The 57,671-nt window shown below is 46.3% G+C and carries 45 protein-coding genes and 1 pseudogene (1 of these 46 running past the window's edge); 22 read left to right on the forward strand and 24 right to left on the reverse strand.

What is annotated here, in order from left to right; translation table 11 throughout:
• Positions 1 to 69 (reverse strand): annotated as a pseudogene (locus KV201_RS13280) (valyl-tRNA synthetase); the annotation flags it as partial.
• Positions 70 to 288: 219 nt separating this feature from the next.
• Positions 289 to 1,359 carry a YtjB family periplasmic protein gene (locus tag KV201_RS13285; RefSeq protein WP_226059601.1) on the reverse strand — a complete coding sequence of 357 codons (1,071 nt, stop codon included), beginning with the start codon at positions 1,357 to 1,359 and terminating at the stop codon, positions 289 to 291.
• 43 nt (positions 1,360 to 1,402) lie between these two features.
• Between KV201_RS13285 and serB the strand changes: the two genes are divergently transcribed.
• Positions 1,403 to 2,383, forward strand: a complete 981-nt coding sequence (serB, locus tag KV201_RS13290) for a phosphoserine phosphatase SerB (RefSeq protein ID WP_226059602.1) — start codon at positions 1,403 to 1,405, stop codon at positions 2,381 to 2,383.
• A gap of 128 nt (positions 2,384 to 2,511) precedes the next feature.
• The gene (locus KV201_RS13295; RefSeq protein ID WP_226059603.1) at positions 2,512 to 3,507 is read left to right on the forward strand and encodes an alpha/beta fold hydrolase; all 996 of its coding nucleotides are present in this window, start codon (positions 2,512 to 2,514) and stop codon (positions 3,505 to 3,507) included.
• Here KV201_RS13295 and KV201_RS13300 read toward each other — a convergent pair.
• Positions 3,504 to 5,885 (reverse strand): PilZ domain-containing protein, encoded by a 2,382-nt coding sequence (locus KV201_RS13300; protein WP_226059604.1) that lies wholly within the window; start codon positions 5,883 to 5,885, stop codon positions 3,504 to 3,506. The genes KV201_RS13295 and KV201_RS13300 overlap by 4 nt on opposite strands.
• Before the next feature lie 100 nt (positions 5,886 to 5,985).
• Between KV201_RS13300 and radA the strand changes: the two genes are divergently transcribed.
• Positions 5,986 to 7,350: a DNA repair protein RadA gene (radA, locus tag KV201_RS13305; RefSeq protein ID WP_226059605.1), complete on the forward strand. Its 1,365-nt coding sequence runs from the start codon at positions 5,986 to 5,988 to the stop codon at positions 7,348 to 7,350.
• Positions 7,351 to 7,504: 154 nt separating this feature from the next.
• Here radA and KV201_RS13310 read toward each other — a convergent pair whose 3' ends face one another.
• Positions 7,505 to 7,876, reverse strand: a complete 372-nt coding sequence (locus KV201_RS13310; RefSeq protein ID WP_006086924.1) for a PilZ domain-containing protein — start codon at positions 7,874 to 7,876, stop codon at positions 7,505 to 7,507.
• Positions 7,877 to 8,075: 199 nt separating this feature from the next.
• Between KV201_RS13310 and torR the strand changes: the two genes are divergently transcribed.
• Positions 8,076 to 8,786, forward strand: coding sequence for a two-component system response regulator TorR (gene torR, locus KV201_RS13315; protein WP_012587046.1), 711 nt, complete (start codon positions 8,076 to 8,078; stop codon positions 8,784 to 8,786).
• Here torR and torT read toward each other — a convergent pair.
• On the reverse strand, positions 8,770 to 9,861 hold the full coding sequence (gene torT / locus KV201_RS13320; RefSeq protein WP_226059606.1) for a TMAO reductase system periplasmic protein TorT: 1,092 nt from the start codon (positions 9,859 to 9,861) through the stop codon (positions 8,770 to 8,772). The genes torR and torT overlap by 17 nt on opposite strands.
• Before the next feature lie 58 nt (positions 9,862 to 9,919).
• Between torT and torS the strand changes: the two genes are divergently transcribed.
• Entirely contained in the window at positions 9,920 to 13,018 is a 3,099-nt protein-coding gene (torS, locus tag KV201_RS13325; RefSeq protein WP_226059607.1) for a TMAO reductase system sensor histidine kinase/response regulator TorS, read from the forward strand.
• Positions 13,019 to 13,094: 76 nt separating this feature from the next.
• On the opposite strand, the gene torD is transcribed toward torS, so the two are convergent.
• The 4 genes from torD to torE all read right to left on the reverse strand — a co-directional run bounded on the left by torD (position 13,095) and on the right by torE (position 17,703).
• Positions 13,095 to 13,709 carry a molecular chaperone TorD gene (gene torD / locus KV201_RS13330; RefSeq protein ID WP_226059608.1) on the reverse strand — a complete coding sequence of 205 codons (615 nt, stop codon included), beginning with the start codon at positions 13,707 to 13,709 and terminating at the stop codon, positions 13,095 to 13,097.
• A gap of 90 nt (positions 13,710 to 13,799) precedes the next feature.
• The gene (gene torA / locus KV201_RS13335; RefSeq protein ID WP_226059609.1) at positions 13,800 to 16,289 is read right to left on the reverse strand and encodes a trimethylamine-N-oxide reductase TorA; all 2,490 of its coding nucleotides are present in this window, start codon (positions 16,287 to 16,289) and stop codon (positions 13,800 to 13,802) included.
• 15 nt (positions 16,290 to 16,304) lie between these two features.
• A complete protein-coding gene (gene torC, locus KV201_RS13340) occupies positions 16,305 to 17,483 on the reverse strand; it encodes a pentaheme c-type cytochrome TorC (RefSeq protein WP_006086919.1) in 1,179 nt (392 codons plus the stop codon).
• A 43-nt stretch (positions 17,484 to 17,526) separates the two neighbouring features.
• Positions 17,527 to 17,703 carry a trimethylamine N-oxide reductase system protein TorE gene (gene torE, locus KV201_RS13345; protein WP_226059610.1) on the reverse strand — a complete coding sequence of 59 codons (177 nt, stop codon included), beginning with the start codon at positions 17,701 to 17,703 and terminating at the stop codon, positions 17,527 to 17,529.
• Positions 17,704 to 18,228: 525 nt separating this feature from the next.
• Here torE and KV201_RS13350 point away from each other — a divergent pair.
• Positions 18,229 to 19,581 (forward strand): NCS2 family permease, encoded by a 1,353-nt coding sequence (locus tag KV201_RS13350; RefSeq protein WP_006082687.1) that lies wholly within the window; start codon positions 18,229 to 18,231, stop codon positions 19,579 to 19,581.
• A 62-nt stretch (positions 19,582 to 19,643) separates the two neighbouring features.
• On the opposite strand, the gene KV201_RS13355 is transcribed toward KV201_RS13350, so the two are convergent.
• From KV201_RS13355 to KV201_RS13365, 3 genes are all read right to left on the reverse strand, one after another.
• Positions 19,644 to 20,075 (reverse strand): CBS domain-containing protein, encoded by a 432-nt coding sequence (locus tag KV201_RS13355; RefSeq protein ID WP_071938385.1) that lies wholly within the window; start codon positions 20,073 to 20,075, stop codon positions 19,644 to 19,646.
• 115 nt (positions 20,076 to 20,190) lie between these two features.
• A complete protein-coding gene (locus tag KV201_RS13360; protein WP_226059611.1) occupies positions 20,191 to 22,092 on the reverse strand; it encodes a lysophospholipid acyltransferase family protein in 1,902 nt (633 codons plus the stop codon).
• A 4-nt stretch (positions 22,093 to 22,096) separates the two neighbouring features.
• Complete coding sequence (locus tag KV201_RS13365; RefSeq protein WP_226059612.1) at positions 22,097 to 23,221, reverse strand: UDP-2,3-diacylglucosamine diphosphatase; 1,125 nt, start codon at positions 23,219 to 23,221, stop codon at positions 22,097 to 22,099.
• Positions 23,222 to 23,729: 508 nt separating this feature from the next.
• Here KV201_RS13365 and KV201_RS13370 point away from each other — a divergent pair.
• The 3 genes from KV201_RS13370 to KV201_RS13380 all read left to right on the forward strand — a co-directional run bounded on the left by KV201_RS13370 (position 23,730) and on the right by KV201_RS13380 (position 26,335).
• A complete protein-coding gene (locus KV201_RS13370) occupies positions 23,730 to 24,638 on the forward strand; it encodes a DUF4238 domain-containing protein (protein WP_071938382.1) in 909 nt (302 codons plus the stop codon).
• Positions 24,639 to 24,879: 241 nt separating this feature from the next.
• The gene (locus KV201_RS13375) at positions 24,880 to 25,701 is read left to right on the forward strand and encodes a DUF2971 domain-containing protein (protein WP_226059613.1); all 822 of its coding nucleotides are present in this window, start codon (positions 24,880 to 24,882) and stop codon (positions 25,699 to 25,701) included.
• 79 nt (positions 25,702 to 25,780) lie between these two features.
• A complete protein-coding gene (locus tag KV201_RS13380; protein ID WP_140393426.1) occupies positions 25,781 to 26,335 on the forward strand; it encodes a hypothetical protein in 555 nt (184 codons plus the stop codon).
• A gap of 531 nt (positions 26,336 to 26,866) precedes the next feature.
• Here the strand turns inward: KV201_RS13380 and KV201_RS13385 are convergent.
• Positions 26,867 to 28,225 (reverse strand): YjiH family protein, encoded by a 1,359-nt coding sequence (locus KV201_RS13385; protein WP_226059614.1) that lies wholly within the window; start codon positions 28,223 to 28,225, stop codon positions 26,867 to 26,869.
• 693 nt (positions 28,226 to 28,918) lie between these two features.
• Between KV201_RS13385 and KV201_RS13390 the strand changes: the two genes are divergently transcribed.
• Positions 28,919 to 29,632, forward strand: coding sequence for a hypothetical protein (locus tag KV201_RS13390; RefSeq protein ID WP_226059615.1), 714 nt, complete (start codon positions 28,919 to 28,921; stop codon positions 29,630 to 29,632).
• 170 nt (positions 29,633 to 29,802) lie between these two features.
• Here KV201_RS13390 and KV201_RS13395 read toward each other — a convergent pair whose 3' ends face one another.
• The gene (locus KV201_RS13395) at positions 29,803 to 30,696 is read right to left on the reverse strand and encodes a U32 family peptidase (protein ID WP_226059616.1); all 894 of its coding nucleotides are present in this window, start codon (positions 30,694 to 30,696) and stop codon (positions 29,803 to 29,805) included.
• Between the two features lie 41 nt (positions 30,697 to 30,737).
• Positions 30,738 to 31,748, reverse strand: a complete 1,011-nt coding sequence (locus KV201_RS13400; protein ID WP_226059617.1) for a peptidase U32 family protein — start codon at positions 31,746 to 31,748, stop codon at positions 30,738 to 30,740.
• A 137-nt stretch (positions 31,749 to 31,885) separates the two neighbouring features.
• Between KV201_RS13400 and KV201_RS13405 the strand changes: the two genes are divergently transcribed.
• Positions 31,886 to 32,419, forward strand: coding sequence for an SCP2 domain-containing protein (locus KV201_RS13405; protein ID WP_006086907.1), 534 nt, complete (start codon positions 31,886 to 31,888; stop codon positions 32,417 to 32,419).
• A 118-nt stretch (positions 32,420 to 32,537) separates the two neighbouring features.
• On the opposite strand, the gene KV201_RS13410 is transcribed toward KV201_RS13405, so the two are convergent.
• The 3 genes from KV201_RS13410 to yegQ form a co-directional block, all read right to left on the reverse strand.
• Entirely contained in the window at positions 32,538 to 34,427 is a 1,890-nt protein-coding gene (locus tag KV201_RS13410; protein WP_226059618.1) for a S8 family peptidase, read from the reverse strand.
• A 498-nt stretch (positions 34,428 to 34,925) separates the two neighbouring features.
• Positions 34,926 to 35,177, reverse strand: coding sequence for a YfhL family 4Fe-4S dicluster ferredoxin (locus tag KV201_RS13415; protein WP_006082676.1), 252 nt, complete (start codon positions 35,175 to 35,177; stop codon positions 34,926 to 34,928).
• A gap of 4 nt (positions 35,178 to 35,181) precedes the next feature.
• On the reverse strand, positions 35,182 to 36,549 hold the full coding sequence (gene yegQ / locus KV201_RS13420; protein ID WP_011847485.1) for a tRNA 5-hydroxyuridine modification protein YegQ: 1,368 nt from the start codon (positions 36,547 to 36,549) through the stop codon (positions 35,182 to 35,184).
• 342 nt (positions 36,550 to 36,891) lie between these two features.
• On the opposite strand from yegQ, the gene KV201_RS13425 reads away from it, so the two are divergent.
• On the forward strand, positions 36,892 to 37,734 hold the full coding sequence (locus KV201_RS13425) for an HDOD domain-containing protein (RefSeq protein WP_006082674.1): 843 nt from the start codon (positions 36,892 to 36,894) through the stop codon (positions 37,732 to 37,734).
• Positions 37,735 to 37,827: 93 nt separating this feature from the next.
• Positions 37,828 to 39,321 (forward strand): bifunctional diguanylate cyclase/phosphodiesterase, encoded by a 1,494-nt coding sequence (locus tag KV201_RS13430; protein ID WP_226059619.1) that lies wholly within the window; start codon positions 37,828 to 37,830, stop codon positions 39,319 to 39,321.
• A gap of 445 nt (positions 39,322 to 39,766) precedes the next feature.
• Here the strand turns inward: KV201_RS13430 and KV201_RS13435 are convergent, their stop codons facing one another.
• Entirely contained in the window at positions 39,767 to 40,198 is a 432-nt protein-coding gene (locus tag KV201_RS13435) for a thioesterase family protein (protein ID WP_226059620.1), read from the reverse strand.
• 386 nt (positions 40,199 to 40,584) lie between these two features.
• Between KV201_RS13435 and KV201_RS13440 the strand changes: the two genes are divergently transcribed.
• Entirely contained in the window at positions 40,585 to 41,565 is a 981-nt protein-coding gene (locus tag KV201_RS13440; RefSeq protein ID WP_006082671.1) for a chemotaxis protein, read from the forward strand.
• Between the two features lie 165 nt (positions 41,566 to 41,730).
• Here KV201_RS13440 and KV201_RS13445 read toward each other — a convergent pair whose 3' ends face one another.
• Positions 41,731 to 42,987, reverse strand: coding sequence for an adenylosuccinate synthase (locus tag KV201_RS13445; RefSeq protein ID WP_006082670.1), 1,257 nt, complete (start codon positions 42,985 to 42,987; stop codon positions 41,731 to 41,733).
• Positions 42,988 to 43,127: 140 nt separating this feature from the next.
• Here KV201_RS13445 and KV201_RS13450 point away from each other — a divergent pair, with 140 nt between their 5' ends.
• Positions 43,128 to 44,018: a LysR family transcriptional regulator gene (locus tag KV201_RS13450; RefSeq protein ID WP_006082669.1), complete on the forward strand. Its 891-nt coding sequence runs from the start codon at positions 43,128 to 43,130 to the stop codon at positions 44,016 to 44,018.
• A 28-nt stretch (positions 44,019 to 44,046) separates the two neighbouring features.
• Here KV201_RS13450 and KV201_RS13455 read toward each other — a convergent pair whose 3' ends face one another.
• Complete coding sequence (locus tag KV201_RS13455; RefSeq protein WP_226059621.1) at positions 44,047 to 44,871, reverse strand: ABC transporter substrate-binding protein; 825 nt, start codon at positions 44,869 to 44,871, stop codon at positions 44,047 to 44,049.
• A 616-nt stretch (positions 44,872 to 45,487) separates the two neighbouring features.
• Positions 45,488 to 45,922: a PACE efflux transporter gene (locus tag KV201_RS13460; RefSeq protein ID WP_037392912.1), complete on the reverse strand. Its 435-nt coding sequence runs from the start codon at positions 45,920 to 45,922 to the stop codon at positions 45,488 to 45,490.
• A gap of 90 nt (positions 45,923 to 46,012) precedes the next feature.
• Between KV201_RS13460 and KV201_RS13465 the strand changes: the two genes are divergently transcribed.
• On the forward strand, positions 46,013 to 46,900 hold the full coding sequence (locus KV201_RS13465; protein WP_226059622.1) for a LysR family transcriptional regulator: 888 nt from the start codon (positions 46,013 to 46,015) through the stop codon (positions 46,898 to 46,900).
• Positions 46,901 to 47,009: 109 nt separating this feature from the next.
• On the opposite strand, the gene KV201_RS13470 is transcribed toward KV201_RS13465, so the two are convergent.
• On the reverse strand, positions 47,010 to 47,633 hold the full coding sequence (locus KV201_RS13470; RefSeq protein ID WP_011847480.1) for a TetR/AcrR family transcriptional regulator: 624 nt from the start codon (positions 47,631 to 47,633) through the stop codon (positions 47,010 to 47,012).
• Positions 47,634 to 48,026: 393 nt separating this feature from the next.
• Here KV201_RS13470 and KV201_RS13475 point away from each other — a divergent pair, with 393 nt between their 5' ends.
• The 6 genes from KV201_RS13475 (at position 48,027) to KV201_RS13500 (ending at position 57,421) form a co-directional block, all read left to right on the forward strand.
• Positions 48,027 to 49,265, forward strand: a complete 1,239-nt coding sequence (locus KV201_RS13475; RefSeq protein ID WP_226059623.1) for an efflux RND transporter periplasmic adaptor subunit — start codon at positions 48,027 to 48,029, stop codon at positions 49,263 to 49,265.
• 13 nt (positions 49,266 to 49,278) lie between these two features.
• A complete protein-coding gene (locus KV201_RS13480; RefSeq protein WP_012089844.1) occupies positions 49,279 to 52,437 on the forward strand; it encodes an efflux RND transporter permease subunit in 3,159 nt (1,052 codons plus the stop codon).
• Between the two features lie 582 nt (positions 52,438 to 53,019).
• Positions 53,020 to 53,697: a methylamine utilization protein gene (locus tag KV201_RS13485; RefSeq protein WP_226059624.1), complete on the forward strand. Its 678-nt coding sequence runs from the start codon at positions 53,020 to 53,022 to the stop codon at positions 53,695 to 53,697.
• Entirely contained in the window at positions 53,687 to 55,993 is a 2,307-nt protein-coding gene (locus KV201_RS13490; RefSeq protein ID WP_226059625.1) for an EAL domain-containing protein, read from the forward strand. The genes KV201_RS13485 and KV201_RS13490 overlap by 11 nt, the downstream gene beginning before the upstream one ends.
• 85 nt (positions 55,994 to 56,078) lie before the next feature.
• Positions 56,079 to 56,948: a DUF3034 family protein gene (locus KV201_RS13495; RefSeq protein ID WP_226059654.1), complete on the forward strand. Its 870-nt coding sequence runs from the start codon at positions 56,079 to 56,081 to the stop codon at positions 56,946 to 56,948.
• Entirely contained in the window at positions 56,945 to 57,421 is a 477-nt protein-coding gene (locus KV201_RS13500; protein WP_226059626.1) for a group 1 truncated hemoglobin, read from the forward strand. The genes KV201_RS13495 and KV201_RS13500 overlap by 4 nt, the downstream gene beginning before the upstream one ends.
• Positions 57,422 to 57,500: 79 nt before the next feature.
• Here the strand turns inward: KV201_RS13500 and KV201_RS13505 are convergent, their stop codons facing one another.
• Positions 57,501 to 57,671, reverse strand: partial view of an NYN domain-containing protein gene (locus KV201_RS13505; protein WP_006082658.1) — the 3' portion only. It continues 303 nt past the right edge of the window; 171 of the gene's 474 nt are visible here — the last part of the coding sequence; its start codon lies off the right edge, out of view — the gene reads right to left on this strand; its stop codon occupies positions 57,501 to 57,503.

Consider the following 57,671-nt stretch of genomic DNA (forward strand, 5'->3'; position numbering starts at 1 on the left):
GCCTAATTTAAAAGCTAAGGTGTAATCGCGTTGAGTACGCTTACGGCTTGAGTTACTTGATGTTGTCATAAAGAAGTCCTCTTTATGTCAACGTATTTCAGGACGGGACAGTGCTACTGAAAAAAGGGTTCGCATTGCGGACCCTTTTTTTATGCCAATTGTTAGCTGCTTTTCTATTCGACTTTATTATTTATGGCTTGGTTATTAGAAACTGGTTGTTTATGGCTTATCTAGAACCTAGCTATCAATAGATGAGTTGTCCTATCTTCCTATCTATTGAGATAGAGATTAACCTGTTAAATCTGTGTCGAGATCGCTTGACTCGCTGGGTGTTTTTGGCGTCGAGGTTTCGGCCGTAACGGCTGTTGCTTTAGTCGCGTGTTTTACCTGACGGACACTTTTAACCTTAGGTTTAACCTTTACAGGTGCCGCTTGTTCCGCATCGTTTGTCGCGTTTTCAACTGCTGTATTATCCTGTAACTCCAATGATTTTTCTGACGTTTTTTCGGCCTTAGTTTGCACGCTGGTCTGAGTGAGTTTATCGGTATTTGCCTCTGTCACTGCTTTTGGCGCCTTAGTGGGATTAGCCGCTTTCTCTTGTGGATGATCAGTGGTCGACACAGGTTGATATTCGGTTAGCACTTGCGCTGATCCATCACTCGCACTTTCAGATGGCCCTTCAGCTGAGGATTCTTTCTTAGATTTTTTCGGCGATTGACGCAATTTAACCCGAAAGCGGCGGCGGTCAAAATCGGCGCGTTTGAAAGACAAAGAGCGCGAAAGCAACATACCAATCAAGCCTGCAACCAGCAGCATGATTTGTTGTTGTTCCATGTTTAAGTTGTGGGCTTCTTTGATTTCGTTGAAAAACAGCTTGGTATCGAGCCTGACTTCGACATAACCTAGATTTTTCCCTTCTTGGATCACAGGCTCAACATAGGGAGGATATTTGCTTAGTAGCAAATTCATTTCTTCTGAGTCAGGGTCTACAACATCCTTAGTGATACTTTGGGCGAAAGATAACCGCATGCCTTGGTCGCTGAAGATAGCCGCAGACATCACCTTAGGATCTTCCACTAAAGCACTGGCGAGCCATTGCAACTGCTCATCATTTTGCAGTTGTAGCGCGGGCGCTGCACCATAAGCGGTTTGCTGTACCAGTAATCTGGCCATCTTTTGAGTTTGGGACTTTAGAAGCAGCTGACCTTGTAGTAGGCTTGTCTGCCACAATTGTACTAAGCCGAATATCAAGGCGAAGGCGGCGGCAATTTGGATCAGTCTACTGATTTTATGGCTTTTCTTTAGCCCTTTAAGATATAACACTTTGACCCTTAAAATGTAGAGCGCTTGCCTAATCATAATTGATTCTGAGTGAGCCCGATAGTTGGAGAATTTAAGTCCGATGGAAAGCTTGAACCAAGATGCGCTTTTTTTGTGGTTAGTCTCTGACCATTCCCCAAGGTTTGAACGCCAAGGGCAAGTGTTTGAACGTTATCAAGAGTCAGCAAACCCCGCTGGAGTTTCGCGTTTGCGGATTATCTATCAAGATACGTTAGCGCAGGCAGCGATATCGGCTTGGATTGCGGCATTGCCTTCGTCTGACGTTATCGGTATTGCCCATATCGAACGCCAAGTTGGTTTACATTGCATCGAGTTGGCGCTGGTGAATATGCCTTCTCAGGCACAGTTAGCGGCATTCCCTCAGTCTTTGGCTGAACTGCATGTCATCAATTTTGATTTGCCTCGCTTGAATCATCCCGGATTATTAGTGATGGACATGGATTCCACGGCGATTCAGATTGAATGTATTGATGAATTAGCGGCCATGGCGGGCGTTGGCGAGCGCGTGGCGGCGATTACTGAACGTGCTATGCAAGGCGAGCTGGATTTTGAACAGAGTCTGCGTCAGCGCGTGGCACAGCTTAAGGGCGCCGATGCCAGTATTATTACGACTTTGTGCGATAACTTGCCTTTAATGCCAGGGCTTGAGCCCATGCTTTTGGAGCTTAAATCCCATGGCTGGCGTTTAGTGGTGGCATCCGGCGGTTTTACCCCTTTTGTGGGCCATTTAAAGCAGCTGTTAAGCCTAGATGCGGCCTTTGCTAATGAGTTAGTCATCACTGATGGCAAACTCGCGGGTGAAGTGACGGGTAAAGTCGTGGATGCGCAGTTTAAGGCGGATGTGGTTGAGCGTTGCAGTGAGCAGTGGGACATTCAAAAAGGTCAAAGAGTCGCTATCGGCGATGGCGCGAATGATATCCCTATGGTGATGGCGGCGGATTTTGGTATCGCTTTCCATGCCAAACCTAAGCTGGTAGCGGCGGCGGATGCGAATATTCGCCACCTCGACCTGCGGGTTTTACCTTATCTGTTGCAAATCTAGGTTATTCACTTACTTGAAATATAAGTCGAGATGAAAGCCTAAGTAAGGACTGAGTTAGAGTAATGACTCTTGTCTTTTATTGATGAGCTGGTAGTTTAGGGAGATTGACAAACTACCAGTGACTTATTTTGACTCAGCTCGCCCAAGGCTCAACATCACCCATTTCACAGTCCTCAATCTACCTGCCGTACCGCGATGGACAGCTGCATCTACGGCAGTTATTACCGTCGGTGCCTGATTTTTCTAAAACGCCTATTCTCATGCTCCATGGCGCCATGTCTAACGGTCGGGTGTTCTATAGCCAAAGTGGCCGTGGCCTAGGTTGTTTTTTGGCTAAGGCGGGATTTGTGGTGTATGTACTGGATACTGCTGGCAGAGGGCTCAGTTTGCCGAAAATTGATCGTGATTTTACCTTAGGGCAAGGTGAAGTGATCCGCGAGCAATTACCTTTAGTGCAGCAGGCCATTCTCGATTTACATCAAAAAGCCTGTCAAGAACAAGCGGCTCAAGATGATCGCAAAGCCGTGTCGCCTTCGCAGGTGCATTGGTGCGCCCATTCATGGGGCGGGGTGTTAATGGCGAGCAGTCTGGCCCGTTATCCTGAGTTACAACAAAGCGTTCGTTCACTGCTTACCTTCGGTAGCAAGCGGACGATTCGGGTTAAGTCCTTCAAAAAGTGGTTGATGGTCGATGTCTTTTGGAACCGTCTAGCGCCAGGCTTAGCGATGGGCCAAGGTTACCTTGCTGCCGATAAGCTGCGCATCGGTATGGATAATGAGAGCCGCGCCTCGTTAGTTCAAAGTATCGATTGGGTGCAGGGTGATTGGATCGATCACGACGATGGATTTGATTATGCGAAAGCGGCAAAGCGCGCTCATTGGCCACCGGCTTGGTTTATCTCAGGGCAGAACGATACTGTGCTGGGGCATCCCGAAGATGTGGCGGATATGGTCGCAGAGTGCGGCTTTAAACGAGTTAAATCAACGCTTCTTTCTAAAGAGAATGGCTTTAAGCATGACTATGGTCATGCTGATATGCTGACGCATTTAGATGCCACCAGCGATCATTTCCCCAAAATTAGTGATTGGTATTTAAGTTTTGATTTGGCGGTGTTAAATGGTTAAGACTGTTTTTTGTGGAGCACTGGGTATCTTAATTCAACCTCTTGGGTGATATCCAAGAGTTCACCGACGCCAATCACTCGCCATAACTGTTCTTCTAACTGTTTGGCTTTGTGGTTTGCATGAATATGAATGTATTCCAACTCGCGGCGCAGATAACTCATGTCTGGCTTCTCTGTCGCGCCACGGTAAATGCGTAGAGCAATAAAACGGCCAGTAATGTTACTTTGATTGATAAAGGCTAACTGCGCTTGAGCGTTACCGATTTCTGTCGTTCGCATACACTTCAGATGAATTTTTCCGCGAGATTGTCGAGTTACTTGGACAAACACTTCAATGAAATCCATGTCTTGTTGTGGTTTCATCTGACGGATAGGTTCGAGAATATCCCGTTTAAAGAATCCGTCTTTTAGTAGCGGTGCTAAGTTATATTGCAGGGTATCTGAGGTTCCCGCAGCAAAAATATCGCTGACCTCATCTTGCCGCGTGCCGACGCCTAAACACGCGACTTGAGCTGCTTTTGTTGTTTTTTCAACAAAATAGGGCACAGAATGCAAATCACGTAATAATAAATTTTTTAAACCATCGGCTAGTTCATTAGCCTCACTATTGTTTTCGGTTAGTTGTTCTAACTTTTCCTTATTATGAGCGATGAGTTTATTTAAAAACTCCACTCCCACATGGGGAGAATGACCCATTACTGCGGTTAAATGCAGCGTCACGCCATTCTTACGGACTCTTACTAAGCGATAGGGGAGGTTATCTAGCTGTGTCTTGCCCGCGATGGTTTGTAGTTTAGGAAAACTAAGCATTAATGGTTTATTTGATGAAAAGTCTGCAGAGCTATCTAAAGTGACTTGCATGCCTCGACTGGAAATATCTAAGGAGATACCTGTAGCTTTGATATTTCCCTGTGTGATGTGCACTAAGGTTTTAAAGGCGAAACGAGCCTCTTGGCGTCGCTCGCTAAACTGCATGGAAACAAACTTAATTTGATTATTACTTAATCGCTGTTGACCAAATGTTTTAAGAGCATTGGCATTACTGTCGTCCTGCCATGCTTGGTAGTTTTCTCTGGCGTCTTCATTGCTGATATCGATGAGCTGAAGTATGTGACTAAATAGTGATAATTGTTGTTCGACCAGTGGGCTGAACTTAGCCTCATCACCAGGCAGAGTCTCACGGCGATAGCCCTTATCATGATAGATTTTATCTTGGGTGACTTTAAAAACTCGCCAGCTGGGTTTGGTCGACGCAAAGCCTAAGAATAAAGACATTATGCCCTTAGCTTTAAGCTCGGCTAAGGTGGCAGAGTAAAAATATAAGCAGCCTTGGGCGTTATAGGTAAAACTAAAAAATAGCCCATAGTCTGGGTTGTCAGGATGATTAAGCAGTGCCGATATACGGCTTGGCGTCAACATGGCTGGCAGCTGGCTGACATCATTTTCATCTTGAAAATAATGCACTATCTGCTGGTTGTCACGGCTGAGTAGCATGTGACTCAAACCTTGAGTTTGAGTATTGAAATACAAAGGTAAGTGAGGCAAATGGGGTAAATAATGGCGTTCAAATCCAAGCCCTGTTGCTGTGACTATGACATCATTCACATCTACCTTGTAACGCAATTTATAGCTGCGGATTAAATTACCGAGCATTTCACTTAAGGCTTCGCTGCCACCAAGGCGTTTAAGTCTTAGCCAAATATATTCGCCATTGATTTGACTATCAACAATTTGATAATCCACACCGAGCTGGAGATCGGGATAATAAAACTCATCACTGAGTTCCAGTAATTTTACTTTAAGTGGTTGGTCGAGATCGAAGGGTTGATTGGCTGCAAGACGAATGCGGGCGCCGCCAATAGATAAATCTGCAGTGATCCCTGGCTCTTCGCCACGGCCAGGTTGTGATGCTGCGATGCGGATACTGTAATTCATCCGCTCTTCTGCACGGTTGAAATAGCTGCCTAATACCACGCCTGGCACCATAAAAGGTTCTTGCTCGATAGCGCCTGTCTGCAGAGTACCTTGGCGTAACTTTAACTTACGTAGTTGATGAGCCTTGAGCACATGTTCATAGACGCCTAAGGTATATTGGTTGCGATACAGTGACATGGCCTCATGTAAACTGTTTTTGGCGGGTTCATCTAAAAAATGTCGCAGTTGGCCTAATATGACTTCAGTACAAGCAAGCTCTGATTTATCCCTGAGATCGATAATCCGCATGCAAGGTGACGCCAAACGATTGAGCTCCATTTTCAATAGAAAACGGGTCGAATTGGTTTCATCTATCGTCAGCTGCTGGAAAATCTCTTGGAAGTTAGGTTCCATGATTAATGGCTTGAGCTGTTCGATGAGTGCACTGTGGTTATCTAAACTCATGTAGGGTTCTTTTTAATGCTTATTTTGTATTGGACTGTTAGTCTTATGTCGGCAGTATTCATCGTTACTTAAATTGATTTTATACAGATTTTAATGAGTTATGGCAAAGAATAAAACAGCGTACGTGTGTAATGAGTGTGGACAAGACTTCCCCCGTTGGCAAGGGCAATGCAGTGCTTGTCAGGAATGGAATACGATTACTGAGGTCAGGCTCGGTGCGGCTTCCCCTGGGCGCAGTACTAAGTTTGTCGGCTATGCCGGCGCGAGCAGTAATGAAGTGAAGACATTAGATCAAATCGATCTCAATGCTATGCCACGAATATTGAGCCATTTCGGGGAGTTAGACCGAGTGCTCGGTGGCGGGATAGTGCCAGGTTCAGCCATTTTGATTGGCGGACATCCTGGTGCGGGTAAGAGTACGCTTTTATTGCAAACCCTGTGTCATCTGGCCGAGCAAATGACTGCACTGTATGTCACGGGTGAAGAGTCCTTGCAGCAAGTGGCCATGCGTGCCCATCGCCTTGGTTTACCAACCAATAAACTGCGGATGTTGTCTGAAACCAGCGTCGAACAAATTTGCGAAGTTGCCCTTAAAGAATTACCCAAAGTCATAGTGGTCGATTCGATTCAAGTGATGCACATGAGTGATGTGGCATCGAGCCCCGGTAGTGTGTCGCAGGTCCGTGAATCCGCCTCTTACTTAACGCGTTTTGCGAAGGAAAATGGCATTGCCGTGATCATGGTCGGCCATGTGACGAAAGATGGCAGTCTGGCGGGACCTAAGGTATTGGAGCATTGCATCGATTGCTCTGTGATGTTCGAAGGCGATAGTGATAGTCGTTACCGCACCTTGCGTTCGCACAAAAACCGGTTTGGCGCCATCAATGAGTTAGGTGTATTTGCCATGACAGAGCGCGGCTTAAAAGAAGTCGCCAATCCTTCGGCAATTTTCCTTTCCCGTGGTGAAGAAGAATCTTCTGGCTCGCTTGTTATGGTGGTTTGGGAAGGCACGCGGCCGCTACTTGTGGAACTGCAAGTGCTGGTGGATAACTCAGCCATGTCTAATCCGCGCCGCGTGGCTGTGGGTATGGATGCCAACCGTTTAGCCATGTTGCTTGCCGTGATGCACCGCCACGGCGGTTTACAGATGTCAGATCAGGACGTATTTGTGAACGTGGTGGGCGGCGTGAAAGTGACAGAAACCAGTGCCGACTTAACGCTACTCTTGGCTATGGTATCGAGTTTTCGTGGGGATATTTTGCCCAGCGATTTAGTCGCCTTTGGTGAAGTGGGATTATCTGGCGAAATTCGTCCAGTGCCCAATGGCCAAGAGCGATTAATCGAAGCTGCTAAGCATGGTTTTAAGCGCGCAATTGTGCCAAAGGCCAATGTGCCGAAAAAGCCTCCTGCGGGGATGGAAGTGGTAGGTGTGTCTAAGTTATCTGAAGCGCTAGAAGCGATTTAGTCATTAGGCGCGAGTAAAATTAGATGCTAGCTAAAGTAAGGCGCTAGCTAGGCTAAATGTAGATACTAGCTAGCATTAAACGCTCTCAAGCGAGATGCACGCCAGTAAGCAAAACAGCGCCATTAGGCGCTGTTTGTGTTTGTGAGCGAGTGTCTTAATCTGCGATATTGTGTTTTTCGATAAACAACATAAGTTCGCGATTCAGCAAGGAAGCATCACCTAAGTTCAGCTCCACCATACGTTTTAGGTGGCTGATGCTGTCGACGTCGATGAAGTTACACTTCAAGCCTAATTGGGCATTTTTTTGATGGACCAACTCAGTTTCCATACGGATCTCAATGTCAGATTCGGGCAAGATAAAACTGAGGGTAATTGCATCACCCGAGTGGATAAAATTTTGCGGCTCTTCGACCAAAGCGCCATTTAGACTCAAATCGAGAATGGTCGTCTCCCACTGTGCAACACCTTGCTGTAGATGTGCATTCGTGGCAAATAGAATCCGCGAAAACTTGCGCCTTTCGTCCATACCCAATCCTTTTTCTTTCATAGTCAGCTAAGTGTAGTCCCATCAGTGTCCCTAAGCATATGTCATATTGATGTGACTGTAAAAGCAGAGCAATTTTTTGTTCAATAAAGCTACCGAGATCGCATATTTAACCTTTCACGCATATGCAAATATGAAAAAGTATGAATAATTCACTTAAGTAAAATAAGAGAAATTGAAAATGACTTATAGTGTGCTCGTTGTCGATGATGAAGCGGTTATTCGTGCGCGATTGAAGGGATATTTTGAAAAGGAAGGTTATCGCGTCGTTGAAGCTGCCGATGGCGAGCAAATGTGGTACGAATTTAATCGCCAACATATCGATTTGATCATGCTAGATATCAATTTGCCCGGTGTCGATGGTTTGAGCCTGACACGTGAGCTGCGCAGTCGCTCCCATGTGGGTATCATTCTGGTATCTGGGCGGGATGAATCTATCGACAAAATCGTTGGTCTCGAAATGGGCGCCGATGATTATGTGACTAAACCTTTCGAGCTGAGGGAGTTGCTGGTTAGGGTAAAAAACCTTCTGTGGCGGATTTCCCTTGTGAAGCAAGCTGAGCTGGCGGTCGCCGAAGAATTATCTCAACCGGACGATGTGATCAGTTTCGAAGGTTATCAACTCGAACTCAACAGCCGCAAATTACGCCATGGCGATGCGTTGATCAAACTCACCAAAGCGGAATTCGAGTTACTGGCCGCATTTGCCCTGCATCCGCAGCAAGTCTTATCCCGCGAGCGTTTAATGCAGCAAACCAGCCACCGTAATCTGGATGTTAATGACAGAACGATCGATGTGATCATTCGCCGTCTTCGCAATAAACTCGACACTGAATTGTTTGTCACTATTCATGGCGAAGGCTATTTATTTGCCGCTAAAGTGGACGATTAATGGAGTTAGGTCGCACTTGGTACAGAGGGTAAAAGTCGGCTTCCGCTAGGCTGAAATCTAATTGGGACAAAGTGTTAGAGGATGATGTTCGCTTGATGATCGCTGGGCCTATATCGCCAAATGCCTTAGCGCCTTCGAGTTGTTTCACTGTGACATCAATTGCGAGTTTCCCCTGTAACACGACTAAATCATCATTGCTGTAGATGACTTTTTCCCGTTTTAGCCCACGTAAAATAGCGGGGGACAAGTAACTGCTTACTAGCTTGACTCTGTTACTTAATCCCTTTTGTTTCAAAGTACTAATGGCGGCTTCAATCGCCACTGCGCTGCCGAGAATATAATCCGGCTGCTGAGCTTTTAGCAGCATCTGCAACTGGTCACGATACAAATTGCGATTATTATCGGCGTGCTGAATTGCACTAATCTTGACTTGGCTCCCTTCAAGCGCCTGACGTATACCTTGCTCAACTAAATCTGTGCCACCTACGTTTTCTGGTCCGGCCAAGAGTGCCAAATTTGCCGTTTGATGTGGATGTTGTGCTGCAGCATCGGCTTTGATGAAGTTACCCGCCAGTAACCCCATTTGATACCAGTTCACGCCAATATGGGTTTGGACTCGGTCGCTATTGAGTTTATTGACTAGGGCTAACACGGGTTTAGTGAGCGGTGTTGTAAATTGGGCGAGTAAATCTGGGCTGACTGAGCCGAGCAAGATGGCATCATAGTCGCCTTGCATACAGCTTTGGAGCTGTGCCAGTTGTTTATCTTTATGGTAATAACTGCCTGCTTCGAAGAGATCGAGTGAGACGCCAAGGGTTTTGGCATGTTGGATCAGTCCATAATCAATGCCAATCCAGTAGGCATCTTTAAGGTGTGGTACTAGGGCGCAGATCCGCCAAGGCTTTTGAGCTTTTGTCAGCGGTAAGTAGTTTAATGTCTGGGATTGCTGGATTTTGACATTGAATGGCGTGCGCTGCTCTAATGGCCAAGTGAGGTTTTCACTTGTCGCATAGCCTGAAAACACGAGGCCAAATGTGGCGAGTGTGAACAATCGTTGCCAATATTTTCGCATCATCCCGTATTATCCGCTAAGCATAATCTTGGATGGCATTGTAACAGTTTAAGGAAGATGTGTGGCTCCTTTATCTTTATCGCGAACCAGTTTAACCGGTCGATTAATGCTCGCCTTCAGTGTGTTAGGCGTATTGCTGATGCTGCTTGTTAGCTTAGGTAGCTTGAGTCTACATTGGCTAAAACAGGCCGATAGTTACTTGTACGAAGAGTCACTCCCCGCATCCCAAGCGGCGAGGCAGCTAGTGCAAGCTTCTAATGCCTTGTCCGATGGTGTGCAGCAGTTAGGGCGGGTAGAAGATGAGCGTCAACGGGAGTTTATTGGTCGTAAACTGAGCCTTGAAAGTGTCAATATGTTTAATGGCATCAAAACCTTAACCACATTGGATGTTAACGAAGGCCAAAATCTTAACCAGCTGGCCGAACAAATCATCAGCCAATTAACCTCACTTGGCAAAAGTGTGGGTAGGCGTTTGAGCATGGGCGATGAGTTGCAGCTCAAGGCTCATGAATTGTCCATCGCCGCAGGACATGCCTCCGAATTACTTCAATCTGAGCTCGCCGTCGTGAATTCTGCCATCTTGGCGAAGTTGAGTCAGGCCTATCCTGATATGGCAGGCGCGAAGCGCAGCGGCCGATTGCTCGACGATGTGATTGAGGGGGAACTTGATATTCAAGAGCAGCTCAATCGCGCCCTTAAGTTAGTTCATCAAATTGCCTTGTTAAGTCAGTTATTTGAATCCTCCGAATTGCAGTCAGAATTGCAATTAAGTGTGCCGAATTTGCTGGCGACGTTCGCAAACTCGAATCCTTCCCCGAGTTTTACGCTTCCTGAGCCTGAGCCTGAGATGGCGACGGCAATGGACAGGGCGCTTGCCCATAAGACGGATTCAGCGCTTGCTTCGAGTGACATCAATATCGATTTGATGGCACTCGATAATGTGCCCGAGATAATTCGCGATCCGGGGCGTTTGCAGGCGTTAAAAACCGAATTAGCAGTGTTAGCGCACACACCACAAATCATTAAGTTACAACGGGAATTAAGCCAAACACTGCAGCAGCAACAGCGTCAGCAGCAAGAGTTAGCCGAAAAGCTCTATGGACTCAATACGCTGGTGGATAGAGCCCTAAATCAACAGCAACAACAAGCTGAATTAGCACGTAGTGATTATCTACACCAATTGTCCCTTGCTAGGCTTGGGCTTTGGGGCACAGGTGCCTTGATGTTTGTGGTAATAGGCTTTGTGATCTATCGAGTGATTTATCGCGGTATCGCCCTTAGGTTAAATCAGGCGACCGAGGCTATGTCCCGCTTGAGCTTAGGTGACACGGACGTGAGTTTAGAGGCCCATGGGGATGATGAACTGACTGCGATGGCAAATGCTATAGAAGCCTTCAAGCGTAAAACTGCCCATAATCTTAAATTACAGGCTGATTTACGTCAGGTGGCAGATGAGTTGACCGAGCATAAAAAGGCGTTGGAGCAAACGGTTGCTGCCCGTACGCAGGAGCTGGCCGATACCAATAATCGCCTCGATGCCGAAGCCAAGGGCCATGCTAAAGCAAGGCAAATTGCTGAAGAGGCGAGTCAGGCAAAATCCCAATTCCTTGCGACCATGAGCCACGAAATTCGCACGCCTCTCAACGGTTTACTCGGTACATTAACCTTGCTCGGTCACAGTGATCTACCGCCAGCGCAGCAGCAAATGTTAGCGCTATCGCAATATAGCGGCACTTTATTACAAACCGTGTTGAACGATATTTTGGATTTTTCGCGCCTTGAACAAGGGAAACTCACCCACGAGCCAAGGCCAACCGATATCAATACTTTGCTCGATGAAGTGCTGGCGATCATGGTTGCGGGTGCAAATTTAGCTGGGCTCAGCCTCAAAATGAACAAGCCTAAGTTACCAAGCTGCATCAATATCGATGGGCCTAAGTTGCGCCAAGTATTGTTCAACCTAATTGGCAATGGCATTAAATTTACGCAAGAGGGCTGCGTGACGCTAACTGTTAGTCTGCAAGGCACCCAATTGTCCTTTGTCGTACAGGACACGGGCGTTGGTATTGTGCCTGCGGCACTTGATAAACTTTTTGTGCCCTACAGTGCTTTACCTAATCAAGGTCGCAGTCGCGGCACGGGTTTAGGGCTCGCTATTTGTAAGCAATTGGTTGAGTTAATGGATGCTAGCGGCCGCGGGATTTGGGTTAAAAGTCAGCCAGGAAAAGGCAGTGAGTTTGGTTTTGAACTCGCCTTTAATGAATGCGATATGACCTATACCAAAGCGGTAAAAGAGAGGGTGTTAGTGCCTGCTCGCCAAGTGCTGGTGGTAGAAGACAATAAAGTGAATGCTATGGTGGCGCAGGGATTTTTAGCGCACTTAGGTCACAAGTCAGTGCTTGCTATCAGCTGCCAGCAGGCGCTTGAATTTGTTGAGTCTAGCGGTTTGGTTTTCGATGCTGTGATGCTGGATATTCAGCTCAGTGATGGCTCTGGAATCGATTTATTGCCGCAGTTAAAAATGTTGATCGCCAACCATAATGTGAAGTTTGCCGCCTTTACCGCCCAAATGCAGAGCGAGGATTTACAGCATTACCGCGAGGTAGGATTTGATGCTGTATTGGCTAAGCCTCTAAGTCTACAAACCCTTACAGAATGGCTTGGCGTTGCGGTTTCTCCCTTGTCTGCATCCATTTCATCATCGACCGTGAATTACCTGTTATCTGCGCCGCTTCAAGTCGCAACGGTAGCTAAGATTGCAGCGACAATAGCGGATGTCGATGATGAGCCGTTATTAGATCTCAAGCAGTTAGCGCAGGATAAGGATGTACTCGGCAGCGAAGCTATGATGTCTATGCTCGATCTTTTTAGTGATTCGAGTCGTGAGCAGCTTGCCAAACTGTCTCTAGCTAATCCCAAGGAAGAGGTAGCCAAATTGCTGCACGGGCTTAAGGGCAGCAGTGCCAGTATGGGGCTGATAGCGTTAGCTAAATTATGTAAGGAGTTAGAGCTGGCGCTAAAAGCCAGTGCAAATAAAGACAGTGTAGATAAAGCCAGTGCAAATAACGCGTTGGAGCTTAGTGAATTTCAACGCCTTGAGTCTTGCTGGCAGGCATCCATTGCCGCCTTGAGCCAATGGTTAGCTGCACAAAACGACTGAAATTGCCTGCTCATAAACCCATTGGATAGCATTAGTCTAAAGATAAGTCGCTCTAGAACGTTTAGCTAATTATCGCCTAAGCGGGTTCAAGCTGTGCGATATCTTGCTTCACCCACGCTAAGGTGAGTGTGGCAACGGCACTATAAAAACCGTTTTTGTCGCATTGAGTGAGTTGGTTAATAAATTTTGCTAACCAAGAGTCGATGCAGGTTTGCAAAAAGCTTAATTGGACACTGTCTTCACTGTGACAACATAAGTGCGCCATATAGGCGAGCATCACGGCCAAATGGTCGGCGGGCTCTGGGAAATGACTCTGCACCTGCAGTTTGCTCTGGTGTAAAAATTCACTCATCTGCTGATGTTGCTGACCAAATAGCAGAGGTTCATCTTCACCGCTTAAATACAGGCTAGCGTAGGGTGAAGCGCTGTGTTTGGTGCCAACGAGAAATAAGCTGCAGTAATCCGCCGCGAGTTCGAGTAACGTCTCATCATCTTTTATCCCATTGAGCGTGCTGCGAATGTTGTCCACTGACTGAGTGAAATTAGCCTCTAGGCTAAGCTGTTCCCAGAATTGCTGCGCCGCTTCGCTGGTGAGTTCTTTAAGTCTTTGCTCGTCAACTTCGCGGGCGAACAGTGATGATAACAGCTGATAAACCAAGGCTCTGGCGTGGTTGATATCGACTTGACTCATTGTATATTCCTCAACACGCCCTAGTTTTGGCGCTAAGATTGGATGCTGAGACGCGCCGCGTTCGGCGCATCCAGCGTTTCGGTTCTAAAGTTAGATTTCGACTTCGATAGGGCCATCGAAGGAGCTGACCTTAGGCACTTTGCCTTGGTATTTTTCAAACTCGACTAAGCAAGTATAGGCTGAGCAAGCTTGGGCAAGTTTAGAGGTGCCTATGTCTAAAGTGAGGGTGTTAGGATCGCCATAACTACACAGGGCGCCGATTTCAGAACCACCTTCAGTGCTACCATCTTTACCTACTGGCCCATACCATGCGCCTTCGTGAATCCGCACAATACCAGTAGGGAAGTTGTCCGATACCACTGCACCTGCCAACAGTTGGCCACGGTCGTTAAAGACTCGCACTATATCGCCATCTTTGATGCCGCGCGCTTTTGCGTCGACAGGGCTGATATACACAGGCTCACGGCCATTGACTGCGTAGGTCTCGCGGTATTCTCGCGACTCACACATTTGCGAGTGTAAGCGCTTGTCTGGGTGGCATGACTGCAACCAAATCGGATGCTTGTCAGAGCCTGGGCCGCCATGGCTACGCTCGGTTTTCTCCATCCACGTTGGGTGACCTTTACAGTCATCGTAACCGAATTGATCAATCTTACGGCTAAAGATTTCAATCAAACCTGAAGGCGTGCCTAGTGGATTGATTTCAGGATCGTTTCTAAAGTCTGCATGGCGCGTCCAGACTTCACCGTCACCAAAATGCACATAACCTTGTTTCCAGAAAGTCGCAAAGTCAGGCATCTCAAACTTGCCCGCGTTGGCGGCTTTACATTCGTTATAGAGGGTTTCTAACCACTCCATTTCGCCCATGTTACGGGTGTATTCTTTCTCTTTGCCGAGTACGGCGGCAAAGCGAGTGAAAATTTCAAAATCCGACAAGCTATCAAACAGTGGCTCAACCATTTTCTGCATGGCTAAAATACCGCGGTTAGCATAGGCGCCGTACACGTCGATATCGTTGCGCTCATAGGTAGTACAAGCGGGCAGTACGATATCCGAGAAGCGGCAAGTTGCCGTCCAGTTCACATCGACAGTGACCACACACTCAAGCTTATGGAAGGCTTGCTTCATACGGTTTCTGTCTTGGTGATGGTTCCAAGGGTTATTACCCGAGAAAATCATCATCTTGATGTCGGGATAAACCACTTTCGAGCCGTTAGCATCAATGGTTTTGCCGGGTTCGAGAATCGCATCAATCCAGCGGGCAACCGGAATCGTGCTGCTCGCGCCCTTGAAGTCTGAGCTATCAAAGAGTGGCTTTTGATTTTCGTCCAAGTTACGGGGGAAGGCACCTGGCGCAGCGGCACCCGATGAAGGCACGCCGATACTCGAGTAGTGGTGACCATAACTGATGCCACCACCGGGTAGACCGATTTGGCCGATCATGGTCGCCAGTACCGCCGCCATCCAATAGGGTTGTTCGCCGTGTTGCTGGCGCTGGATACACCAACCCATCATGAATTGAGTGCGACCCTTCACTAAGGTTTTAGCCAAGTCGCGGATAACATGGGCTTCAACACCACAGATAGGCGCGGCCCACTCTGGGGTTTTGGCGACGCCATCTTTAGTGCCCATCACATAGGGCACGAATTCTTCAAAGCCTAGGCTGTAGCCTTGGATAAATTTATCGTCGTAAAGTTTTTGGCTAATCATCTCGTGGGCGATGGCCAGCATTAAAGTCACGTCTGTCTGTGGGTTAACGTAGAGTTGCTCACAGCCTAAATAGGCTTGGGTCTTAGTCACCACAGGGTCGATACTGATAACGCGGATCTTGCCTTGCTTCACTTTCTCTTTTAACTGCGCAAGATAAGCAAAAGATTCATGGGTTTCCGCATTCCAACCCACTTGCAGGTTCTTGTACGGATCGTTCGACCACAGCACGATAGTGTCGCTGTGTTCTAAGATCAGCGGCCATGAAGTGCCTTGGGCATACACTTCGGTTGAACCTAACACATAGGGCAGAATCGTTTGGCCTGCACCTGTGGAGTAGTCGCCGATTTTCTTCACATAGTTGCCGTGCATCCCCACAGCGCGTTGCATATGACTCGTGCTGGAATGCAGTTGACCCGTGGCGCGCCAACCGGTTTGACCCGCATGCAGACCTGATGGACCGTATTGGGTTTGGACTTCATCTAATGAATGCTTAAACAGTGTTAATGCCTTGTCCCACGTTACACGAACAAAGCGGAAATCACCCCGTTGATGGGTATTACTCTTATGACCTTTGAGTAAAAAATCTAAGCGCACCATAGGGTAACGTACACGCGATGGATTGTAGACCATGCCGCGGATGCCGTTAATCATATCCGTTGGATACTTATCTAAGTCGAAGGGTTTCACTTCGGCAATGACGCCGTTTTTACGCTTCATTTTAAAGGCGCCGAAGTGTGAACCTGTGGTTAGCCATTCGTCTTCATTGATGCCCGCTTTGGCTAAGGCATTTAAGGGCGCTAACACTGAGCTGCCACCTAAGACAACGAAAGAGGATGAGGCGATACCCTTTAAAAAGTCTCTTCTGTTCATGGTATTACTCCCGAATTAGTGCTCTTTTTTCACAAAAGTTGACGAATGTTCCTGCAGATATTTCTGCACTAGCGCTTGGGTGTCTTGGTCCATATTCACGAAGGCCAACATGCCTTGGAACATTCCCGGCCAAGTATTGGCGTCAAAGTGCGCCTCATCGGGTTGGGTATGGCAAACACTGCAGCTGGAGCGGAAGGTATCGCGGGCATAACCCCAAAGTGGTTGCAGCTCGGTCAGCAGATAATCCTTATCGGTCCAGATTTGCGCTTCGATACGCTGCCATTTAAGGCCTGTCATAGGATCTTCTTTTTCTTCAAAGGTTTGGATAACACCTTCGGTTTCGGCTGCGTCTTTGGTTAACTGTGCCGACAGAATGTTCACGCCAAAGTCCATGTAGATCACGCGGCCAGCACCAATCTTTTTACGCCAGCCATCGATGCCGATTTTGATGCGTTTGCCTTGGGTTTCGAGCACTTTGACTTTCGTTGCTACGTTGAGCGTGCCTGCTTCCACATCGCCTTTATCAGTGAAGAATAAGGGTTTAGTCAGGGCGCTATAGTAAGTTTGATTCGTTTCAACTGAGCTAACACCCGATCCGACTTCTGCAATCAGTTCTGGTGCGCGGGCAGTGCCCATTTCCGGTAAATGGTGAGCAATACCTTTATGGCAATCGATACAGCTTTGGTCGATTTCTGCGGCGCGTTTCATCTGTTTTTGTGCCAGCGGTGACATGGCTTCCCATTTCATCGAGTTGTAGTTGTGGCAGTTTTTGCAGGCTAAGGAGTTGTCGCGGTCGAAACGTTTCCATTCACGGCTCGCCATTTCTAAGCGTTTGGCTTCGAATTTTTCAGGGGTGTTGACTGTGTTAAATAACCAGCCCCAGACGTCGTGGGAGGCTTCCATCTTACGGGCGATTTTACGGCTCCAGTTATGGGGCACGTGGCAATCGGGGCAGGTGGCGCGAACGCCAGAGTGATTCGACCAATGCACAGTTTCCTGCAGCTCTTGGTAGGGTTTGCTTTCCATACTGTGGCAACTAATACAAAAAGCTTCGGTATTGGTGGCTTCGAGTGCAGTATTAAATCCGCCCCAGAAGATGATACCCATGATAAAAGCGCTGATGCTGACGGCGCCTAAGGTCAGCGCTTTGGTGGGTTTGTTCAGTGTGCGCCAGAGGTTGGTTAACCACTTCATAATCGCGTCCTCAAAAAGTAACTATATGTTAAATAGATATAAATTAGTGGCCGACAACGCCGCCGAAGGCTTGGAACATCCAAATGATGAAGCCGTAAATACTGATCCCTGCGATAGTGAGTGCGGGGAAGAGTAAAAAGATGATGAACCCGAGCGCTTTTAATTCATTTTTGCGCGTGGATTTCTCTGATGTAGGTGTTTGTATGTTTGGCTTTGTCATTGGGGTCGACTCCGATCGAAAGCGATTTTTGATAGGAGCACTATAGAGGGGAGATATGAATGGACTTGCTTGCTGTGATGAATGGGGTTTGACAATATATGAAAGATTATGAAAACTTTTTAAGGGCGTAAGCTTAGCGCTGCTCTGGCAGACTTTGGTGGTGATTAATGTGAGTTCAATGGGCAGTTATTGCCGAGGGTGAGGCGGTTTTTTGAACAACTGATTTCGGCTTTTGCCGCTAATTTTTTATCGAAGTGCAGGCGATGTCTTAGCTATCTTTGGGAGATTCCAGTATCATCCGCGGCCAACAACGGCTGCGTCTACATGATTAATGGCTTTTTAATCATCGCGAAGCATCACTGCTTGCAGATCATGGATTTTTCCCACAGTAGGAAAATGATGTGGATCTCTCACCCAAGTCTGATGGATTTGGGGCTCTAATCTGCCGCAGCCAGCGTCGCCAATTGCGTTTTAGGGTAATTGGTACCGACCCCATTTTAAGAGATCACAAGGTATAACAACATTATGTCTGAGCAATTGAGTTCAACAGCCGTACCCTCTGGTTCGTTTCTGGACCGTTATTTTTCTATTCAACAACGTGGCAGCACAGTTCGCCAAGAAGTGATTGCGGGATTGACGACTTTCCTCGCTATGGTCTACTCAGTGATTGTGGTGCCAAACATGTTAGGCCAAGCGGGATTTGATCCTGGTGCCGTGTTTATCGCCACCTGTTTAATTGCTTCATTTGGTTCTTTGCTCATGGGTTTATGGGCAAATTTACCTATGGCGATTGGCTGCGCGATTTCGCTCACCGCCTTTACCGCCTTTAGCTTAGTGCTCGGTCAGGGCATGTCGATTCCGGTTACCTTAGGTGCGATTTTCCTAATGGGCGTGACTTTCACGCTTGTGAGCGTGACGGGTATTCGTCAGTGGGTGCTGGCTAATTTACCTAAGGGCATTGCCCACGGTACTGGCATAGGTATCGGCTTGTTTTTACTCTTGATTGCGACTAACAGCGTGCAATTGATTGTGGCCAATAGCGCAGGCTTACCGGTGAAGTTGGGCGACATTAATAGCCTACCTGTTATTGCTACTATTCTAGGTTTAGCGGCAACTATTGGTTTAGAGCGCCGTGGTGTACCTGGCGGTATTCTGTTGGTGATTATCGCGTTATCGGTATTTGGTTTAGTGTTCGATCCGAGCGTGAAATACCAAGGTTTGTTTGCCTTGCCTGATTTAACCTCAGAGCATTCACTGATTGGTCAGCTCGATATCATGGGCGCCTTTAATCCTGTGGTATTGCCTATCGTATTAGCGTTAGTGATGACGGCGATTTTCGATGCGACCGGCACCATCCGTGCTGTGGCTGGCCAAGCGAATTTGCTCGATAAAGACGACAATATTGTCGGCGGCGGCAAAGCCTTAACCTCAGACTCGGTCAGCAGCATGGTGGCGGGTTTAGTGGGCGGCGCACCAGCGGCTGTGTATATCGAGTCGGCGGCGGGTACTGCGGCGGGCGGTAAGACAGGTTTAACTGCGACGATCGTGGGCGTACTGTTTCTATTGATGATGTTTTTAGCGCCATTAAGCTATTTAGTGCCAGCCTATGCGACAGCACCTGCTTTGATGTACGTGGGTTTGTTGATGCTGAGTAACGTAGCAAAACTTGATTTTGACGATAAAGTCGATGCCATGGCAGGCTTAACCTGCGCTGTGTTTATCATCTTAAGTTGTAATATCGTCACAGGTATTATGCTGGGCTTTGTGACCCTAGTTGTCGGCCGTATCTGTAGTGGTGAATGGCGCAAACTGAAAGTAGGCGTGCTCGCCATTACCTTAGGTTTAGTGGTGTTCTATATGGGTGGTTGGGCGATTTAAGCTAGGCAAGCTGAGTGATTTGAACTGAGTTATTGTAAACAAAAGCGAGTGCAGTCTTAGGATTAGCACTCGCTTTGATTTTGTGCCCGGTATTCACAATAGGCCCGCAGTAAGTCTTTCCAAGTGACAATCCCAACCAATTTACCGTCTTCTAACACCGGCAAACAGCCTATATCATTGTCTAACAAGATGCGGGTTGCTGTATCTAAATTGATGTGAGGCGCAACGGTAACCGGATTACGGGTCATCACTTGATGCACACGTTTTTGCAGGGTTTCTAAGTCTCTTGCTGTTTCGGCGCTACTGCCCAAGTTCGGGCTAATCGCGCGCAATAGATCCCGCTCCGATAACACGCCTTCAAGTTGATACTCATCGACGACCAACAAGTGATGAAAGTTCGCTTGGTCGAAGATTTCCTTCGCCACAGTCAATCGGTCGTCCATTTCAACCGTGACGACTCGGGTACTCATAATATCGGCGATAATGATCGGCATGATGATCCCCTGTTAAGCTTGTGCATCCTAGGATGCACTCTGTTAATGCGCTGCATTACAGTTACTTATAACAGAGTGGTGCATGTTTAGCCAACACCCATTACAAAGTTTTAACTCAAAGATCTTGGACCTCTGGCTCATCATCCGCTGTGATTGGCATCCGCTCCGATTCGGGCAAGTGCGCGCCTATGTAGCGTTGATACTTTTTGCTTTTCAGTTTGTGGGTGTCCACCAGCACTAAGCCATCGATACAATCGCCAAAGTCGGCATCGATACCAAAGGCGAGAAACTTAACCCCATCAGCCTTACACAGCTCACCATATTGCTTGTAGAGCGTCGGCACGGCGGCGCCCATACTCGCGAGCACTTGTTTGAGTTGCTTGAAGTTGCTCTGATAATCCTCGGAGAAATACAAATCATCTAACTTGGCTTTTTGGGATTTGGATAAACCAAAGGGCGACATGGAAACCGCCATCTGCTGCGCAGGCGCAAATTCCCGCGAGTAAAAGTGCACGAGCATTTCTCTGGCGCTGCCGGGCAGTTGATTGCTGATAGACACTGGGCCAAATAGGTAACGGTATTCAGGGTGTTTGGCGAGATAAGCGCCTATGCCAAACCACAGATAATCTAAGCTGCGTTTGCCCCAATATTTAGGCTGCACAAAACTACGGCCAAGTTCTAAGCCTTGCTTCACGAAGGGCATAAAGCTGTCGGCGTATTGAAACAGCGATTGGCTGTAGAGGGCGTTTTCGCCGTATTTTTCTAAGACTTTGTCGCCACTGGCAAAACGGTAGGCACCGACAATTTCAAATTGCTCTTTATCCCACAGCACTAAGTGCTGGTAGTAGGAATCGTATTTGTCGATATCGCGGCGTTTGCCCGACCCCTCACCCACGGCGCGAAAGGCTATTTCCCTCAGGCGACCAATTTCCCGCATGATAGGATTGCTGTCGTGGTGCTGGTATAGATAAATCAACTTGTTATCTTGCGTTTCCCCTAGCAGTTCGCATTGCTGCAGCGCCGCTTGCAGTTCGCGGCGCGATTCAGGGTGGGCGATAGCACTTTGGGTGATAAACAGCGGATCTTTATCTTTGCCGATACGATACAAGTGATTTTTAAGTAGTTTTATCTTGGTCTTGAGTGGAAAGTCCATCGAGCGCACGGCTTCATTGGGAATAAGCTCGCCAATGCGGATCGGCATATTGCGTTTGGCCTGCTTGAACATTTCCTTCACCAACAGCAGTGTGGCGAGTGGCTTGTAAATCATAGATGCGCCGTAGAAGGTCGCAGAGTTTTTGGCATCTAGAAATATCGGCAGTAAGGGCGCATTACAGGAAATCGCCATCTTTAAAAAGCCAGAGTGCCACTGGGTATCACGCACGCCGTTAGGGCGAAGGCGCGAAACTTCGCCCGACGGGAAAATCAGCACAGCGCCTTCGTTACGCAGGTGCTGGTGGATTTTTTCTAAATGCTGTTTCGGTGTGCCGCCCGTCATATTGCGCACTGGCAGTAAGATTGAGTGCAACGGTTCCAGTGCCATCAAGAGTTCGTTGGCTACGACTTTGATATCAGGGCGAATTTCACTGATCAGTTTGATCAACGCTAAGCCATCGAGCGAACCTATGGGATGGTTGGCGAAGATCACCACTCGGCCTTCACAGGGAATGTTTGCTATCTCGTTGGCGGGCACGGTAAAGCTAAAGTCGAAGCTCGCCAGCACTTGCTCGACAAAGTCCACCCCCTGTAAATAGGCATATTGATTGGCGATATCATTGCATTGTTTTTCATTGAGCAGGTAACGCAGCATGGCCTTGGCGGGTTTAGCGAGCCAAGGTTTGTCGTTGATCGACGGCAGATTTTGTTCAACCATATTATCAACGGTAAAAATCATGCTCTTCGCCTTAAGCGCAGGTGGCTGCACGGCATGGTTATTATGGTTAAGGTTGCTGTTTAGCGTCTGGTCATTGTGTTCCATAGCGTTATCTGATTGATGAGTCATGTTATTTAGTTGATTCATAGTGTTAGGCAACATCCCTTGGGCGAGTTTCGCTGGTATTTGTGTTTGGCATTGGCTGCGCTGCCGTTTTTTGTTGTTGGTTTTTGTGCGTCTCAGGCGGCTGTTGCACTAACGCTATGCTGCTGAGAATATCGAGATTGAGTGTCTGTTCATTCCAGCGACAAAGCTGTAATTCACCGCTTAAGGTTTCTGTGATTAAGCTGCAGTTTTCAACCCAGTCACCGTCGTTGGCGTAGATGATTTTCCGCTGCTCAGGTGTACTTTGGGGCGTGCAGTATTGTGCTGCTCTGGGGTGAGTCGAGAGTTCTGGCTGATGGATATGGCCGCAGATCACGCCATCAACATCGAAATGCTGGGCATAGTTGAGCACCGCTTGGCGATAATGTCCGATAGCGGCTTGAGCCTTACCCACTTTGGATTTGATGTAACTTGCCAGTGACCAATAGGGATAACCTAAGCGTTCCCTCAGGCTGTGGAGATTGCGATTAAGGAACAGCAATAAGTCATATAAATGGTCGCCCAATATGGCGTAGAAACGGCCGACACACACATCGGCATCAAACTGATCCCCGTGGAGCATCAACAATTTATGGCCGCCAATCCCGTGGTGAATATGTTGGCGGGCTATTTTGATATTCCACAGGCTTAGCTCGGCATAGGGTTTGATCAGCTCGTCGTGGTTGCCCGGCAGATAAATCACTTGGGTGCCGTTTTGTGCCAGTTCAATGAATTTTTGTAGCACCTTATTGTGGCTATCAGGCCAATGCAGCTTACGTTTCAGCGCCCATAAATCGACTATGTCACCGACCAGATACAAGTGCTGACAACGCACGGTTTCAAGCAAACTGAGCAGGTAGTCGGCCTTGCAATCTTTACAGCCTAAATGGATATCCGATAGCCAGAGGGCGTTAACTGTGATGCTTGGTGTATGGGGTGATGCCGTCTGGTCTGAAGTTAATGCGGATGGGGTAAAAGAAGCTGAATTGAATCGATTTGAGGGTGTTGGTGCAGATGTCGGAACTGATGTAGGTGATTGCGTCGAGCGGTTAAAGATAGGAGGTGAAAGGCTGGGGTCATTTATCTGTCCCTGCGCTGTTGTTTCAAATTCCTTGAAATTAAATCCTGTCATCTCGTATTCACCCTATTAGGCTGTTAACGAATATGAGCTTAGTGAGGGGCTTTGACTGAATGATGAAGTTTAGATTACATGCAGATGACAAAAGGTTGATTAGCCTAGACTGAACCTGTCAAGATTCACATTAGGATGCAATTAGAACCGACAGGTTGATTTAACTTACTTCTGCCCCAAAGCAAGATAACTTTGTTGTCAGTTTGCAGCATGAATTGTCATTGTTTCCCCTGTGACACGCCGCCCTTGCATTTAACAAGAAGCGTCCCTGAGGGCTCGACGACGGCATTCATGCCGCCAACGGTCACAGTTGCAACAATGCCAATCTTAATTAACACTTCTGCTGTTCGTTTAGCTAAAAAGCTATTGCCCCAAAACTAGTTACAAGCCATTGCTAATTGCATAAGCATACCTAATGATTGGTAATAGAGTTAAAGCTTATTCATACTGATATAGTGATCATGAAAAGTGTTTTATCACAGTCAAGGTTAATTTCAGAGATAATGAAGTGTCTAAAAATAAGCCGCTATCGCATTATGTACCTAAGTTTAGTAGTAAGTATTGGGCTGACGATTCACAGTTTGTGTCTTACTTATTTTGTGAGCACACTTCATCTGTTAAAAAAACGTCAAAAGGTAGGAAACAATGGGGGCGCAAGCGTGGATTATATTCATGGGATATTGAAAATTCTTTAGATAGAGATCTAGAAACGAAAGTAGCTCCTGTTTACGAAAAGCTTGTCGCTATAAGTGAGCTGGATGAAAATGAAAGACTTTTATGGGCTCAGTTTTTACTTTCTCAGTTAGTTCGCACTCCTTCGTACATGAAATATGAAAGGAAAATAAGGGATATACACAATACGACCACCGTTCCTCAGCATGACAGAGTAGGCTGTCAACAGTGCGGGGACCTTGCATTTGTTGCTAATAGAGATTGGTGTTTAATTCTTGCTCATAAAGATGATTACTTTGTACGAACTGACAACCCTGTGCTCCAATCAGGTTTTATTGAGCGTCCAGAAAGTTGTTTGTTTTACCCATTGAGCCCTCGATTATGTTTTGTGGCATGCTCTATGCCAAATGGTTGGAATGCTTTCACACACAACCCCAATGTCACCATAGGCTATGAGGCCAATAAAGGGTGGGCTCACTTTATTAATTACCAGTTGGCAAAATGTGCTGGTGAGTCATTAATAATCAGCCCTGATCATGATAGTGAAATCGCAGATAGAATGTTTAATGATATTTTGGGGAGTTATCCTCAACCACCATTTTCTTTGCACATTTTAAGTGATATATCTGATTTAGATACCGCATATGACAGTATCCGCAGAATTATGAGTATTACTGACGATTATAAATATCCAGAATGGAATGATTGTGAATTTGAACCATTTTATCAACGACATCAAGAGTAGCTTATCAACAATATATTAGGTCTAATTTTGATGTTGTTTTTTTTCGACATCAGCACAAATCTGATAGGAATGCTTTTTGCAATTAGCATTCAAATAGTTAGCGCCCTAAAACGAGTTAGCAGCGTGAATCTAGATAAACACTGGCACACCATGATTGACCCGATTTTAATAATGCTACAAAGTAGCTATTGTACGGTAGTGATGCACCCTAATTGGCGTTATGTGAAAAGGCAAAATCGGCATGTTGTTTAAGTATCTCCCAATTGACAGAATTGATGTTTTAGAAAATCTTAAGATCAGATTTTCTCCGCTTATGTCGCTTAATGATCCATTTGAATGTCAGCCATTGATCGATATGAAGAATGAAAGAGATATGTTATTACAGCAAATGCTCTTTGATCTCAATGAGCTTTGGGAAAACACAGCTATCGAAGATAAGACCGAAGAAAATAGAAAGATTCTAGAAAAAACGAAAGCCGAGCTAATAGCTAATGTTCAAAAGAAAACCCATTCCTTCATCGTAGGACAAGAATTAATTGCTAATTTGAGTGACAATCTTGGAGTTCTTTCTCTATCAAGGACGGAAGACAACTTGTTGATGTGGTCACATTATGCTGACGAAGGGCAAGGGTTGGTGATTGGCTTTGATGAAGAGCACGAATTTTTTAAGCAAGAAAGCTTGGCTGGACAACCTACAAGGCCAATTCCGGTAGTTTATACCAACAAGAGAAGCAAGGTTGTACCTGGTGAAGAAAGGTATTACGAGAAATTGTTATGTGAAAAACCGCGCGACTGGGCTTACGAGGAAGAGGAGCGATTGTTCAGGGCGTTCTTAAGCAAGGAAGGTTGTCTGGGTAAAGATGCTTACGGTGCGGATGTCATATTAACTGATTTACCTAAAAACGCGATCAAAGCGGTATATCTTGGCTACTATACTACTGAAGATACAAAGAAAAGAGTCATATCAGCTATAAGATCCAACGAAATATCATGCAATATATTTCAGGCTAGTGTGTCATTGGATGAGTACAAAATTGAATTCAGAGATCACGTTTCAACATAATTTGCCCCAAAGATTGTTTTGAACACATGATCAAGAACTTTCAGCTACAGAGCATTGACCAAACTTTAGTTGATAGAAAGTGCCCAGTATTGTTATTGAATCAGAGCAAATTCCCATGCTTTTAAAAAAGATGTTACTTGCAGCGTTTATCTTAGTTTCAGGATTTGTAGGCCTCCTGATCGGTTTATTTTACTCTTCTTCGACTATTGATATCTGGTTCAATAGAGCACAGGTAATAACGTCGGTACTTGCTTCGATTGCGACTGTTCTTGGGGTTGTGTTGGCGTATCGCGCTCTTGACGCATGGAAGTCCCAGTTAAGAGGAAGCCACATTTATAACCTATCCTCAGAACTTCAAGACGCGTTGCTAACCACATTAACCATCGCTTTCAACAAAGATACACCGATCATTGGTAACCAAAAATTCGGTGAAACAGGATTTAGAATAACCAGACTGAGTCTTGAGTTAAAGTTAAAAAAATTTGAGCCTGAGATATTAACTAAAATATCCGATGTTCAATCAATGATTGAAAAAGATGTAAGGGATAGCAATGTCATTTCCGACAACACCATGTCAACACTCCTCACCATTATAAATGAACTAGAGCGAAATCTTAATCATCAGTTTAAATAACAGACAGTAAAGAAAAGTAAGAAAAAAGTAGCATCCTTAAGTTCATCACTACTCACGATTCAGTTCTTTGGATTATTTTTATTTATCCTAAATGAAGATTATCCCGCAAAAACTTAGCTCGTTTTTGTCCAAAAACGTGCTGTTTATTTCTTTAAAACTTACTGACTACGCCAATGCTAGAAAGGTGAGCCATGGTGATTAGCGAGACGACCGTCCGCCCCATGGACGGGGCGGTCGAGCATCCAAGGACGGACTTGCTGCGTGTCGGTGAGCGAATGCCATGGCTCATCATAAGCCAGCACTTAAAGAATTAAATGACCAAGTTTGATCCTTCAGCAGTGCTATCCAGAAATTCTTAAAGTACTTCTGTACCAAAGTGAGTTGTGTGGTGTCGAGTGGTGTCGAGTGGAGATTGTACGATTTAGTCACTCGATATAATCAAAACTGTCAGTTCGTGTATGAGTTACTACAAAAAAGGGGAGTCAGTTAACCTGACTCCCCTTTTAGCTGAGCTATTGTTGCCGTTAGCTTTTAGAACAATAAATGCGCTACACCCGCGATAACAGGCAGTGTCACTAAGGTACGTAGAATAAACACCACGAAGAGCTCAACAAAGTTCACCGGGATTTTACTGCCGATAAGCAATGCGCCCACTTCACTCATGTAGATCAACTGAGTCACAGACAAGGCCGCGATCACAAAGCGAGTCATATCCGATTCAATTGAGCTGGCCAGAATTGACGGAATAAACATGTCCGCAAAACCCACCACAATCGTTTTAGAGGCTTCAGTGGCTTCGGGGATATGCAGTAATTCGAGTAATGGAATAAACGGCATACCCAGATAGTTAAAGATAGGCGTGTGCTCGGCGATAATCAGCGCCAGCGTACCAATGGCCATTACCACAGGGATAATGCCAAACACCATATCGACAACGTTTTTAACGCCTTCATTCAAAACGGCTTTGATGCCACCGGCACTGGCGGCTTTTTCTAAGGCTTTATCAAAACCCCAAGAGAAAGCGTTGTGACCCGCAGGGATCAACTCATCATCTGGCATGCGTGGGGTATCGTCGATGTAGTTGTCTTTTTTCCACGACAGCGGTGGCAATTTAGGCACAATCACAGCAGCGGCAAAACCGGCGAGACACACAGTCAAATAGAAGGGCACAAACATGTGCTCTAATTTAACCTGTGAGATCACCACTAGGCTGAAGGTAATCGATACCGCCGAGAAGGTTGTGCCGATAACGGCCGCTTCTCTTTGCGTATAAAAACGTGCTTCGTATTGTTTGCTGGTCAGTAAAATACCGACACTGCCATCACCTAACCATGAGGCCATACAATCAATTGCACTGCGACCCGGTAGATTGAACACGGGGCGCATGATTTTGGTTAGCAGTGTGCCAAACAGTTCGAGTAGACCGAAGTTCAGCAGCAGCGGCAACAACATACCTGCAAAGATAAAGACGGAGAACAACACGGGCAGTAAGTCGTTTAAGACTAATGCACCTGTGCTTGAGGAGTTAATGGCCTCTGGGCCTAAGCCTAAATAGGTCAGCACGACAAACACCGCACCTACGATCCGCGTGATCAACCATAAAGGACTGACATTTAATAAGGCATTAAGGAAGTGATTCTGGCTCACAAACTTAGGCTTAAATGCTTTTGACAGCGAAGAGGCCAGCGCCGTAGCCACGATAATCATGGTCACTATGAGGGTTAATACGCCGCTCAATGCGCCTTGCAGTGCTTTAGAGATAATCGCGATTGGAATAGTGATCGCATCGTTGTAGCTGATAGGGGTCATAAATAACAACAGACCGATCAGCGAAGGGACGATAAAGGTGAGTATCGTCTTAATGTTTCGATTTTTATTTTCAGTAGTCAATTTTGTACACCTTAAAGTACGAGTCGTACATGGTAAATTTGAATTAATAGCCGCACGTAACGCGCTGTTGACGCCAATTAAGGTGCATTTAAATTCAACTCAAAAACGAGAATGGGGAAGATTACTCGCTTAGCTTGTCTATGTAAAACGATTCGCTAGTTAGTTTGATATAAGCAGCAAAACAGCATAGTTATTTTACTTAAGTTGTTGGTGATATTAGGTCGATACTTCTGGATGGTTTCAGATAAAAATTATTATAAACATTGTGTTATGGATTGTTGTTTCTGAGGAGTTAATCGCTTGTGTGATGATGTAGTTAAAACGATTGAGATGTTATTTTTGCACGAAAAAACATCAGCAACTTTAGCATTACAGCCCTATTGGTTGGTTTTTTGTGCGATTTAAGCGGACTGTCGTGATAACACTTTCTATACGGCGTGGGTAAGCACACTTTACGAATGCCACTGTGATGCTCAGTCTATTTCGCTGCTCGGCACATTTTTATGCGACAAGCAGTTAAATCTGCTTAGAGATAATAGTGATCTTCCTCAGCATCTTGATGTTTTGGAGGCTGACTAAAAAGTCGCTAATAACGATGAAAGTAAAAATATTATTCATAAAGCGGATACCCGCCGCTTTAAATCTTCTCATTTCCATGTAAGTTAGTATCATTCCTATCCAACTCAAGTATTCATGACTGCAAAAGTAGAGAAGGTTAAGATTAAAGGCGGCTCGACACTGGCCATTAAGTTTGGTTTTCTGGGGATCTTTGGGCTTTTAATCGGTATTGTGATGACTGTTTTAGGATTTGACGACGCCGAATCCCATCGCTTTAATTTTTTAAATCATACCCTAAGCGAATTGGGGACTTATGGCCATTCGTCTTTTGCTGTGATCCTCAACGGGGGATTGTTCTTTGGCAGTTTAAGTCTCGTCTTCTATTGCTTGTCTTCGTTACAGCAAGTGACATCTTTCTGGGGATACCCCTTCTTTATCAGTCTGGCATGCACTTTTCTGGCCTTAGCGAGCGTGGGATTATTTCCGGTGAACGTGTATCACCTGCACGTTTTAGGGCTGAAATGGTTTTTCTATCTGGGAAGCTTAAGTGCAATTTTCTACTTAGCTTTAGTTTTTTTCGGCAAGTCTCATTTTGGTCGCTGGACTGGGTTGTTAGCCCTCATTGTGCTGTGCAGCATGATGACGTTTTTGTATGCGCCGCAATTGGATTTAGGTTTGACCGAAGGCGATAGGCCGTTTTATCAGGAGATGGTATTGCAGCTGCCGCGTCCTAGTTTGTGGTGGCCAGCCCTACTGGAATGGATAGGGCTGGGGAGTCTATTGTGCTGGACCACTGTGCTGCTTTTTAGTCAGTTAAACGCCAGCCAAGAGCGAACCAGCCAAGAGTGAAACTTCACTGGTTAAACTCATTCCTTAAGTTAACGTCGATGTTGGCTTAAATTCAGATTATGGTTCCCGCTCAGATTCCTCGTTAGATTAAGCTCTGGCTCATGTTTAGGCCCAAGCTCAGTCTCATGTTCAGACTCTGGCTCAGACTAAGGATCAGGCTCTGAATCGGGCTAGGGATTGGCATGCACAGCAAGGCCTGCTTCTCCAAACCAATAGCCGTTACACTGGGTTGTCTCTAGGTTCGCGTCGCTGCTAATCGCAAAATGTTGAGCATTTTCAGGCGTGTTAATTGCATCGACCAAGGCATTGGCTGTGGTGATGCAGTCAAAACTACTGGGTGATACCCGAAACACATCCACCCCCATCTTTGCCATTGTCGTTATTTCACTGCGTAAATCTAAACAGCTAGCGGATTGAGTTTGGATCCCATTAAGTCTGAGCAAAGGCTGCTGCTCTTGGGTTTGCGCGACTAGTCCTTTACTGTATTCACGGCACACTGTTTCACAATGATCTTTCGTGAGCTGTTTGTGCCTAGCGGTAAAGCAGCGCGCCGAATGGGCGAGGGGTAAATAGCCGTGGCCGAGCACTTCCACTTCAAAAGACGGCTTTTGTTGGATCACTTGGCTAAGCCAAGCCTTTGAAAGTTCCACTGGCATCACAAACCTTTGCATCCCAAATCGCTGCAAAATGTCTAAACTGGCGCGATTGTAGTTATTGATACTCGCGCCGCAGACGAAGGGCAGCTTGTGCTCGTTGGCGAGATAGACCGCCGCCATATCGTTCGCTTCGACCATAAATTCGCCGTTATCGACTTGGCGTTTAAGCTCAGTGTATTCCGATGGCGCTTCGATTAACGCCAGCGTTGAAATCACGACTTCTTTACCCGCCTGCTTGAGCATTCGTGCCAGCTCCAGATAATCGCCCCATTTGAGTTCGCGTCTGCGACTGCAGACGGCCTCGCCTAAATACACTAAGGGGATTTGACTCGCGGCGACTTGCTGATAAAAATCAGTGACCTGTTGTTTTTGCCAGCAATACAACAGCGGGCCTAGGGAAATATGCATAACTTGTCCTTTGTTAATCTGGCGCTTTGTTCATTAACCTTTTATTGCCAATCACGCTCGTAGGCGCCAAGTGTAGTGATTTGACCCTCGGAAACTTTTGCAAGGGCTTGTTCCCAATGGGGTTGGTTTGGGCTTGTCGAGTACAGTTCTGGGTTATCCAGATAGGTGTCTATGGCTTGACGCCAAACTCTCGTGACTTGCTCAACATAGGCTGGGCTGCGTTGGCGGCCTTCGATTTTTAGCGACACTATGCCTGCTTTGGCGAGTTCGGGTAGTAGGCTTAAAGTATTTAAACTGGTCGGTGATTCGAGCAAATACTGCGGCGAATCTTGATCTTCCGTGATGTAACGGCCTTTACATACCACGGGATAACCCATCTGTTCATCGAGGGCTGATTTATCAATCAATACATCGTTGAGCAGCGTTAATCGGTTCTGTCCTTCCTCCTGCCAGCGCACGTGTTTTGCCGGTGAACAAGAGCCGCCCGTGTTGGGTGATTGACCCGTCACATAGGACGACAGCTGGCAACGACCTTCGGCCATGATGCATAGACTGCCGAAGGCGAACACTTCTAAATCCACTGGGCTGACCTTGGCAAGGTCACGCACTTGTTTCATCGATAACACCCGCGGCAACACGACTCGGGCGATGTTAAAAGCTTCTTTATAAAAGCTGAGCGCACCCAGATTGGTCGCACTGGCCTGCACCGATAAATGCAGCGGTAAGTGTGGATAATGTTTATGGGCATAATCGAGCAAAGAAAGATCGGCAACAATCAACGCATCCATTCCCAGTTTTGCGGCGAGATCGATGGCTTGATACCAACGATGTTCTTCGCCGGGCTTTGGGAAAGTGTTTAAGGTTAAGAAGATTTTCTTGCCGTATTTTTGCGTGAGCTCAGTGGCTTCTTGCAACTTTGCGGGGGTGAAGTTTAATCCTGCAAACGAGCGCGCGTTGGTGTCGTCTTTTAGTCCTAGATACACTGCGTCGGCTCCGGCATGCAATGCCGACTTTAGCGAGGCCAGATTTCCTGCTGGACACAACAGCTCCATAGTGATGCTCCCGATAAAATGATAGCCGCTGAGTGTAGGTAAGATTGAATGGCGATGAATTGATTTAAAACAGGTTTAAGATCATAAAATCCCGATAAACTGGGATATATATGTTTTATTCTTGTAGGGTTCCCGCCATGTCCGCTGTTTTTTCCGCAAAAATCGCTCAACAACTTTTAGAATTCACCCCAAAAGCCATCGGCTTTCCCCTCGCTAAGTTGCCTTTTAGTTTCAAAGCGAAAGCCATCAGCCAATTACTTGGGCTGTTACTCGCCGAACAAGCGGCAGACGATGAACTCGGATTTTTGACTGATAAATGGGTCGCGATTCAAGTGGAAGACTTAAACCTAGCCTTTGAGGTGAGTTTTAATGGCAAGTGGCAAGTCAGAGCGTTAACCGATGCGCAGGTGACCTTTAGTGCCAATTCAGCCGAACTCATACTCGTGGCAGCAGCAAAAGAAGATCCTGATACGCTATTCTTCCAGCGAAAGCTGAGTATTGAAGGCGATACAGAATTAGGGCTCGAAGTGAAAAACCTGCTGCTCAGCATCGAATTTGCCAGTATGCCGACCCCAATTCGCCTCAGCATTGCAAAACTCGCCGCTGTGATTGAGCGTTTACAAATCGAAGCAAAACCAACGGTTATCCTCGCTAAGTCTCCAAGTTATTAATCAAGTGATTAATGCCATTTCGCGAGATTGCCTTCTGAATAAACCACTAAAAAGCCCACTAAGTTGTTACCTTAGTGGGCTTAAGTGTGAGTCAACATTTACTGAACCGATTCACTCGCTAGTAGCTTGCACTCAGCTGAACGCCCGAGTAATTAGCATAACCACGTAACATCACATGGTAAGTTCCCGCTTGAGTCACGGTAATCGAACAGCTTTCATTGTTACCGTTTTTATAGGGACGACAATCATAGCTGGTGGTCGTTGGGACAGCCCCTGCTTTGACATACAGATCCACGTCTCCTGTCCCGCCACTGGTGGTAATATTGAGTTGGCTATTCGCTGGGACGACGATTTTATACAGGGTTTCAGTTCCCGTTGCTCCACTTAAATTCGTGACGGGTACGCCATTGGTTAAGCAGTTCGTATCGGTACAATTTCCGCCGCCATTGAGGTTGTAGCTGGCTGTCAGTTGGGCGTTGGCATAATTGCTATAGCCTTGAACCATCACGTACCAACGACCCGCCGTAGGTGCAGTGAAATTACAGCTCTCATTGTTGCCATTTTGATATGGGCGGCATTGATAGCTGGTCGTAGTTGGTTTTTGTCCTTGGCTCACATAAATATCCGCATCGCCAGAGCCCCCCGCGAGGTTGATGCCTAAACTTGCTGCATTTGCGGGGACATCGATATAGTAATAAGTCGCTGAACCTGTGGCTCCACTGATCGCAATACCCACATTATTTTGCAGCTGAGTCTCGTCAACGGGGCAATCATTGCCACAGCCACCATCATCATTTGCAAGTGAAAACAGTAACTTATTCGGTGAGCCTGTCTTAGCATCTGTGACTTTGTCCGCAGTGGCGCGCGTCTTGAGTAAGTTAGTCACCTGTGCGGGGGAGAGGTTAGGATTTTCATCTAAGTATAATGCCGCGACGCCAGCCACATGGGGGGATGCCATTGAGGTGCCACTAATGGTATTGGTCGCCGAATTTGAGGTATACCAAGAGGAAGTTATGCTCGAACCGGGCGCATAGATATCAAGGCAAGTCCCGTAGTTAGAAAAACTCGAGCGGGAATCGTTACTGGTGGTTGAACCGACAGTGATGGCATCCGCGGCACGAGCTGGGGAGTAGTTACAGGCATTACTATTATCATTGCCGGCTGCGACGACGAAGGTGATCCCTGCGGCAACAGCGGCATTGACGGCATCATCCGTGGCTTGGGAGGCGCCGCCCCCTAAACTCATGTTCGCGACAGCGGGGCCAGAAGCATTGTTTTTCACCCAGTTTATCCCTGCAATCACGCCAGAGTTACTGCCAGAACCTGAACAGTTGAGCACTCTGACGCCCACCACATTGACGTTTTTCGCGACACCGTAGGTTGAGCCGCCAATCGTCCCCGCCACATGGGTACCATGACCGTTACAGTCAGTCGCATCGTAATCATTATCGATAAAGTCATAGCCACTGCTTGCGCGGCCGCCGAACTCATTGTGTGTATTTAGCACCCCAGTATCGATAACAAAGGCGGTCACACCTGATCCATCGTAATCCGTGTGATAGTTGTTATCCAATGGCAAGTTGCGTTGATCGATTCTGTCTATGCCCCAGGTCGGACTCGGTTGGTCCGCATTAGTTTCCATCATGGGCGTTACTGACATCACTTGATCTTGTTCTACGTACTTCACGTTTGGATCTTTAAGCAGTGCCTTAACTTGTTGGGCACTGGCATTGATGAGTACACCGTTGAGCACATTACCAAAGTTTTTCATCACTCTGACATCATATTGATTGACTAAACTCTCGGCTTGTTTAACCGCGAATTCAGCTATGGTGTTGTTATTACTTAGATTAAGAACACTTGGGGTATTGAATACAACGATGTAAGTATCTTTGATGGCTTTAGATTGTGGGACACTTACCATAGTCGCTTGGTATTCATTAGCGTTAACAGGGAAGTAAGCAAGTCCCGTTGCGACTGCGACTGCTATTAAATGTTTCTTATGCATGTTGAACTCCATTTTCTTTTTATGTCTCCACGGACTTCGAGACATAATCCAATGTAGAAGGTATTTTCAACCTGCCCAGTTTAATGCTTAAGGCTTACCTCATTCACAATATCAAAATGTAACACTTGATTTACAATTTGGGCCTGAGTGAATTTTTACTGGAATGATTTTTTAGTTGTACAAATAAGCGTCAAAATAATAACTCTCAGTCTATTAAAGTAACAATGTTTGTAAAAGTGGTGATTTATCAAGCGACATTATGTCTTGAACTATAAATTGCGAAGAATGGATAAATACCGTCTGTTAGTTTTTTGACAGGCAGAACTAAATCAAAGTCAGTCTAAAGTAGTGTTTTTAGTAAACCAGGAATGAATGCTCGGATTTATGCGCTTAAATAGTTTTGCATACTGTTTATATGCATGTCTGTTGCATTGTTTTAGGCGGGGATGAGGTAGATTTGACCGAGAGGTTAGATAACCACTCGGTCTGGCGAAGTGATTAAGCTTTTTGCGTTAACACGGCAAATTTCACTAACAGTTCGTCGTTGGACTCGACGCGGTTTGGATCTGGGTCGATGCAATCAATTGGGCAGACAGACACGCAAGTCGGTTTGTCGTAATGACCCACACATTCGGTGCAGCGGTCGGGATCGATTTCATAGATCTCTTCGCCCATAGTGATGGCCTGATTAGGACACTCAGGCTCACACATGTCGCAGTTGATGCAGCTATCGTCGATCAGTAATGCCATGACCTTAACCTAGTTCATGTGGGTTGCGCGTATCCTGACCTTGGGGCAGGTTACGCAGCAAAATACCGTGGCTCAAATCGACTTCTTTTGGCACGGGCAGATACACAGTGTGCCCAGAACCTAAGCCCGCTGCAACCGCTTCAGCCTTGCGATTTTCAAGTTGTTCAATCGTCAGACTGATATTGCCCTGCGGCGTCATCAACTCGACACTGTCGCCAACGGAAAATTTGTTCTTCACTTCGATTTCGGCCAATCCCGCAAGGTTACGTTTACCCGTTAGTTCACCCACAAATTGTTGGGTGTCACTGACTGAGTAGCCATAGTCATAATTTTGATATTCATCATGCACATGGCGACGCAAAAAGCCTTCGGTATAACCACGGTGGGCTAGGCCTTCTAATTGATTCATTAGGCTGCGGTCGAAATCTTTACCCGATGAAGCATCTTCAATCGCGCGGCGATACAACTGTGCGGTGCGGGCGACGTAATAGAAAGACTTAGTGCGGCCTTCAATTTTAAGTGAGTCTATGCCCATTTTGGTTAGGCGCTCAACGTGTTGAATCGCACGTAAGTCCTTAGAGTTCATGATATAAGTACCATGCTCATCTTCAAAGGCTGGCATGTATTCGCCGGGACGATTGGCTTCCTGTAGTAGGTAGATTTGATCCGTGGGCGCACCCGCACCTAAAGTTGTCGGAGTTTCGATTTGTACTGCATTAGGCATGGCAATGATGTCGCCGCTGTCGTTTTGCTGCGCTTCATGTACGTCGTATTTCCAGCGACAAGCATTGGTGCAGGTGCCTTGGTTTGGATCGCGTTTATTGATATAACCCGAGAGTAAACAACGACCTGAATACGCCATGCAGAGGGCGCCATGCACAAACACTTCGAGTTCTATATCTGGGCAGCGTTGACGAATTTCTTCGATTTCATCTAAGGATAATTCGCGCGACAGGATCACGCGCTTGATGCCTTGGGTTTGCCAAAACTTGACCGAGGCCCAGTTGATAGCATTCGCCTGTACGGATAAATGCACCACTTGATCGGGAAACGCTTCACGTACCATCATGATTAAACCCGGATCGGACATGATCAGCGCGTCTGGCTTCATCGCCACTACGGGTTCCATGTCCTTGATATAGGTTTTCAGCTTGGCATTGTGGGGTGCTATGTTGCTCACAACATACAGCTTTTTACCCAGCGCATGGGCTTCTTGTATGCCTGTGGCAAGGTTTTCCATTTTGAAGTCATTGTTACGTACCCTTAGGCTATATCTCGGCTGACCGGCATACACGGCATCTGCGCCATAGGCAAAGGCGTAGCGCATGTTTTTCAGGGTTCCAGCTGGAGACAGCAGCTCAGGTTTAAACATAATCACTCTCAAATTAGTTAATAAAATCGATGAATAAATGACGCAGTGCGCGGGGGCGGGATTTTACACAATGAAAGTAGGGTTATGCAAATTGCCCTTACTAACTTTAGTGGTACTTCACATTTTACGAATATAGCGCGTTTAGCTTTGAGCAAGCAGCGAGAAATATTTTAGCTCTGGTGATGATTGATGCAGAAGATTAAAGCCGATAATTAAGCCAAAATTGATAACGCAATCATACAATTTATTAACGTCCGTTGCTTTTTTCTACGTATCTAATGACGGTCAGCTGATATACTCCAACTATCCAATGTTCATGTTTACAGATTGATGGGAGCTAAGATGTCTACCGAACATCTACTGTTAGTCAGTTTATTAAAAAAACTAAAAGATGATGCCTTAGTGCTACCGACGTTGCCGGAAGTGGCGATGCGGGTGCAAGAAGTGGTCGGACGCTCCGATGCTAGCCTTAAACAAGTGGCTGAAGTGATCGGCCAAGATGCGGCGATTTCTGCCCGTATCATTAAGGTGGCCAATAGCGCCTTATACAGTCGAGGCGTACCCGCTGAAAGTATTAACAGTGCGGTCTCACGCATTGGTTTAATCCAAATTAAAAGCATCGCAACTTCGGTGGCTATGGAGCAATTATTCATTTCCACCAATGAAATGGTGTGGGAAGTCATGGATGAAGTGTGGCGTACCTCAATCGATGTGACCGCAGCCGCCTGTGCCATGTTGCAGATGTATAATAAACGCCATTCAACCAGTCGATTAAATTTTGATACCTTAACCTTAGCCGGACTCGTACATAACATCGGCGCTTTACCTGTGTTGACCGAAGCTGAGGCGCAGCCGCATTTATTTACGAGCATTGATCAATTACGTGCGCTTGTTCGTAAAATGCAGGGGCCATTAGGCCGTGCTGTGTTAAAGAGTTGGGATTTTTCTACCGAAGTGATGGAAGTGGTTGAGCGCTGGGCCGATTTACCTTATCTGCCCGATCACGTCACCTATCTCGACTTTATCCGTGCAGCGGCCTTCTATACCGGTGAATTACGTGCAGGCACTGAGTTAGAACAACGTCTTGGTGTGTTTGTCGCCCGCGGTTTACCCGTGACAACCGATGATTTAGCCAGTGATGAATTTATGGAAAAATTCCATTCAATTAGAGAAAGTTACCAATAATCGTTAGGCCTAAATGGAACACAAATGGCACGTGAACACTGAATTGCAGTGCCATTTGATAATAAGCTTACGCGGTAAAGCAGGGGCCAAGGTATGTTCGAAATTGGGTTAGTTGTTGCTTCGCTCATTTTATTGATATTTTCATTGTATATACTGCAGGCAAAATATAGATCGCTACGGTCGCAGCAAAAATTCTTAGCACAGCTTTGTCTCCAGCTAGAACAACAAAAGATTGAACGCCAAGCATTAGACCTTAGCATCGTTCCCCAAGAGTTTGCGCCTCTCTACCATACCTTAAATGAATTATTGAAGGCCTTACCCGCAAGCGTGGGTAAGGATAAACTGACTGGACTGGTAAACCGGGTCGGCCTGAAACGTGCGCTGACCTCCATGATGCCGCTGACTCAAGGGACATTAGTGCTGATTGATATTTATCGATTTCGCTATGTGAATGATCTCTTTGGGTTTGTGTTTGGCGATATCCTGCTAAAGCAATTTGCGGAACGGTTAAACACCTTAAGTTTATCCCCAAGATTAATCGCACGGCTCAATGGTGATGAATTTTGCCTATATTACGAGCAAGCGTTGACGGAGGAGCAATTAGTCCATTTGAGAGGCCGTTTGCAGGTGCCTTTTAGCATTAAGAACACGCCAGTCAGCGTTAAACTTCAAATCGGCTGTGTACATTTACAAGAACACCATGCCGATACTAGCCAGATGTTACGTCGCGTCGATTTGGCACTGAAGAAAGCCCGCCACTCTCGTAGCGCGATTGCTTACTATGCTGAGAATGATGATATTCAACAGTTAAGAGAACTGAGAATTATCGATAGCTTGCCTAAAGGTTTGCAACGCAATCAAGTGTATATGGTGTATCAAGCGAAACAGGATATTGCGACGGGAAGGTGTTTTCAGGTTGAAGCCTTGATACGCTGGGAACACGACGAGCTTGGGGTTATTTCTCCAGGTGAGTTTATCCCTTTAGCCGAATATGCCGGCATGATTGATTTAGTGAGCCAATGGGCACTCGATCAGGTTTTAGCGCAGCAGGAAAAATGGCGCGCCGCAGGGATACAATTGTGCGTCGCAGTCAACCTCTCTACACGGGATCTCGACAGTGAAACCTTGCCCCAAGAAATTGCGGCGAGATTGGCGCATTACAAACTTCCGCCAGAATCTTTAATGATTGAAATTACGGAAAGTACCTTAATGGCGGATTTAACTAAGGCGGTCGAAACCTTAGATAAAATTCGTGCGTTAGGGGTGAGGCTTGCAATTGATGATTTTGGTACCGGTCATTCTTCACTGGCTTACTTGAAGCATCTACCCGTCAATGAAGTCAAAATCGATAAAGCCTTTTTAAAGGATCTTGAGCAGGATAAACCGTCGGAATATATCCTCGAAGCCAGTATTAATATTGCTAAAAAACTCGGTTATGAGGTGACTGTCGAAGGGATTGAAACCCCTGAAATTAGAGAGATACTCGTCGCTATGGGCGTCGATACCCTACAAGGCATGTATTATGCTAAGCCTATGAGAGCAGCAGAACTCGAAATGAACTGGGCCCGGCTGCACAATGCCATGTAAACCCAATGCTCATTAACCCACGGTCACTAAGGCTGCTCAACAGAGCCTTAGTGTATTGCTAACTCACCTTTTCAAGTTGCCGTTGTTTGAAGTGGTTTTGCAGAGGCTTTTGTTGCAGTCACTTTTGTAACAGCTACTATTTGTAATCGCCGCTTACGCTTATGTCGAAAGTCAACTCAGGAAATCGCGCGTGCAAGTGTATGTAACCTGAGCTCGGGATAAGCAGAGCCGCTGAATAGGCATCTTTTCGGACCTCTCTGCGTTGCACTGTCTAACCATAGCTCGCTATGGCGTACGACAGAGCGCCTTGATATGCGCAAAAATCTGCGCATTCAGTCATAAAATAGATTTTTTGTTTCAAACTAATCATTTATAGCATTGATTTATTTTGTTAAATTTAGATTTTTCGACACTCGTTATCCCGAGTTAAGGTTATGTAAGAATATTAGTTTTGTTCATTTGAGACAAAACCCTGACTTAAGACGGCAATTAAATCTGCCGGCATAGGCGCTAGTTGGCGGGCTTGATTCATACACACCATTTCAATTGTGGCAGTGACCGCAGGCTTTTTACCCTGTGGGCGCCAAATCTCCTGCTGCCACACAGTGCGGTACTTACTCTCAAAGTAAAACTTAGTGCGCACATCGATAATATCGGCAAATTCCACCCCTTCATGGCACAGCATATCACTACGATACACAGCAAAACCCAGTTGGTTTTGTTGCCACAACGCACTTAAACGCTCGGCACCAATCACATGCTCGCGGGCACGCTCGAAGTATTTCAAAAAGTTAGGGTGATACACCACGCCAGAAAAATCAGTATCTTCATAGTAGATTTGCACTGGGAAGGAGAAGGTCGGGCTAAATTGCAGCATGGATTACGGCTATTTTAGATAGTTTTATTGCGCAATAGTTTAGCGGCTTATCTCTTTAAACAAAACCTCTAAAAAACCTTTAAAACAGAGATACAAAAGCGCGGTTGTGTAGCGCAAAGGCTATTTGAGGTTGGCAGCAGGCATGATGAGTTTGATCATGATTGAAATGTGACTGCTGAAAAAGCAATGAGATTCGATTATGGGACGTTTTCCTATTTTATCGATAAAAGTAAGTCTCTGATCAATCCATGATCAAGAAATATCACGCTAATCAGGCAGTAAAATCACACTATCGTGTCTAAGTGCGTGCCTAAATCATTAATCCCTTCCTATACTGATAGCTGGAATACCTTTCTTAAGTTGATTTGCTAGGTTGAGAGCTTTATATGAGCGAAATAAAAAAATCAGAAATATTGACCGAAAGTGGCACAAATGAACTCGAAATTATTGAGTTTCATCTGCATAAGATACTCCCTAATGGAGGCCATAAAGTGTGTCATTACGGGATCAATGTCGCCAAAGTGAGGGAAGTGATTAGGGTGCCAGAAACCTCAGATTATCCCAATGCTCAGCCGCATATGGTGGGGGTGTTCTCGTTGCGAGAAAAGCTGATCCCTTTAGTCGATCTTGCAGGTTGGCTCGGGATCTCTACACCGGAGGATTTAACCCACAAAGTCGTTATCGTCACTGATTTTAATAAGATGATTAATGGTTTCTTAATAGATAGCGTTCGTAGCATTCATCGGGTGTCGTGGGAGCAAGTTGAATCACCGAGTCAATTTTTAGAAGCGGGTGAAAATGATTGTGTCGTTGCTGTGGTTCGCCGTGATGGCATGCTGATTATGATATTGGATTTTGAGAAGATTATTGCCGATATCAATCCTGAACTGAGTATGGATAAGTACGATGTCACGCTCGATAGGAGTGTGCTGATAAATGACAAAATGCTGGCAAAACGTGAAGCGAAAACGATTTTAATCGTCGATGACTCAGCCTTCATTCGCAAAATGATTGAAAATACGCTCCGCAGCGCAGGTTACAACATTATTACCGCCAAAGATGGTGGTGATGCTCTTGAAATGCTAATGGAATTTGAGAGTCTGGCTGAGCAAGATAATGCCTCTATTTCTGATTTTGTCAGTGCTGTTATCACGGACGTTGAAATGCCTCGCATGGATGGGATGCATCTGGTTAAACGATTAAGAGAATCCAAGGCATACCAACAAATGCCGATTGTGATGTTTTCTTCCCTAATGAGTGAGGATAACCGCACAAAGGCGATGGCATTGGGGGCAAATGACACTATTACTAAACCCGAAATTGGCCGTATGGTCGGTATGATAGATAAATACGTATTCGAAGAGTAATGCCATTTTATTACGCTGCGATATTTGAGTATCAAATACTTAGTACTAGATATGTCAATCGTAGCTACCAAGGTCTTGAGTGATTCTTCAATGACAAACGATATAAAAGTAAAAAGCCATATTCACCGAAGCGAATATGGCTTTTTTGTAGGGTAAACTTCGCGACTAGCGGATGATCATTTGATCGCGCTCAGGTCCAACAGAAACCATGCTAACGCGCACACCCATTAGGGCTTCAATACGTTCAACATAGTGTTGTGCTGCCACTGGCAGGCTCTCGAAGGTGCGACAACCGGTAATATCTTCGCTCCAGCTTGGCATTTGCTCATACACTGGGCTCAACGCGGCAGTTTGTGGCCAAATTGGGTTCTCAGTGTGCTCACCTTCATAGGCTACGCAGATTTTCAGATCTTTCATGCCTGACAGGCAATCAATCTTAGTCAGGGCAATTTCAGTTGCCGCTTGCAGCTCCACACCATTACGGGTGGCAACAGCATCGAAGTAACCCATGTCACGTGGACGGCCTGTGGTTGCACCAAATTCATTGGCGTTTTCACGGAAAGCGTCTTGCTCTTCCATAGCTGTCACTAAAGTGCCAGTACCCACAGATGAGCTAAAGGCTTTCGCCACAGCAATCACGCGCTCTGGGCGCAGGGCAGGTAAACCACTACCGATACCTGCGTAAGCCGCAGTCACGTTTGATGAGGTGGTATAAGGATATTCGCCGTAGACTAAGTCGCGTCCAGCACCTAATTGCGCTTCAAACAGTAAGCTTGCATCTTGTTTTTGTAATGCTTTTAATGGCTCAGTCACATTACAAATAAATGGACGCCATGGCGCAGTTACTTCTAACAACCATGCGGTCATTTCAGCGGCGGTTTGATTAAAATCGCAGCTTGGATAAAGTGCCTTTAATTGTGGCATTTTCCAGTCGAGCATAAATTGAATACGTTCTTGCAGCACTTCAGGTTGGTTTAACCAACCGACTAAAATGCCTTTTTTCATCACGCGATCACCATAGGCAGGTGCAATCCCTTGACGGGTTGAACCATAGGCTAAATCGCCAAGACGTTGTTCTTCTAAGGTATCTTCTAATGCATGCAAAGGTAAGCACAGGGTCGCACGGTCAGAAATGCATAACTTGACGTCAACACCGGTCGCTTGTACTTCAGCAATTTCAATGCTGAGTTTTTCTGGGCTGATCACCATGCCAGGACCTAATACTGCGATGCAGTTAGGGTTGAAAATGCCACTCGGTAATTGGTGTAATTTAAAGGTGCCATAGTCGTTGACTACGGTATGTCCGGCGTTGTTACCGCCTTGAAAGCGAATACTGGCAGCGGCATCCGCGGCTAAATAATCTACGATGCGGCCTTTGCCTTCATCACCCCAATTTGCACCCACAACCACGATCGACGGCATAACAACATCTCCTCATTGATTAAGACGCTATGCTAGACCCGTCATTTGAATAAGAGAAATTAATTATGGTTATCATCTCAATAAGAATTTCATATATCATTGGCTATAATTAACGCTAACACACAGCAAAAGGAGGTTTTATGCTCGATATCCATTGGTTAAAGACCTTTGTGACTTTGGCTGAACATAAGCATTTTGGCAAAGCGGCCACGGCACTGCACATGACACAGCCTAATGTTAGCTTGCATATTAAGCAGTTAGAGCAAAGCACTCGAGTCAAGCTGATTGACCGCAATCCTTTTCGATTAACGCAAGCGGGATTTCGCCTGTTAGAGAGCAGTCAGAAGACGTTAATGGAGCTGCAAATTTGTCAGGCGGACCTCAATGCGATTAATGACCTTAGCCAAGGCACCTTAACCATTGCCGCCAGCGACATTATCTCGCGGTTATTGTTGATCCAGCCGTTTCAGCTCTTTAAGGCGGAGTTTCCGGGGATCGATTTCTCGCTACTCAACACCACATCATCCCAAGCTTCTGAACTGGTGAAAAATGCTGAGGCCGATTTAGGGTTTGTGATCGCGCAAAAGGAGAGTCAGCCGCTGCATTTTACTGAGTTACAGCAGATTAAATGGTGTGCAATAGGGGACAATTTACAGCAATGGCAGCAGGCAAACCTCTCTGTGGATACGCCATTAGCCGAGCAACCGACGTTGATTTTACTGGGCCATGATACGCGAACCCGTGAATTGCTCGATCCCGCACTGCCGTCGCTGAATTTGCCGAATTACAGGATTATGGAGGTGGGCAGTGTGGACGCGCAAATCGATTGGGCCGAGGCGGGGTTTGGGGTAGCGATCGTGCCGGAGTTTTCGGTTTATACTAAGGCTAATTTGACTACTAAAGTCACCCCTTTGCCGCAATTCCCCACAACCAGTTTGGGTTATATTGTGCGCCAGAATCAGATCCTGTCTAAGGCCATCAAGCAGCTATTATATTGGGTGAATCAAGAGATCATTCGCTCGCAGCGGTAATCTATCATTCGCTTGCAGCGATAGGGGATTAGTCAGCGACTAAGAGTAATTTTTCGTATTGGCCTGTGGCTTTTAGCAGTGATAAGCCCGCGTCGAGTTGGGTCGCTAAGGTCTGCGCCTGTGGGTTTTCCTTCGAGAATGCCAAAAAAATATCGCTGCTGTGGTTAGCAAATACTGGAATGACATCATCATCCACGCCCATTTTTTTTAGGTTCTCCTTGGCGACTAAGTCAAACATCAATGCGGCATCTATGCGGCCAATCAACAATAAATTGATTAGCTGCTGCTGATTAGCGACGGTGACGATATTGAGCTGTTGCTGTTTGACTAACTTGGGAAAATCATCGCCATACTCATAGCTTTTAATCACCCCAATAACCGTGCCTTTAGGTAGCGCCCATTTATTATCAGCCAAAATAGGCTTCTGTTTCTTTTGATAAAAAGATGCGGTGGCGATAAATAATGGGGTTTTACCGAAGATGAAGCGCTGTTCAGTGCTGTTCTCGCGGGTGACGTTAAATACCCCGTCTACGGCGCCTTTTTCTGCCATCATCAAGGCGCGAGAATAGGGCACGACTAAGCTATTTACTTCAATATGCGATTGCTTAAAGGCGGCTTGGATTAAACGATGGGAAATGCCTTGGCCAAATTGATTGGCAAAGGGCGGCCAACTGTCTTCTGCGGCTAATGTTATCGCCTGAGGCTGCGATTCTGCGGGCACGGCATTGCTTTCTTGGGCGAATGCCATGTTGTAAGCCATGGATGCGAGTAATAAAACGATGCTAAGTATCAATGCTGATGGCAAATTTAATGCCTGCTGCATCCTGAGCTTCACTCTGTTCCCTACACGCATTTTGCTTCCATCTCCCTGCTTAATATATGGCTTTTATAGCATAAAGAATTATATCTAGACTAATGATTTGAATATTAATTATTGATAGCGAGTACTTTTGTGATGTTCATATGATCTTCCTACAGCCTCAGTTCACTGTGTGCGGGTCTATTACTTTCGTTTACTGTGTTTACCATGTTTAAGTGGGATTTTGCGCTGGGCAACGAATGAACAGGCTTAGCATTTTTGCTAATACCAATCGTATTAAATATCTGTTCATTCAGCGGGAGTTCAACGCGCTTTAGACAAGGCGAAGGCTTGAAGGCATAGTGGTGCTCTGTCGAAAGCCTTAAACGCAGTATAAAGCGCTTTGCCATGCCGTTAACATCAGCCGCCCTTCGGGAGCCTCACAGGCATCCCACTCCGGTGTTGCATTGATTTAAAAGGGAATGACCATTTCTGCGTCAATGCGCCTTGGATTGAGATGCCTGTGAGGCTCTGAACTGACTAGATATATAATGTGATTGGTATAAGTAGAAGAAATTGAAATGGATAGGTTTCAAAACGGCCATCAAACGAACCACTAAAGTGCTTTGTGAGGTTCGTTTGATGGTGTGTTGTGTTGATGTTCGCTGGGCTATTTGACCTTGGTGGCTTGCATCGTAAACCAAGTCTTATAGGGCTGATACTTGTCATAGCACCAATGGAATAGGGTGCTGTAGAAGAAGAAAAAGATCAAAAAAACCGCTTCTAAGCCCATGGCTGCCAACCAGCCTATCTGTAAAAACCAAGCGATGGTCGGTATGCTAATGAAAATAAGTCCCCCTTCAAATCCAAAGGTATGCAGTATTCGGGTTTTTAAAGTGCGTCGCTCTCGATTTGCCCCAAATACCCTGTCGAATCCTAGGTTGTAGAAGTAGTTCCACACCACGGTATAAAGACTCAAAGCGATACCGACTATGACAAGCTCACTGGTTCCCTTGCCTGATATGAGGGCAGAAACCGGGATGATAATCGCGAGTGCAATCGCTTCAAAGAGTAAGGCGTTAAAGATACGTTCTGTCGTTTTCATGGCTATTTCCCATTCATTCAATGTGACTATGGCCATAATTTTATCTAGTATAGGGATAAGTAATAGTTAGATAGTATCGGTAAAAGCGATATGTTTAGTCTCGAACAGCTCGAAGCCTTTATAGAAACCGTAGAATCTGGTTCATTTTCGAATGCCGCAAGGCAATTGAAGAAAGCACAATCCGTGATTAGCCAGCATGTGATGAATCTTGAAATTGATTGTGGGGTTGAGTTATTTGACCGTTCGGGTCGTTACCCTGTATTAACGGCCGAAGGCAGTAAATTATTGCCCTACGCAAGAGCGACGATTCTTCAACATAGAAGGCTCAAACATACCGCCTTATCGCTCTTTGGTAGTCAATCTTCAGAAGTTTGCCTTGCGATGGATGAAGGCATTCCGATACAGAGAATATCGGAAATTATTCAGTTGTTAGAAAGTGATTTCCCTAACATCGAACTCGAGTTTCTCAGTGCCTCAAGCATAGATATTATCGACATGGTACATTCGGGAAGAGCATCTACAGGACTGATTTTTAGCGAATTATCTATGCCAAGTAGTATCGATTTTGAGAGTATTGGTGTGATTGAATTCGATCTGTATGTGGCGAGTTCGCATCCCTTAGCGAAATCAATTGCACCGAACATGGACTCATTGCGACTGTATCGACAATTATGCATCCGCTCACGTAATACTAAAACCAGTAGTTTTCAGCAGGCGTTCAGTCCTGATGTTTGGTATGCCGATAACTATTATGTGTTATTGGAGCTCGCATTACAGGGCCATGGTTGGTGTCTGTTACCAGAGCATATGGCATCCAGCTCAGTTTCATCGGGTAACTTAACTCGGGTCCCCATAGAGTTTGAGCAGATAGGCTGGTATGCAAACGTCGATGTGATCCAGCATCAAGATAAAAGCAGCCTGCCATTATTGAAACGACTCAGGCAACTGTTTAGAGAACTCTTGGTTGTGCAGAAGTAAATGCTTGGACAGAAATAAAGCAAAGCATAAATAAAAACCCAGTTAAGTGAGAGCTCAACTGGGGTTTATTGTTTGTGCGTATCAGGATTTGTGCATTAGAATTTATGGATCAGGACTCATCATTGCGCGGAAAGTTAGCGAGCACTAGCTCGGCGACTTTGCGTAATTCATTCGGGCAAATCCCACTGGTCGCTTGTACGGCCATGCCTTGCAATACTGTGCCGACATAACGGGCAAGCAGTAACGGCTCGGCATCTGCGGGCAAATCTCCTTCATCTTTGGCGCGTTGCAATCTTTCGCACAGAGCGATTTCACCGTCGCGGCGACGATTAATCAAAGTGTCTTTAATCGCTTGCCCTGCTTCACTGCAGGTTAATGCCCCTTGAACAATCAAACATCCCTGCGGATGGCTTTTATCCACCAAAGAGCTCGCGGCCCCGAGCAGCATTGACTCAACCACTAGATAGGCGGTTTTCTGCTCCAGCGCGGGATAGAAAAACGCACAGGGGCGTTGTTCATATAATTCTATCGCTTTGAGAAATAACTGTTCTTTATTGCCGAAGGCGGCATAAAGGCTTGGCTTATTAATGCCCATAGCTTGGGTTAAATCGGTTAACGATGTACCTTCAAAACCTTTGCGCCAGAAGACTTCTAAGGCTTTGGCTAATGCATCGTCAGTGTCGAAGGCACGTGGGCGACCTACACAGGGCGTCTGGGTGACGGTTGACATCATTAGGCTCCTCAATTCTCAATTGCCCCTAGGATAGACATGGGTTTAGTCCGTGTCCAGCCACACTTGCTGACTGATGACCGACTAAGGGGATTTGTCTACTTAGTCATCCAAGGTGTCACCTAAGTTCAGCATTCAATCCGTGTCAGTCAGCGTTCGCCTCAATATTCATAAAAATGCTTTGAAGATCAAACTTGTGGCTTTCCGCCTAAGGGCGCATTGCAAAGTAAAGGTCAGTGCGCGCTTTTAATTTAATACCAATCGGTACATAAATTTGTTGACAGAGTCATTTTACGCTATATATTACCGTCCAGTACAGAATATTTTTTACCAGTCGGTATTTAAATGTGTGTGGTTCGAACAGCGTGACATGCCCGCCACTTTGAGGATAGTAATATGAAGAGCAATAAACCCTTACGAATAATGATGTTAACGGCTGTGGCCGCTTTCGTTCTGTCAGCTTGTGGTGAGCAAACAGCGCAGCAGGGACCAGCACCAAGTGCGCCTATGGTGGATGTCGCCCTAGTATTGCATGAGCGAGTGACCGAATGGGACGAGTTTACCGGCCGTTTACAGGCGCCAGAAAGTGTCACCCTTATCCCGCGTGTATCTGGATATATCGACTCAGTGAATTTTAAAGAAGGCGCCTTAGTGAAAAAAGGCGACGTATTATTCCGCATCGATCCAAGTGTTTTTGAAGTGGAAGTGGCCCGGTTAAAAGCAGATCTAGCTAGCGCACTCTCTGCAGAGCAACTGGCCACAAATGACTTCGAACGAGCCCATAAATTGTTTGACCAAAAAGCGGTGTCTGCCGAGTTACTCGATACCCGTGAGTCAAACAAACGTCAAACCGCGGCTGCAGTGGCTTCGGTGAAAGCGGCCCTGATGCGCGCCGAGCTTGATTTAGCTTATACCCAAGTGCAAGCGCCGATTGATGGTCGCGTGTCCTACGCGAATGTCACCGCGGGCAATTATGTCACCGCAGGGCAGAGTGTGCTGACCAGTCTAGTCTCTACCGCCAGCATGTATGCGTATTTTGATGTGGATGAGCAAACCTATCTTAAATACGTGAAATTAACGGCCGAGAAGAAACGTAATGATCCCCGCGCTGGCGACAACCCTGTGTACATGGCCTTAGCCAATGAGCGTGATTATCAACATATCGGCATGGTCGACTTTGTGGATAATGCGATGGATAAACAGACCGGTACCATTCGCGTGAGAGCCTCTTTTGACAATGAAGACAATAGCTTATTGCCTGGCTTGTTTGCTCGTCTTCGCACCGCAGGTAGTGGCGCTTATGAAGGTATCTTGATTGACGATAAAGCCGTTGGCACAGATCTGAATAATAAGTTTGTGTTAGTGGTGGGCGCCGATGGTTTAGTTGAATATCGCGGCGTGACCTTAGGCGAGAAAGTCCAAGGACTGCGCATCGTGACCCAAGGTTTGATGGCCGAAGATAAGATCGTCGTCAACGGTATGCAGCGCGTGCGTCCTAAGATGCAAATTGATCCGCATATGGTTGAAATGGTCGACAGCGACAAGCTCGAAGCATTACGCCAAGCCCAGTTAATCCTAGATAAAAACCAAGATACTTTGACGGCGCAAGCGGTCGAAACGGCTAGCCGCGGTTAAGGAATAGAACACCATGTTATCGCAGTTTTTTATTAAAAGACCGATATTTGCAGCCGTACTCTCACTGCTGTTTTTTATCACAGGGGCGATTGCCGTTTGGCAACTGCCGATCACTGAATACCCTGAAGTTGTGCCGCCCACCGTCGTGGTGACCGCTAACTACCCTGGCGCTAACCCTAAAGTGATTGCCGAAACCGTGGCTTCACCGCTGGAGCAGGAAATCAACGGCGTCGAAGATATGTTGTACATGTCATCGCAAGCGACGTCCGATGGACGCATGACCTTGACCATCACCTTTGCCATTGGCACTGATGTGGACAGGGCGCAAACCCAAGTGCAGAGCCGAGTCGATCGCGCTATGCCGCGTCTGCCGCAGGAAGTGCAACGCTTAGGCATAGTCACCGAAAAGTCATCGCCAGACTTGACCATGGTGGTGCATTTGCTGTCACCGGATAACCGTTATGACATGTTGTATTTGTCTAACTATGCGGCGCTGAACGTTAAAGATGAGCTCGCACGGATTAAAGGTGTGGGCGCGGTACGCCTGTTTGGCGCAGGGGAATACAGCCTGCGTATTTGGCTCGACCCGAATAAAGTCTCGGCGCTGGGTTTATCACCTGCGGACATTATTGCTGCCGTGCGCGAGCAAAACCAACAGGCGGCAGCGGGCAGTTTAGGTGCTCAGCCAAGTGGTAGTGCTGACTTTCAACTCTTAATTAACGTGAAAGGCCGTTTAACTGAACTGTCTGAATTTGAAGATATCATCATCAAAGTCGGTCAAAACGGTGAAGTGAATCGTTTGAAGGATGTGGCTCGTATCGAGCTAGGTGCGACGAGTTATGCGCTGCGCTCACTGCTGGATAACAAAGATGCAGTGGCGATTCCAGTGTTCCAAGCATCGGGTTCAAATGCGATTCAGATTTCCGATGATGTGCGCGCCAAAATGGCTGAATTGTCTAAAGGATTCCCCGAAGGATTAACGTACGAAATCGTTTACGACCCAACCGTGTTCGTGCGCGGCTCGATTGAGGCGGTGATGAAAACCTTGCTTGAAGCCGTGTTGCTGGTGGTGTTAGTGGTAGTGCTGTTCTTGCAAACCTGGCGCGCCTCGATTATTCCGCTGGTGGCTGTGCCTGTATCGTTAGTTGGTACCTTTGCCTTTATGCATTTGCTCGGCTTCTCGCTTAACGCACTGTCGCTGTTTGGACTCGTGCTCGCCATCGGGATTGTGGTGGATGATGCAATTGTGGTGGTCGAAAACGTCGAGCGTAATATTGCCGCTGGTTTAAGCCCTGTTGCGGCAACGCAAAAGGCGATGAAAGAAGTGACTGGCCCGATTGTGGCAACCACCTTAGTGTTGGCGGCGGTATTTATTCCCACGGCGTTTATGAGTGGCTTAACCGGGCAGTTTTATAAACAGTTTGCCTTGACTATCACTATTTCGACCTTTATTTCGGCGATTAACTCACTCACTTTGAGTCCGGCATTGTCCGCATTATTGCTCAAGAGCCATGATGCGCCGAAGGATGGTTTAACCCGTCTAATGGACAAGTTGCTCGGTGGTTGGTTGTTCACGCCTTTTAACCGCTTATTTAGCCGAGCATCCGATGGCTATGGTTGGTTAGTGCGTAAAGTGATCCGTTTTGGCGGCATTATCGGCCTAGTGTACTTAGGCATGGTAGCGCTAACGGGCGTGCAATTTGCTCATACACCAACGGGTTATGTACCGGGTCAAGATAAACAGTATTTAGTGGCGTTTGCTCAGTTGCCCGATGCGGCATCCCTTGAACGTACCGATACCGTTATCAAAAAGATGTCTGAGATTGCCCTTAATCACCCAGGTGTGGCGCACTCGATTGCCTTCCCAGGCCTTAGCATCAACGGTTTTACTAATAGTCCTAACTCAGGCGTGGTGTTTGTCGCGCTTGATGATTTTGAATTGCGTAAGAGTCCAGAGCTGTCGGCGAATGCCATTGCTGGACAATTGAATAAAGAGTTTGCTGGTATTCAAGACGCATTTATTGCCATCTTCCCGCCGCCACCTGTGCAAGGCCTCGGTACTATAGGAGGGTTCCGTCTGCAAATACAAGACAGAGCCAACCTTGGTTATGAGGCCTTGTATCAGGTGACCCAACAAGTGATGTACAAGGCGTGGGCCGATCCTCAATTAGCCGGAATTTTCTCTAGCTATCAGGTGAACGTGCCACAACTTGAACTGGATATTGATCGAACTAAAGCGAAACAGCAGGCCGTGTCGCTCGATCAAATCTTCCAGACATTACAAACCTATATGGGCTCGACCTATGTCAACGATTTCAATCGTTTCGGTCGAACCTATCAGGTGAATATGCAAGCCGATGAGGCGTTCCGTCAAAGCCCGCAGCAGATAAGTCAGCTGAAGGTGCCAAATCTGAATGGTGATATGATCCCGCTAGGGTCGTTTATCAACGTCAGCCAAAGCTCAGGCCCAGACAGAGTGATGCACTATAACGGCTTTACGACCGCTGAAATCAACGGTGGCCCAGCAGCAGGTGTGAGTACTGGCCAAGCGCAAGCAGCGATTGAGAAAATCCTCGCCGAAACGCTGCCAAATGGTATGACCTACGAATGGACTGAGTTAACTTATCAGCAAATCTTAGCAGGCAATACGGGCTTGTTAGTCTTCCCGCTGGTGATCTTGCTGGTGTTCATGGTGCTCGCAGCCCAGTACGAGAGCTTAAGCTTGCCATTGGCGATTATTTTAATCATTCCAATGACCTTGCTCTCAGCCCTCAGTGGAGTGTTAATTTACGGTGGAGACAACAATATCTTCACCCAAATTGGCCTGATAGTGCTGGTGGGACTCGCGACCAAGAACGCTATCTTGATTGTCGAGTTCGCAAAAGAGAAACAAGATCACGGTATGGCACCTATGGATGCGATATTAGAGGCAGCAAGATTACGTTTACGTCCTATCTTGATGACATCTATCGCCTTTATTATGGGAGTAGTGCCTATGGTGTTCTCCACTGGCGCTGGCGCCGAGATGCGTCAAGCCATGGGCGTAGCAGTATTCGCCGGCATGATTGGGGTGACTGTGTTTGGTCTTATCCTAACGCCATTGTTCTACTACGCACTGGCAAAACGAGGCAGTAAAAAAGTCGAAGAGCATAAAGAACTAACCGTCAGTTAAGCTTGTTTCTCTCGATGGATAAATGCGTAAAAAAGGCCTACATCAAGTAGGCTTTTTTTGTTTGTTCGCGGCGAAAAATATGAAACCTGACTATCTTTAGTTGGGATAATTTGAGATTAGATTGCTGGTAAAGTTACAGTCAAAGATGGATAGAGTCAGAAGTATATGGGCTTGCTTTAATTGCCGATGAACAACACAAAGTCATTTGCCAGATCAGTGTGTTAGTTATATTGCTTATTGTTCATGGCAGGCCTATGTTGGCTAGATTCAACTGTTTTATTCAGCCAATGAGCTCGCAGTGATATTTGATCTCAGTAAGCACCATAGTCGATTTAAACGCTTGTGGTTATCCGTGCTTTAAATGTGTGTATGATGTTGTTTATCCATTATTTGTGGTCACTTTCGTGCGTAATGGCAGTTGGACGATTAGAATGATTACTGTTTTGGCGCTCTTCTATAGGTTCCAATGGAATATTCGATATATTAGTGATGTACAATGCTACACGAATAAAAATAGTTTGTTTTACGCCGTACTCAGCTAAGGTACTTGTTGACCTTGCATCACTATGCACGAGGTAACTGATGATCTTAAATCGCGCTTTATTTGCTCTAGTTCTGAGTGTTTCTGCCTCTCTGACGCCTCAAGTCATGGCCGCTGAGCTCAATATTAAGCTGGTGGATTTACAGCAGCAGGCGATTGCCGATACTGTTGTGGAGTTGATCCCGGCAGTGATGCCCGATAAGGCTTTGCCTGTTGGGCATTATGAAATGTCACAAAAAAATCGAACCTTTATCCCTTTTGTGTTGGCAGTCCCTAAGGGCGCCAAGGTGGATTTTCCTAACCTAGATCGCACTCGTCACCATGTGTATTCCTTTTCCGAGGCGAAACCTTTCGAACTTAAACTGTATGTGGGTCAAGCCGAAGCGCCGATCCTGTTCGATAAACCCGGCTTAGTCGCACTTGGCTGTAATATTCACGATTATATGCAGGCATTTATCTATGTGGCGGATAGCCCCATTGTCACGGTGACGGACGAAAAAGGTGAGATCCAGTTTAAGGATCTTGCGGCCGGTCAATATAAAGTGAAACTCTGGCATCCATGGCAGAAGGCGGCCTCCGAGCCGACTGAGCTAATGCTAACCACTGGCGCGAATCAACTCAGTTTGTCCTTAGACATTGAGCGCCAAGCTAAACCGTCAGCCCCGCCGTCGGGATTTGGCCACTACGATGCTCAAGGCAAGCCATTACATGCTAAATAGTTTTCGCGCTCGGCTGATTTTAGTTTTCTTTATTGTGCTGACTCTAGTGCAGTTTGCCACGGCATTTTCCGTATTGACGGCGACCGAAAGGGACAACTTTTTACAGCAACAAAAAAGTTTAGATATTGGTGCCAATGTGTTTCTCGAAGTTCTTTCTAATCGCGGTATTCAGCTCAGCCAAAGTTTGTCTGTGCTCAGTGCCGATTTTGGTTTTAAGCGCGCAATTGCCACCGGCGAGCAAGAAACCATTGAGTCAGTGTTATCCAATCACGGCTCTCGTATCGGCGCCGACGCCGCTGTATTGTTGTCTCCAAAAGGAGAGCTCTTGACCTCGAGTCTACCCGGACTCACTCAGGATGACATTCAATCCTTATTCGATATGACCACCAGCAATAACAATGCTTTAGCTATCCTTAATTTTGATCATGCCAGCTATCAGTTTGTGTTGCAGCCCGTGAAGGCGCCGACCTTGATTGCTTGGGTCGGAATGGGGTTCCTATTGGATGAGAAAGTCGCCCAACAAGCTAAAGCCATTACCGGTATCGATGTCAGCTTTGTCAATCAAGCCACGGGTCGCACCGAAATCGCGTCAACCTTATCCGACGATGAAAAACGCAGTGTGGTAGAGCAAGCGAGCCTATTCCCCAGCCTACTGAAAATGCCCAGTGAGAACATTCCCGTGGATTATCTGTCCATGGCGATCAAACTTTATGATCATAACGGCAGCCAATTAGCCCTACTGCATCAGTCAAACCTCAAGTGGCAGCAAAGTTATCAGCATCTACGCAATAATATGTTGCTGATTTTTGCCTTGACCTTAGCGCTGGCGATTGTGATTGCAATTTGGTTGTCGGGCAGTTTGACTGAACCTGTGCATCAACTGGTAACTTATGCCCGTAAAATTGGTCAAGGTAAGCAGCCTGGTAGTATTCAAGGTGCGCCAGCAGAACTGCGGGTGTTGGCCAAAAGTTTGTCCTTGATGCGCGACGATATTGAAGCGCGGGAAAAGGATTTAGTCTATCAATCCCGCCACGACAGTTTGACGGGATTGCTCAATCGTTTTGCGGCAAAACAGCATTTAGCGGATCTTAAAAATGAGCTATCCGGCGCTATGGTATTGCTGGATATTAAACATTTTCGCCATATCAACGACATTATCGGTTTTGCTAACGCCGATACTTTGTTGCTGCTTTTTGCCCGTCGCTTAGAGCAATTAGCGCCCACTCCGAATTTACTCGCGCGATTAGACGGCGACTCATTTTTACTCCTGTATAGCCAAGGTATTCGTCCCGAGCACTTGCTGAAATCATTGGATATGTTGGAGTCGCCATTTCCAATCCAAGGCTCAAATATCTCTCTTACCGTGCGGGCGGGATTACTTGAAATCGATGGCAACGGTGCCGATATCGATGTGTTAGTGCGCCGCGCCGAAATTGCCCTCAATCAAGCCTGCCTTGAAGAGCAACGCATTGTCAGTTATCGTCAGGGCGCCGATGAGAAATACCAGCGTGAACTGACTATTATCCGCGATTTGCCCATAGGTTTGGCGCAAAACCAACTCTATCTCGTGTTTCAACCTAAGGTGGATTTACACTTAAATCAGTGTACTGGCGCCGAGGCACTGATCCGCTGGCAGCATCCAACCTTAGGGTTTATCCCGCCCGATGAGTTTATTCAACTCGCTGAAAACTCTGGCAACATTGATATAGTCAGCCAATGGGTGTTGAAGCAGGCGATTAAACAATTAGTCGCATGGCAGCAGCGGGGTATGCAGCTAAAACTGGCCATTAACCTGTCGGCCCATGATTTAGTCGATACCCGCTTGCCGAATCAAATTGCTAGTTTATTAAAAGATAATAATCTGCCAAGCGGCGCACTCTGTATTGAAGTCACCGAAGGTGCTGTGATGAAAGATGCACAGACTGTGGTGAGCGTATTGCAGCGATTCCGTGACATGGGCGTGTCGGTCGCCATCGATGACTTTGGCACAGGGCATTCATCCTTAGCTTATTTGAAAATTTTGCCCGTCAATGAAGTGAAAATTGATCGTAGTTTTATCAAAGACATGCTCACGAATAGCCAAGATGTGATGATAGTAAACACGAGCATTCAGTTGATCCACGGCCTAGGGTTTACCGTCGTGGCTGAAGGGGTTGAAGAACCAGAAGGCGTTGAAATCCTGCGTAACCTCAATTGCGACATCATCCAAGGCTATGTGTTTTCAAAACCCTTAAAAGCGGCTGAATTTGATCTGTGGTTCGAAGCGTTTAACCATGCAAATCCCGCAGACACATAAGTTAATTTACCCAAGAAAGCGCACAAAAGGCGTTAAAATTAGACGTCTTCGAAAGAATAAAGCGGAGTAGCGAGTGAACATTGCCATGAATGCATTGAAGTTGAATTCATTAGCTTGGAATTATGTGAAGGCTTTGCCTTGCCTGTGTTTACTATTGGGCACAGTTCCTGCGTTTGCCGAAGGTAGCCGCGTGGTTGCGACTGGCGGCGGGACGACGATTGAGGGCAGTGCTGGCGGTGGCATAGTGCCGTGGGCGGTGATCAACGGTTATGGCAGTAGCGATGAATGGTCCGCTACGGCGATGGCGACAGGCGTTTATGTCGATGACTTTACGCTGAAAGTGATTGGCGCTTCCTTGAGTTTTGATAATCGATTCGAGCTCAGCGTTGCGCGGCAAACCTTTGATTTAGATACTATGGGCGGCGAGTTAGGCCAAGATATCTTTGGGGTAAAATACAAGCTTGCTGGCGAGTTACTTTATACGGCTATGCCGCAAATCACCTTAGGTGCCCAGTATAAAAGAGTCGATGACTTTGCGATTCCTCAGGCGGTTGGGGCGCGGGATGATTGGGGGGTAGATGTGTATATTGCGGCCAGCAAAGTTTTTTTCGATGCGGTGGCGGGGCGCAATTTATTACTTAATGGTACCGTGCGCGCGACCAAGGCGAATCAAACGGGTTTATTGGGTTTTGGTACCCAAGCCAGTAATGATTACCAGTTTGTGCTCGAAGCGTCTGCGGCGGTATTGTTGACGGATAATGTGGCGCTGGGTATCGAATATCGCCAGAAACCCAATGAGTTAGCTTTTGCCCGTGAAGATGATTGGCAGGATGTGTTTTTAGCGTGGTTTATCAATAAGCATCTTTCCGTGGTCACGGCTTATGCGAATTTAGGCAGTATTGCGGGTTTTGCCGATCAGCAAGGTTGGTATGTGTCGGTGGAGGGAACACTATGAGTCGTTTATTGCTGAAGCTATTACCTGTCGCCGCTTTGGTTTTTTTCACTGGCTGCGCAGTGCAAACGGCTGAAACATCGGCGCCACAGGTTAACTCAAATAGAAACACCTCCAGCCAGCAAACCTTATACCAAGAGCTAGGTGGTGAAGCTGGTTTATCGGCGATTGTCGATGGCTTACTTGCCCGTATAGCAACCGATCCACGCATAGTGCATCACTTCCAAGAGACGGATATTGCGTTATTTCGTGAGCGCGCCATTGAGCATTTTTGTCTGGTTGCTGATGGCGGTTGTGTGTATCACGGTGAAAATATGTCACTGAGTCATCAAGGGTTGAATATTACTCAGGCGGATTTTGATGCCTTAGTGGGCCATTTAATTGAATCGATGAAGGAGCAACACATACCATTATCGACCCGCAATGCCCTCCTAAAACGTCTCGCACCTATGTATTCGGACATTACCTATCATTAGATGTGTTGTAACTTTGATGGCTAAAATAGTGAACTTCAGATGCTGCTGTCGTGATCGATAGCAGCATTTTTTATGGGTGCTAGAGCAAGAGCGCTTCATCGATGGGGTGAAATTGAGACGCTGCATCCCTTAAGGATTTAGCCGTCAGGGTAGGGACGCCATAGACTTGGGTTTCAACGCCATATTTTTGATGGATTTTTTGCAGCAATAAATCGAAATCGCCATCACCAGACAATAAGATAACAGTATC

Source organism: Shewanella sp. SR1, from assembly GCF_020447145.1.
GTDB classification, from domain to species: domain Bacteria; phylum Pseudomonadota; class Gammaproteobacteria; order Enterobacterales; family Shewanellaceae; genus Shewanella; species Shewanella baltica.

Excerpts from the sequence above, each read along its gene's own strand:
- KV201_RS13285 (WP_226059601.1), bottom strand. The coding sequence starts at position 1,359 with ATGATTAGGCAAGCGCTCTACATTTTAAGGGTCAAAGTGTTATATCTT.
- serB (WP_226059602.1), top strand. The coding sequence starts at position 1,403 with ATGGAAAGCTTGAACCAAGATGCGCTTTTTTTGTGGTTAGTCTCTGAC.
- KV201_RS13300 (WP_226059604.1), bottom strand. The coding sequence starts at position 5,885 with ATGAGTTTAGATAACCACAGTGCACTCATCGAACAGCTCAAGCCATTA.
- radA (WP_226059605.1), top strand. The coding sequence starts at position 5,986 with ATGGCAAAGAATAAAACAGCGTACGTGTGTAATGAGTGTGGACAAGAC.
- KV201_RS13310 (WP_006086924.1), bottom strand. The coding sequence starts at position 7,876 with ATGGACGAAAGGCGCAAGTTTTCGCGGATTCTATTTGCCACGAATGCA.
- torR (WP_012587046.1), top strand. The coding sequence starts at position 8,076 with ATGACTTATAGTGTGCTCGTTGTCGATGATGAAGCGGTTATTCGTGCG.
- torT (WP_226059606.1), bottom strand. The coding sequence starts at position 9,861 with ATGATGCGAAAATATTGGCAACGATTGTTCACACTCGCCACATTTGGC.
- torD (WP_226059608.1), bottom strand. The coding sequence starts at position 13,709 with ATGAGTCAAGTCGATATCAACCACGCCAGAGCCTTGGTTTATCAGCTG.
- torA (WP_226059609.1), bottom strand. The coding sequence starts at position 16,289 with ATGAACAGAAGAGACTTTTTAAAGGGTATCGCCTCATCCTCTTTCGTT.
- torC (WP_006086919.1), bottom strand. The coding sequence starts at position 17,483 with ATGAAGTGGTTAACCAACCTCTGGCGCACACTGAACAAACCCACCAAA.
- torE (WP_226059610.1), bottom strand. The coding sequence starts at position 17,703 with ATGACAAAGCCAAACATACAAACACCTACATCAGAGAAATCCACGCGC.
- KV201_RS13350 (WP_006082687.1), top strand. The coding sequence starts at position 18,229 with ATGTCTGAGCAATTGAGTTCAACAGCCGTACCCTCTGGTTCGTTTCTG.
- KV201_RS13355 (WP_071938385.1), bottom strand. The coding sequence starts at position 20,075 with ATGCCGATCATTATCGCCGATATTATGAGTACCCGAGTCGTCACGGTT.
- KV201_RS13360 (WP_226059611.1), bottom strand. The coding sequence starts at position 22,092 with ATGAATCAACTAAATAACATGACTCATCAATCAGATAACGCTATGGAA.
- KV201_RS13365 (WP_226059612.1), bottom strand. The coding sequence starts at position 23,221 with ATGACAGGATTTAATTTCAAGGAATTTGAAACAACAGCGCAGGGACAG.
- KV201_RS13375 (WP_226059613.1), top strand. The coding sequence starts at position 24,880 with ATGTTGTTTAAGTATCTCCCAATTGACAGAATTGATGTTTTAGAAAAT.
- KV201_RS13390 (WP_226059615.1), top strand. The coding sequence starts at position 28,919 with ATGACTGCAAAAGTAGAGAAGGTTAAGATTAAAGGCGGCTCGACACTG.
- KV201_RS13395 (WP_226059616.1), bottom strand. The coding sequence starts at position 30,696 with ATGCATATTTCCCTAGGCCCGCTGTTGTATTGCTGGCAAAAACAACAG.
- KV201_RS13400 (WP_226059617.1), bottom strand. The coding sequence starts at position 31,748 with ATGGAGCTGTTGTGTCCAGCAGGAAATCTGGCCTCGCTAAAGTCGGCA.
- KV201_RS13405 (WP_006086907.1), top strand. The coding sequence starts at position 31,886 with ATGTCCGCTGTTTTTTCCGCAAAAATCGCTCAACAACTTTTAGAATTC.
- KV201_RS13410 (WP_226059618.1), bottom strand. The coding sequence starts at position 34,427 with ATGCATAAGAAACATTTAATAGCAGTCGCAGTCGCAACGGGACTTGCT.
- KV201_RS13415 (WP_006082676.1), bottom strand. The coding sequence starts at position 35,177 with ATGGCATTACTGATCGACGATAGCTGCATCAACTGCGACATGTGTGAG.
- yegQ (WP_011847485.1), bottom strand. The coding sequence starts at position 36,549 with ATGTTTAAACCTGAGCTGCTGTCTCCAGCTGGAACCCTGAAAAACATG.
- KV201_RS13425 (WP_006082674.1), top strand. The coding sequence starts at position 36,892 with ATGTCTACCGAACATCTACTGTTAGTCAGTTTATTAAAAAAACTAAAA.
- KV201_RS13430 (WP_226059619.1), top strand. The coding sequence starts at position 37,828 with ATGTTCGAAATTGGGTTAGTTGTTGCTTCGCTCATTTTATTGATATTT.
- KV201_RS13435 (WP_226059620.1), bottom strand. The coding sequence starts at position 40,198 with ATGCTGCAATTTAGCCCGACCTTCTCCTTCCCAGTGCAAATCTACTAT.
- KV201_RS13440 (WP_006082671.1), top strand. The coding sequence starts at position 40,585 with ATGAGCGAAATAAAAAAATCAGAAATATTGACCGAAAGTGGCACAAAT.
- KV201_RS13445 (WP_006082670.1), bottom strand. The coding sequence starts at position 42,987 with ATGCCGTCGATCGTGGTTGTGGGTGCAAATTGGGGTGATGAAGGCAAA.
- KV201_RS13450 (WP_006082669.1), top strand. The coding sequence starts at position 43,128 with ATGCTCGATATCCATTGGTTAAAGACCTTTGTGACTTTGGCTGAACAT.
- KV201_RS13455 (WP_226059621.1), bottom strand. The coding sequence starts at position 44,871 with ATGCGTGTAGGGAACAGAGTGAAGCTCAGGATGCAGCAGGCATTAAAT.
- KV201_RS13460 (WP_037392912.1), bottom strand. The coding sequence starts at position 45,922 with ATGAAAACGACAGAACGTATCTTTAACGCCTTACTCTTTGAAGCGATT.
- KV201_RS13465 (WP_226059622.1), top strand. The coding sequence starts at position 46,013 with ATGTTTAGTCTCGAACAGCTCGAAGCCTTTATAGAAACCGTAGAATCT.
- KV201_RS13470 (WP_011847480.1), bottom strand. The coding sequence starts at position 47,633 with ATGATGTCAACCGTCACCCAGACGCCCTGTGTAGGTCGCCCACGTGCC.
- KV201_RS13475 (WP_226059623.1), top strand. The coding sequence starts at position 48,027 with ATGAAGAGCAATAAACCCTTACGAATAATGATGTTAACGGCTGTGGCC.
- KV201_RS13480 (WP_012089844.1), top strand. The coding sequence starts at position 49,279 with ATGTTATCGCAGTTTTTTATTAAAAGACCGATATTTGCAGCCGTACTC.
- KV201_RS13485 (WP_226059624.1), top strand. The coding sequence starts at position 53,020 with ATGATCTTAAATCGCGCTTTATTTGCTCTAGTTCTGAGTGTTTCTGCC.
- KV201_RS13490 (WP_226059625.1), top strand. The coding sequence starts at position 53,687 with ATGCTAAATAGTTTTCGCGCTCGGCTGATTTTAGTTTTCTTTATTGTG.
- KV201_RS13495 (WP_226059654.1), top strand. The coding sequence starts at position 56,079 with ATGAATGCATTGAAGTTGAATTCATTAGCTTGGAATTATGTGAAGGCT.
- KV201_RS13500 (WP_226059626.1), top strand. The coding sequence starts at position 56,945 with ATGAGTCGTTTATTGCTGAAGCTATTACCTGTCGCCGCTTTGGTTTTT.